Origin of the sequence: Streptococcus sp. 27098_8_69, assembly GCF_041432445.1 — a bacterium.
Taxonomy (GTDB): Bacteria; Bacillota; Bacilli; order Lactobacillales; family Streptococcaceae; genus Streptococcus.
Genome location: NZ_JAPVZO010000006.1, coordinates 1 through 57,671, shown reverse-complemented (window position 1 = coordinate 57,671; position 57,671 = coordinate 1). Strand labels below are relative to the sequence as shown.

Sequence of the window (57,671 nt, the reverse complement as noted above, 5' to 3'; positions counted from 1 at the left end):
GCATCGTTCAGATTGATATTAGACCACTCTGTACCATAGTTGACCATCTTTTCATTGACAGCATCTCCAAAGTTTTTGCCACCGATTTGAACAAAGTTACTTGGTGTGACTGTGTTTCGAAGGATTCGGTCAGCTCCATCTTCTCCATTTGTCTGGGCAGCATAGGCATGACGGTCAAAGGCAAAGTTAATAGCCTGACGGAAGTCTTTGTTTTGCATTGCTAGACGAGAATCCGTCTTTTCTTTGTCCGTCTGTTTCATGGTTTGCTTGTAGCTTTGACGATTGACATTGAAAAGGTAGTAGAAGGTTATAGCATTTTGAGGGGTATAGGTAATCTTATCTTCATTCCCTTTTTTCAACTGATCAAACACAGAGCTTGTTGGGAAGATACGCCCGTCTGTATAGTTGCCTTCCAAGAATCCTCTAGCCAAACTGTCTTGGTCTGAACCATCATAGAAGGAAAGTTTTACTTTCTCAATCTTCACATTGTCCTTGTCCCAATAATTAGGATTCTTTTCAAACTCAATCAAAGATTTTGATGTGAATGATTTGAACAAGTATGCCCCATTTGACAGGATACTAGATGGAGTTACACTTCCAAATTCGTCCCCCTTAGATTTCAAAAAGGCTTCATTGACAGGACTTAAAATTCCACCTGTTGTCTTAGAATTCCAGTAGGACTCTGGCTTGTTTAAGGTATATTGGAGAGTATAGTCATCGACTGCCTTGATACCGACAGCCTCAAAGTCTGATGATTGACCCTCAACATAGTCCGCCAAACCTTTGATAGAGTCTTGCACCAAGAACAAGTTTTCTGCCTTTTTATCCGCCGCATACTTGAGGCCTGTCACAAAGTCATGAGCTGTTACCTCTGCATATTCTTCCCCTTCAGAGGTATACCACTTGACACCTTTACGGATTTTATAGGTATAGGTCAAACCATCTTTTGATACTGTCCATGATTCAGCCATGGAAGGAACCAGATTGCTATACTTATCATTTTCCAACAGTCCATCAATCAAGTTTGTCGTAATGCTAGACGTCGAGCCACGTGTCGAAGTAATGTAGTCTAATGTATCTGGATTGCTAGCAAATACATAAGAGTAGGTTTTATCAGATGCATTTGACTGTGTCGAGCTACAAGCTACCATCAAGAAGCTAGCACTCAAAATTCCAACCCCTAGTAAGAGAGCTTTTGATTTTTTCATAAATATTCTCCATTTATATAGTATATGAAATATTATAGAAAAAATAGAAAGCTTATACAAACTATTATTTTAGGGCAAAACAAAAGCCAGTAGACTCGAGTTCCTACTGACTTCATTGTTGAATTCGTTTGGATTATGCAGCCAAAACTTTGCGTCCTTTACGACGACGAGCTGCCAATACGCGACGACCGTTTTTAGTTGACATACGGTTACGGAATCCGTGTTTACGCGCACGACGTAGTTTACTTGGTTGATAAGTACGTTTCACGATGAATACCTCCTCATAGATTTTGTATTCGTTTAGCCGGCTATAAAGTGATCAGTTACTAAACATACTTTACTATTCTATCTGATTCTTTTGCATTTGTCAATAGCTCTGACAAATGTTTCCAGCTTTTTTGCTGAGGGGATAATTTGAAAATCCTTCCAATTTACTTTCGAAATCTATAAAACATCTAATACTCAATGAAAATCAAAGAGCAAACTAGGAAGCGACCCGAAGGCTGTACTTGAGTACGACAAGGCTAAGCTGACGTGGTTTGAATTTGATTTTCGAAGAGTATAATGTACTAGTGATTTACCCAATTGGTACACTCAAAGTTCCAAGTTTTTCCTCTTGAAACCTTCCGCCTGCCTATTAAATGTAAAAGGTGTTTTCTATATTTTCCTTCTGTCACTTCTTGCATTTAAAAAGCAACAACACCGTAGGATGACGATTCTACCGTCTTTTAATTGGCAATAAACAAGATATTTAGTAATAATCCTTTCTAGTTATCATCGATTAAATCTCATTTTTAAAAAAACTAATATGTGTAGTTATCTAAAACCTCTATCTATTCTTCTTAAACAACACAAAAACGCTCTAGACGTAAAAATAGTTGTTATCCTAGTTGATTAAAAAAATCTCTGATTTCCTCATCTTTTATAAAATAATATATAATTTTCCCCTCTCTTCTAGTATCCAAGATGTTTTGATTGGCTAGTTTACGAAGATGGTGGGAGGCAGATGCCATACTGAGATTTAGTAAACAGGCTATATCACAGACACAGAGTTCTTCAACAGCAAGGAGATAAAAGATGATATTTATCTGTTTATTATCGGTAAACTTTGATAAAATACGAAGTGATTTTTGGACTTTTTCCTTTTCAAGGTAGTTCGTTGCGGTTGTAACGTTTTGTTGATTAATAACATCCACTTGGCAGATACTATCTTTTTTCATAATTTTTTCTCCTAGCCGAACACAGTCCTTAGCATGTCAAAAACGTTGTTTTCAATCAGGATATATATCCCCAGTCCTAAATAAACACTGGCAATAAACCATCTGCTATATTTTTCCAAAATTTCTCCAACAGAAGGGACTTGTGCCAATTTTTGGGCAGAAAAAACCAAGAGATAAATCATGACTAGAAAAGTAAGTAAAGTTACTATCAAATTCGTTAAATTTAAGGTAGTAAAATATGGGACAAAAACACCAATATTGTCAGCACCACAACTTGCAAAAGTAATCATAGCGACTAGAAAAATCAGGTTTTTATCATCTTTGCGCAAACCATCTTTTGCAATAGCTTCTCCATCAGAATCTCCTAAATGCAAAACTTTGAGTCCTAGGAAAATTGGAATCAAACCGAGCAAACCTAAAATCTCTTTACTAGGAATATAATTTAAGACAAATGCAAAAAATAAACTTAGCAATATTAGACTAACAGAGCCTAGAAATTGTCCTAAATAGATGTTAATGATGTCTTTTCTGCTTTTTCTTTTGGCAAAAAATAACATTAGGATAATAAGTAAGTCTACGGCTGTCCCAGAATACAGGATTATTGAACTAACAATATTTTGAATCATAAAACACCTCATTCAAATATATTTTTGAATGTATTCTAACATTAAACTTTGTAGATGTCAACTTCAGCTCCATCAAAATATAGATAAGAAGGTAGTGTACCAAACATTAAAAAGCCCTGCCATCGAAATGATAGCAGGGCTTAACTTCAATATCCAGATGATATATTTATCTAAAAAAGGTAGTGAAAAAGGTAGAGATTGAACTGAAATATAGTAAAATTAACAAAAGAAAAAAACGCTTGGAATGAACTGCATCCCAAAAGTTAGACATAAAAATCTAACTTTCGGGGTGTTTTTATTATGAAATTAACATATGAGGATAAGATTCAGATCTATGAACTCAAAAAGCAAGGAGAGAGCTTCAGACAACTTTCAAATCAATTTGGGATAAACATTTCTAATCTTCAGTACATGATTAAATTGATTGATCGTTATGGAATAGAAATCGTCAAAAAAGGAAAGAATTGTTACTATTCTCCTGAACTAAAACAAGAGATCATTGATAAAGTTCTTCTTGAAGGTCGTTCACAAATTAGGGTGTCTCTGGATTATGCTCTTCCAAGTAGTGGATTGCTTTCGAATTGGTTGGCACAATACAAGAAAAACGGGTATACTATTGTTGAGAAAACAAGAGGGAGAATACCTAAAATGGGACGTAAGCCAAAAAAGAGACCTGAAGAGAGGACAGAATTAGAACGTCTTCAAGCAGAAAATGAGTACCTGAGAGCGGAGAATGCCATCCTAAAAAAGTTGAGAGAACTCCGATTGAAGGAGGAAAAAGAGAAAGAAGAAAGACAGAAATTGTTCAAGAATTAATGACTGAGTTTTCGTTAGATATTCTTCTAAAAGCCATTAAACTAGCTCGTTCGACCTACTACTATCACTTGAAACAGCTAGACAAACCATATAAGGACCAAGAGCTTAAAGCTGAAATTCAATCCATTTTTATCGAACATAAGGGAAATTATGGTTATCGTCGGATTCATTTAGAACTAAGAAATCGTGGTTATCTGGTAAATCATAAAAGAGTTCAACGCTTGATGAAAGTACTCAATTTACAAGCTAAAATGCGACAGAAACGAAAATATTCTTCTCATAAAGGAGACGTTGGCAAGAAAGCAGATAACCTTATTCAACGCCAATTTGAAGCAGCCAAACCAATGGAAAAGTGCTACACAGATGTGACAGAATTTGCCATTCCAGCAAGTACTCAAAAGCTTTACTTATCACCAGTTTTAGATGGTTTTAATAGCGAAATTATCGCCTATAATCTTTCAACTTCACCCAACTTAGAACAAGTAAAAACGATGTTGGAACAGGCCTTCACAGAGAAACACTACGAGGATACGATTCTCCATAGTGACCAAGGTTGGCAATACCAACATGATTCTTATCATCGGTTCCTAGAGAGTAAGGGAATTCAAGCATCTATGTCACGCAAGGGAAACAGCCAAGACAACGGTATGATGGAATCTTTTTTTGGCATTCTTAAGTCTGAAATGTTTTATGGTTATGAGAATACGTTTCAGTCACTTGAGCACTTGGAACAAGCTATTGTAGACTATATTGATTACTACAACAATAAAAGAATTAAAGTAAAACTAAAAGGACTTAGTCCTGTACAATACAGAACTAAATCCTTTGAATAAATTAATTGTCTAACTTTTTGGGGTCAGTACAGAATGAGCGTTTTTCTTATGTATTGATTCGTATTGAATGCTTACTTCACTTCTGTAAACACAACGTGTTTGCGAAGTTTTGGTGAGTATTTCTTCAATTGAAGACGGTCTGGAGTGTTACGTTTGTTTTTAGAAGTAAGGTACAAGCGTTCACCAGATTCTTTGTGTTCAAGTGTAATATTTACGCGCATGGTATCTCCCTTCTATTATTCAGCTGATGCAGCTTTAGCGATCTTACGTCCTTTGTAGTATCCTTTAAGTGATACACGGTGAGAACGTGAGTAATCTCCAGTAGTTTCGTCAAAGTTTACAGATGGAGCTGTTACTTTGTAGTGTGTACGACGTTTGTTTTTCTTCGCTTTTGAAGTGCGACGTGCAGGTACTGCCATTTTGTTTTTCTCCTTTTAAGATATAATTCAGTTAGGTTTGATTTTCATCAACTTTAATAGTATATCAAAACTTTTTTGTAAAGTAAAGTTACTTGACAAAAAAAGATTAAAAAAATTTCCTATCCAAGGTTCTGGATAGGAAAATAGATTAAATTTCAATCTCGAATGGTTCATCAATGGTCTCTGAGACGTATTTCCCGTCTTTTTTCCGTTGTTTGACGCATTCGGTGAGAAGATATTCGATTTGCCCATTGACTGATCGGAAGTCATCTTCTGCCCATGATGCGAGTGCAGCATATAACTTATTCGAGAGTCGAAGGGGGATTTGCTTTTTTTTAGCTTCTGCCATTTCTAATAAAGGCTTCCTGTATTGATAATTGGTTGTGCATCATGATTGCCACAGAGAACGACTAGGAGATTTGATACCATAGCAGCTTTTCGTTCTTCGTCAAGTTCTACTAATTCTCCTTCATTGAGACGTTCTAGTGCCATTTCAACCATTCCTACAGCGCCATCAACAATCATCTTACGTGCATCAATAATGGCTGATGCTTGTTGGCGTTGAAGCATGACAGCTGCAATTTCCGGTGCATAAGCTAGGTAAGTAATACGTGCTTCAAGGATTTCCAAACCAGCGTCCTCTACACGACTTTGAATTTCCTCACGAATGCGACTAGCTACAATCTCACTAGAACCACGGAGGCTTCCTTCATCGGCTTGCCCATCACCTGTAGTATCCACATTCGGAGACACATCATAAGGATAGATGCGGACAATATTACGAAGGGCGCTATCACACTGCAATGAGAGATATTCTTTATAGTTATCTACGTTAAAGACTGCTTTGGCTGTATCAACAACTCTCCAAGTTACCGCGATTCCGATTTCAACAGGATTACCTAAGCAATCGTTAATCTTTTGACGAGAATTACTCAAGGTCATAACTTTGAGAGAAATCTGTTTCTTGCCAATTTCAAGATTTACATCATTGCCATTTGATGATTTCATCCCTGAAAAAGGGGATTTCGTGCTAACGTCACCACTTTGTCCGAGTCGAGTGTGGTTTGCAGGATTGACCGCTATGCTGAAGGGATTGACAAAGTAAAAACCAGGTTCTTTGATGGTCCCAGTATAGTTACCAAAGAGGGTCAAAACCAGTGCTTCCTGAGGTTTGACAACTTTTAAACCAGCATGAGCTAGTGCTGAAATTAAGATTAATAAAAGCCCGATAATAATTCCAAAAATATTTTCCGAACCAGCACCCATTATAAATATAAGGAAACCAAGTACGATTGCCAACTCAATGAGCACCAATGCTACTACACCATTTGGTTTTGAATTGATTAGTTTTTCAGTCATCAGAATGACCTCCTGTGTTTGATATCTAAATGATATCACTTTAATTTTAAATGTCAACAAAAATATGCAATCTTTTTTAAGAAGATTTCAATGGTTTGAATTGTCTGAAAATTCAAGAATTTTCTTCTGTTCATTGTTTTTAAAATGTGCTATAATGGTAAGAACTGAAATGGGAGGGAACTTAATGACAGAATTAGATAAACGTCACCGCAGTAGCATTTATGACAGCATGGTTAAATCACCAAACCGTGCCATGCTTCGTGCGACTGGTATGACAGATAAGGACTTTGAAACACCAATTGTGGGAGTCATTTCGACTTGGGCAGAAAATACACCATGTAATATCCACTTGCATGACTTCGGTAAGCTTGCAAAAGAAGGTGTCAAATCTGCTGGTGCTTGGCCGGTTCAATTTGGAACCATTACGGTAGCAGACGGGATTGCCATGGGAACGCCTGGTATGCGCTTCTCTCTAACGTCACGTGATATCATTGCGGATTCTATCGAAGCTGCTATGGGTGGTCACAACGTGGATGCCTTTGTGGCTATCGGTGGCTGTGACAAGAACATGCCTGGTTCCATGATTGCCATTGCCAATATGAATATCCCAGCTATTTTCGCTTACGGTGGTACTATCGCCCCTGGAAAACTGGATGGCAAAGACATCGACTTGGTTTCTGTATTTGAAGGAATCGGTAAATGGAACCACGGTGATATGACAGCGGAAGACGTGAAACGTCTCGAATGTAATGCTTGCCCTGGGCCTGGTGGTTGTGGTGGTATGTATACTGCCAATACTATGGCGACTGCTATCGAAGTTTTGGGGATGAGCTTGCCAGGTTCTTCTTCTCACCCAGCAGAATCTGCTGATAAGAAAGAAGACATAGAAGCAGCTGGACGTGCTGTTGTTAAGATGCTGGAGCTCGGTCTCAAACCGTCTGATATCTTGACTCGTGAAGCCTTTGAAGATGCCATTACAGTGACAATGGCTCTCGGTGGTTCTACAAATGCCACTCTTCACTTGCTTGCTATTGCCCACGCAGCTAACGTTGACTTGTCACTTGAGGACTTCAATACAATCCAAGAACGTGTACCTCACTTAGCTGACTTGAAACCTTCTGGTCAGTATGTCTTCCAAGACCTTTACGAAGTTGGTGGTGTGCCTGCGGTTATGAAGTACTTGCTAGCAAATGGATTCCTTCACGGAGACCGTATCACATGTACTGGTAAGACTGTCGCTGAAAACTTAGCTGACTTTGCAGACCTCACACCAGGTCAAAAAGTCATCATGCCACTTGAAAATCCAAAACGTGCAGACGGTCCGCTTATTATCTTGAACGGTAATCTTGCTCCTGACGGTGCAGTTGCCAAGGTGTCAGGTGTTAAGGTTCGTCGTCACGTTGGTCCAGCTAAGGTCTTTGACTCAGAAGAAGATGCTATCCAAGCTGTCTTGTCAGATGAAATCGTTGATGGCGATGTTGTCGTTGTTCGTTTCGTTGGACCTAAGGGTGGTCCTGGTATGCCTGAGATGCTATCACTTTCATCAATGATCGTTGGTAAGGGACAAGGAGACAAGGTTGCCCTCTTGACAGACGGACGCTTCTCTGGTGGTACTTATGGATTGGTTGTTGGACATATCGCTCCTGAAGCTCAGGATGGTGGACCAATTGCCTATCTCCGTACAGGCGATATCGTCACTGTCGACCAAGATACAAAAGAAATTTCCATGGCCGTTTCCGATGAAGAACTTGAAAAACGCAAGGCAGAAACAACCTTGCCACCACTCTATAGCCGTGGTGTCCTTGGTAAGTATGCCCACACCGTATCTTCTGCATCACGTGGTGCCGTTACAGACTTCTGGAATATGGAACAATCTGGTAAAAAATAATTAGAAAAATAAGCAGTAACTAAAAGCAGTAACTAAAAGCAGTAACTAAAGGACTGCTTTTTCTAATCCTTTGTCTTATCTCGTGAAATGTGTAAGATAATTGCTCTAACTATGATTATGAAGGAGAAACAATGTTTTCACAAAATACAGGAATTATGCACTACGTAGATGATGTAGCAATGGAGAGAGACTTTTGGTCTGCCATTGGATTTGAAGTTTTTAATCAATCAGAAATAATGGGATTTGAAACTTTTGAGATGAAACCTCACACTGACAGTACGCTGACTTTCACTGTCTACGCCAAAGACTTTATTCGTCAGGTATCGCCAGAAGTAATCGATATGAAGCCAAGCCTACTCTTTGAGTCAGTAGACCTTCACGCCCTTCACGAGCGCCTAGCTGCAGTGACTGATACCACTAGTCCGATCAATACTCAACCTTTCCCTAACTTTAACTTTGCAAATTCAAGTGGACACTATTTCGCAGTTAAGGGAATCTAATAACAAAACAGCTCTCTGTTTATTAGCAGAGAGCTCTTGTATTTTAGCGTGGTGGTAGTCCAAGCGCTATGCGACCATAGCGACTGATTCGTGTAATCTTCCAGGCAGGTGACCAAGTAACTTCAACCCTGACATCCTCAATTCCCTCTATCTGTTTCAAGCCTGCCACGATTTCGATGGGTAAACTTTCTGCACAGTCACAGGCAGTATCGGTGAAGGTCATGACAATTGTACAAAGACCAGCCTCGTCCAAATGAATCTCGTAAATCAAGCCAAGATTATAGACATCTAGTTCCACATCTGTATCGTAAACTTTTTCTAGCTTGTCAATGATTTGATCCCCTAATGCTAAAGCACGATCATTGATTTTGATATCTTCTCTCATTGCATTCCCTCCATTTGTAAACTGCACCTATTTTCTCATAATTCTGACAATTTGGCAAGTTTTTCCCAATCAAGACTGGATTCGCCATAAAAACGAAAGCATAGAGATTGCCATAGTTGGTCCAAACTGCCCAAAAACCTAGCAACCTAGAGCAAGAGGATATTGGCATAGGTTAAAGAGATAAACTTAGAGAATGATTGAGCTTCTAAGAAATACTTTCTAAAAAGAAAAAGTAGAGAAAGGTCATCTCTACTTTTTAAATATTATTTTGACTTCACAGGTTTATCTGCCAAGGCCTTGATAGCTGATGCTATCGTTTCTGCGTAGAGCTTAGCTCCCTCTTCTAGTTTGGTATTATCACTTCCAAAGTGAACCTGGTCCGTTCCTTTCCAGATGTCTGGATGATCTTTAGACACCTGATTCCAGTCTGCAACCTCAATGTAAGGATACTTTTGAGCTACTTCACGCACATAGCTAGCATACTGTTCTACATAAGGCTGAGTTGCTTGAGTTTTGTCCCCTTCATAAGGTGTCACAAGTACAAGCTGATGGCCCTTAGGTAGATTTGTTATCAAAGAATCAATATCAGCCTTATAATCCTCAGGGTTATTCACTCCAGTAGCAATAACGACTATTTTAGGGAGGACTTTATTCTGACTGTGGTTGAGCATAATAGCATTGGCTTGCTTGGTATTTCTGCTGACTTGACCATCTGTCTGAGCGTCTGGTAGAACCTCTTTTAGTCCAGGTGTTGCACGCAAGGTTACAGAATCTCCGATGATGGATACACCTTCGGCAATATTGTAGCGACTTGCTTCTGCTTGATCCGCCATGGTTTTTGTACGGGTAATATTGGTTTGAGCTTGATTGAGGCCATTTACCATCAAATCCGTTTCAAAAGCGCCTACTTGGGGAGCAATAAGCATCACAATCAGTGTCAGCAAGCTAAGAAATCCAACGCTACCCGCAAAGATTGGTAGAATATGCGGAATTTCTTTTACCTTTTGCAATAAGCTACTGTTCTTCCCTGCAATGAAAGGTTCAATCACATAGAAAGAAAGGCTTGCAAAGAGATAAGAGAAGATAGTGGTGAGAATCACTGCTGGTAGATTGCTCATCAACTGAGAGAAAATGATATAAAACGGCCAGTGGAAAAGATAAACGGCATAGCTGGTGTCAGCTAAGAAGCTAATTACCTTTGGCTCTTCAATCGTCGGAGTTTTCTCATGCAAAAGTCGTGCTGCAACGATCATCAAAAGAGCAGCTAAACTTGCCAACAAGAAGCCAAGCAAGTAGGCAAAGAGATAATTGAATTTCACGAAGAAGGTCAATAAGAGTAAAACTCCGAGACCTGCCCCGAATACTAGCAAGGTCTTTTTCAAATCCCAGGTATTATTTAAACGCTTAACAAGAGTAGTCGTTTGACGAACACCTACCAAAGATGCCAAAATACTGCCTAGAAAGAAAGGATAGACGTGAGTAAAGCTAGAAAAGTAGAGCGTCGAGTAGGAAGAAACGATGAAGCTACCGATAAACATTGAAAGAAAACCGATGATAAAGACAGCTGATGATAGAAGAAAGACTAGCCCTCTTAATTGTCCAGATGATTTTACCCGCTTGGACAAGAACCAAACTGCCAAGCCCCACAAGATATAGTAATGAACTTCAACCGCTAAACTCCAGTTATGAACAAAGAGATGGGGGATGAACTGAGATTCATAACTTCCCCCTGTTAACATTTCATAGAAGTTAGTCATAAAACCAAGAACACCAGCTATCTGACTACCAATCCCGGCTATATAATCTTGGCGAACTAAGAAAGTAAAGGGCATAACGACGAGAATCATCAAGACGACTGGAGGGAAAATCCGATAAAAACGTCTCCTAAAAAATCCTAGAATATCAATCTTACCTTTTTGTCCAAATTCTTCTAACAGGAGTGACGTAATTAGAAAACCTGAAAAGGTGAAGAAGACGTCAACCCCAAAGAAACCTCCTGGAAAAACCGTCTGAAAAAAATGGTACAAGAGTACCAAGAGTAAGCCTGTAATCCTAATCAAGGAAAACCATTTTATACGCATACGAGTTTATTCTCCGTTCATTAGAGTAGTAAAAAAACCATCTAATGTTCATTCCATACTACCTTTATTTTATCAAAAAAAGAAGAAAAATCCTAAGAGAAAACTTAGGATTTCAGCTTTAGTCTACTAAACTTAGAAATTACGACCTGATTTATTGTAGCCATATTTTTCAACAAAATGCTCACGGAATTCCAAGAGATTGTCATCCATAATAGCCTGACGAACCTGCTTCATCAGATTGAGCAAGAAGTAGAGATTATGGTAACTGGTCAAGCGGATACCAAAGGTTTCATCGGCCTTGAGCAAGTGACGAAGATAAGCACGTGTATAGTTCTTACATGTGTAGCAATCGCACTCAGGATCAAGTGGTGTAAAGTCCTCAGCGAACTGGGCATTCTTGACAACCAAACGTCCTTGGCTAGTCATACAAGTACCGTTACGAGCGATACGAGTCGGCAAGACACAGTCAAACATATCGACCCCACGAATCACCCCATCAATCAAGCTATCTGGCGCTCCCACTCCCATCAAGTAGCGAGGTTTATTCTCAGGAAGGAGTTGAGTGGTGAAGTCCAAAACTGCGTTCATCTCTTCGTGAGTTTCTCCAACTGCTAGTCCACCGATAGAGTAGCCTGGGAAGTCCATGCTGACAAGATCCTGAGCTGACTGACGACGAAGATCTTCAAATCCTGCCCCTTGCACAATCCCAAATAAACCTTGGTCATGCGGACGACGGTGAGCATTTAACCCACGCTCAGCCCAACGGCTGGTCCGTTCGATTGATTTTTTCACATAATCATAAGGTTGATAAAATTGAGGGCACTCATCAAAGGACATCATGATATCTGAGCCTAGATTGTTCTGGATAGAGATGGCTTTTTCAGGTGAAAGGAACATCTTGGAACCATTGAGGTGGTTTTTGAAAGTCACACCTTCCTCTGTGATATTACGACTATCTGCTAGGGAATAAACTTGAAAACCTCCACTATCTGTCAAGATAGGCTGGTCCCAGTTCATGAACTTATGAAGCCCACCTGCTCGAGCAATCAACTCATCTCCAGGACGTAGCCACAAGTGATAGGTGTTGGAGAGGATGATCCCTGAACCCATCTCTTTCAATTCTTCTGGCGATTGGGTTTTAACAGTTGCTTGAGTCCCAACCGGCATAAACATAGGAGTTGGGAAGGTTCCATGTGGCGTGATAATCTCACCCAAACGAGCTCCCGTGTGTTTTTCTTTCTTAATCAAACGATATTTGATTGGTGAATCTGACATTTTTTACCTCCGAAGCTGGGAAAGACAGTCCCAGTTCTTACTTTGTGCCCAAGGGCATACTGTATGATTCTATCAAAAAAAACAGGAACTGTCACGAACTATGGTATAATGAAAGAATGAAATACCCAAAAATTGATTTAAAAGAAGTTCGTCAACAAGCTAAACAGTTTCAAGCTGAACATCCTCGTCTATTGCTTGTCTTTTTATTACCAAGCATTTTCCTGATTCTATCCAGCTTTATAAGCCCATTATCCCTACTTGATGAGGGGATTCTTGAGCAATCCTTCTTTACTTTTTTGATGAGCTTGATCCAGTCTTCACTCTTTCCTCTAGTAGTAGGATTTACAAGTTCTATTATCCTAGCTGGTGCTCTGTTTACAACCATTAATCTCTACAGAATTTCTGAGATAGAGCTTTCCTTTAAAGATAGTCTGTCCTTACTTGACAATCGCTTCTTCACCCAGACCTTTCTGACTCTCTTGCTCAAGCGTTTCTATCTCTTTTTGTGGAGCATCCCTAATCTTTTTGGTGCCTACTTGCTCTTTTATAGCAGTGCCATGGCTCGTAAATTTGTAGAACTTCATCCCGAATTTCCAGCCGTAGACGTCACCAATTCAGATATCGAACATTTTCTGCTCACTTTTGCACTCTACTTCTTTGGTAGCGTCTTTCTGATGATTTTGGGAACCATTGCCTATCTGCCGCAATACTACGCTTATTCCCAAGTAGAGCTTCTCCTATGTGATACCCTTGCAATTGGAATTGCCAAGCCAAGTCGCGTACTCAAAACCAGTCGCTTCCTTATGAAAGGTTATAAGTTCCAACGCTTCGTACTTGATTTACAGCTACTTCCTTGGTATCTCCTTATCTGGATCAGCTTCGGAATTGCGAGCATCCCTACTTTCCCTTATATCTATAGTAGTCAATTCTTCTTTTATCAAAGATTACTCGAAATCAAGCGGAGAAAAGTTTAATGTGAATGATTAAAACCAGCACCTTCTATAGAAAGTGCTGGTCCTTTTTATTTCAAGAAAAGGATACTCAAGAGTGCTAAGATTGCCGGTCCACCTTGTTTGAGAATGATTTTTTTATCTGCAGTTAAGGCACCATAGGTCGCTGCTCCTATGACAAATAAAACAAAGATTGTTACGATTTCTAAGCTATGTAAGATATAAATTCCGTAAATAAGAAATACCCCAATCAAGGCATTATAAATTCCTTGGTTTTTGAAAAGTGAGGTTACAGATGGTCGAGTCAACTCTTCCATTTCCATATTAAAGACTCGGCTAGTTGCGTCTGATTGGGTTGCGATACTCTCCAAATAAAAGATATAAAAATGTTCGAGGGCAACAAGGGTTGCTAAAATAGTAGTAATGATTGACATCGTTTTCTCCTTAAAATTCTATTTTTTCTAATCCTAATACTAGTTTTGTCAACAAAGCTGTCAGGTCTTGCTGCTCAGTAGAGGATAAGATGTTCTCCATCTGCTCCTTCACTCGCAAGTGATGTTTAGGCGGATTGACCAAGAGTTGATTCTTGGCTTCTTGGCTTAATTCAACTAAGACTTCTCGTTGATTGATTGGATTCCGATTGCGACTGACATAGCCCTCTGACTCCAGTATCTTAAAATGACGGGTCAAGGCTGCCTGGTCAATCTGTAACTTCTCCTGAACGGCAATCTGGTTACAGGGTGACTGTTGCAGTAAAAATTGCAGGATTTGATAGCGGGTCAAACTAATTCCCAATTGTTTCTCAAAAAGTTGAGTGATGGTCTGATCTGTTAAATGGAGCTGGTATAGCAATTCATGCATTTTTAGTATTTTCTCCTTTCTTTTATATTTGATTTATCAATAATTGACTTGTCAAGTATAATACATAAAGATTAAAAACGCAACTATTTTGCTCACACCGAAAAATAGCCTCTTGGTTTCAATCCCAAAAGGCTATTACTTCTATATTCTAAATAAAATCCAGCACTAACCTACCAAATCTGCTCGAAGGATTTCTCCCTCTTTATCGATGACAACTTCGATGGCATGACCTGCAAAAATTTCTTCACGATCATCATAGTAGAGAGTTAATTGCCCCTCTTCGTTAACAGAGAGTTCACTCAAGAAAAGAGAGTTGGTAAAATACTCTTCTGTTAACTCCACATCATTTTCATCTGAATCAATCCAGTCTTGAGCTGTTTCCCACAGTTCTTTGACGATATAGTCTTTAATCTGAGCATCTTGAACTTGGAAAGATCCCATAAATTTCTTTAAATCATCGAAAGAACTTGGAGGAAGACTTTCATCTGCACCCGCATCAAACATAGCATGAATCTTACCGCCTTCATAGGTGATGAAGCCTTCAAACCAAGAATAGGCTCTATTTAAGGTGAATTCGCCAAGAGCGTCTTGAATGATAACAGGTTTTTGATAGCTTTCAATCAAGTTCTCTAACCTAGAGTCCGTGGATTGGTCATCTAGGTATTCCAGCAAGCGGTAGCAGTTGTTAGCCACTTCTGACATATAAGGCTCTAGCTCCATGAAGGGGCGTTTTTGACATTTAATACGATGAATTTTGTAGGGTTCAAAACTAAAGCCCCATCGTTTTTCTTCAAATTCTTCTGGAGTCAAGAGCCATTCCAAACGTCCTTCAAGTTCAGAAAAGTCCTGAGTTTCGACATTGACACTAGCTTTAAAATGAACGAACGGTATCTTGCATCCATCTTTTAAAGAGATTGCTCCATTTACATTTTGGAGGGTAAAAATCAAGAGTTCAACAATTTCTCTAGTAAATTCCTGTTCAAAATCATCTCTTGTTTTCTCAAATGGAGTTTTTAATCGGTTTGTCATCCTTATCATCCTTTCTTTCTATGCTTAAAATCGTTAGCACGATTTTGTATTCGCTTACATTCTAGCGTGTTTTAGATTTTATTTCACTTATAAATACTATTTTTACAAAAAAAGAAGCTACACTTTTAAATGTATAGCTTCTTATTAATCATTAGTTCATAGAAACGTGAACGTGGTCATAGTGGTTTTCTGTAACACTACCACGGTCTGGCATTGGATTCCAAGTGTAGGCTGGTCCGTATTTGCTATCGTATGGTGCATAGAAACGTTGTTTCCAGATGATGTAGCTGATGCCTCGGCTAGCCATATTTTGGATAGCATAATCTGCAATTTGGTCTCCAAGAGCTGAACTTACTGGAACCATAAAGTCAATGGCAAGGCCTTTTCCATGGTCTCCACTATCTCCTGGACGGTAACCACTAAATGATGTGATTCCGAACAAGTTTGCTACTTCTTCTTTAAAGGCAGCCGTTTGTGGCTGAAAACCTGCATTTTCTGATTTTGAAGCTGCAATACTTGCATAATCAGGTGCTGCTGGTGCTGCATAAGTAGCTGATGAACCTTGGCTTGCTTCAGCTTGATAAGTTGATGGTGCTGATTGAGTCTCTGTAACTGGTGCTTCTGTTGTAGTCGTTTCTTCCACTACAGGTGTTTCTGCGACCGGCTCTTCCACTGGTGCTGAAACTTCTGCAACGGCTCCTGTTGTTGTTTCTGCTGCAGATCCTTCTGCTGGTGTTGCAACTTCAGTAGTGGCTTCTACTACTGACTCTTCTACCGGTGCTACAACTTCTGTAACAGCTTCTGTTGTTGCTTCTGCCACTGGCTCAGCTACAGTTGTTTCTACAACTGGTTGAGTTAAATCTTCAACCTGTACAGTTTGGTCATCTACAGTGACTTGGTTGGTTGTCAAATCTGCTATTGCAGTTGTTCCTTCGCCACCTTGAACTGTATCAGGGGTTTGAATTTCAACCTCTGTCACTTCTTCTTTTTCATTGACAGTTGTTGTAAGGACTGTCTCAGGGAAGATCAAATCAATATTGCTAATCTTGTTCAAGTTAGCAAGAACGTTCACATCCACTCCCAAAGCTTCGGCAATGGTACTTAAGGTATCACCATACTGAATCGTATAGCTTGTTTTATTCTCATTCTTGGTAACATCGTTTTGAATTTGCTCAACACTACGCGCTGTCCATACTAGTTCTTCTGCTTGGGTTGCCAATACAGGGGCAAGGGACAAGGCTACTGTTGATGCTAAAATAATTCTTTTCTTCATACTATCAAACTCCTTTTCAAATGTAGTACCTGTCTATCATAACACAAAGAAAATAGAAAAAAAGCCCTTTTGGGGCTATTTAACAGAACTGTACATTCGTTGTAACAAATTACATTACTTGAAATAGTTTGTTAGTTTCTTGTCATCAGGCTAACACATTATTCTTGAAGAAAATTCTAGAAGGAAAGCGAGCTAATGTCTTCTAAATGCTCTATCTGTTGATTACAAGGTACAGGTGAGGCAAGGAAATTGATACTTTGAATCCCACTATTTTGAGCAAATTCGATATCCAAAGTCCGATCCCCTATATAATAAGTTTGCTGAGGATCTAGTTCATACTTATCTAGAAGATAAATCGCAGCTTCTGGACTAGGCTTCCGAGAAAAGCCACTTTGATTGGTTAAAATTTCTGTGAAATAGTGGGCCAAACCCAAATTTTCCAAAATTGTAAAAGCATTGTCCCCTTTATGGGTATAAACAAACTGCTCAATTCCTTGCTGGTCTGCCCAAGCTAAGATTTCACGCGCCCCCGGCATCAGAACAACTTGAGCATTCTTCTCAGCCAAACTCTGAGCACGAACCTGATTGAGCATATCAGCATCCAAGCCTCTTTCTTCTCCCACCTTTTCCAACAGATCTTGAACGGAAGTTTTTAGAATAAAGGCACGAACCTCAGCCTTATCATAAGGAATGTCAAACTGGGCAAAAGTCTCTTCGATTCCTGCTAAAATCGCTTCATAGGAGTCCAACAAAGTTCCATCCAAATCCCAAATAAAAGCTATTTCTTGCATTTCTCATCCTTTCGATGTCATATAAACTTGGTAACGATAACGTAGGAAAATCCAACGGAAACCATTATCCAAAAGCGTCCCTGCCCAAATACCAGGCAAGCCCCAACCAAGAACAATTCCCATCAGGCAGCCTGTTCCGATACGGATACACCACATTCCGATACTTGTCGCATAAAAGGGGAGGCGTGCATTTCCCAAACCCTGCCAGACAGCAGTATAAATGACTGTTCCCGTCGTCATAGGAGTTCCTAGTAGTGAGAAAAGCGTCACCAAGACACTGGCTTCAATAGCCGCAGGATCACTGGTGTAGAGGTGACTTAGGGGCGTTCCGAGAGTATAGATACTAAGTGTTAAGGGCAACATAAGAAAGAGGGATAGCCAAAAAGTTTGCTTACTTAAGTTGTCTACCCTTGCCCAATCATCTTCCCCTACTGCTCGTGCCACCTGCATTACTGTTGCCGTCGCGACACCAAAAGCAGGCATGTAGTTAAATTGAGTCAAGACCTCACCAATCGCGTTTCCCGCAACTGCCTCCGTCCCAAAGGAAACAACCAAGGCAATAATGACCACATCGCCAGCCCGCATCATGAGACGCTCACCCGCTGCAGGCAAAGCCAGAGTCAGTAAGTCTTTGTCTAGTCCAAACCTTGGTCTCGTATATGGAAGTTTTAATTGTGACCATAAAATCACAACCCCGACCAAACGAGATAGAATGGTCCCCCAAGCAACACCAGCTATGCCCATATCAAGAATAAAAATAGCTAGACTTGAAAAGAGAATATTCAGGGCATTGGATAAAAGACTTACATAGAGAGGAAGGCGCGGATTATGAGTAGCGCGAATCAAGGCTCCTAGACTAGTCATCAAGCCCAAGAGGACGATTGTCCCACCAACCAAAGTTAGGTATAGTCCACCACTCTCAGCCACAGCCGCTTCTGTCCCCAAAAGACCAATCATCTCTTGACCGGCAAAGATGGACAAGCCCCCTAAAACTAAACTCAGTAGCAGAGTAATCTTGAGCGCTTCTGTCACATGATAGGCTAGTTTAGATTGATCTTTCTGCCCCAAACTTTTGGAAATGACACTCGAAATTGCTGCTCCCAAGGCAATAAAAATAGCCTGATAAATGGTGATAATATTTCCAGCTACAGATACACCCGAAATGGCGATCAAACCCAGGTTAGCTACCAGATAGCTATCTACCATCCCCATGAGCATCTGCAAAAAGTTTTCTCCCATGGCTGGCAGAGCAATATTGAGAATATCCTTATTTTCCTTAAACAATCCTTCCTCCTGATGAAAAGAAACTCAGTTAGTTTCCCAACCGAGTTTACTTCCTCTCTTTTAAAGTCCTAGATAAGTTTCTACTGCAGTCTGCATATCTGCTGCCGCAACAGTTGTCTTGTGACGAACTGGAGCTGTTTCAAGCCCATCAACTGCAGGTGGCACAGCCACTCCTGAGATTTCATGTAATTGAGCCAAGGCTTCAAAGTCAGTCAAGCCTACTTTCCCTGTTACAGCTTCTACTGCAACTACCGGGAACTTGTATGGACTAGCTGTTGAAGCAATCACAGTCTTAGCCACATCGCCTGTCTCTGCTTGGTATTTTTTATATACGGCTGAAGCAACTGCTGTATGAGGATCCTCGATGTAAGAGTCTGACTCGTAGACACGCTTAATTTCTGCTGCGGTTTCCGCTTCTGTCGCATACTCCGCTGCAAAGAGGTCAAGAATCTCTGCATCAAAATCTTTCAATTCATACTGACCTTGAGTGTTCAAAGCATCCATGAGTTCAGCTGTCTTAATCGCATCATTACCCAAAAGATGGAAAATCAAACGCTCCAAGTTTGAAGAGACCAAGATATCCATAGATGGGCTAGTGGTTACCTTAAACTCACGCTTCTTGTCATAGACACGAGTCTTGAAGAAGTCTGTCAAGACATTATTGTCATTTGAAGCACAGATCAACTTACCAACTGGTAAACCGATTTGCTTAGCGTAAAAGGCAGCCAAGATATTTCCAAAGTTTCCTGTTGGTACTGTGAAGTTGACCTTATCACCAGCCACAATTTCACCAGCCTTAACCAACTGAGCGTAAGCATAAACATAATAAACAATCTGTGGTACCAAACGACCAATGTTCATAGAGTTAGCTGATGAAAATTGCAATTTATTAGCTGCCAATTTTTCACGAAGGGCCACATCGTTGAACATATGCTTGACGTTGGTTTGAGCATCGTCAAAGTTCCCATCAATGGCGATGACATGAGTGTTGTCACCAGTTTGAGTGGTCATTTGCAACTCTTGCACCTTGCTGACACCGTCCTTTGGATAAAAGACGATAATTTCAGTTCCAGGAACATCCGCAAATCCTGCCATGGCAGCTTTCCCAGTGTCCCCAGATGTCGCTGTCAAAATGACAATCTTGTTTTCCAGTCCGTGTTTCTTGGCAGCTGTTGTCATAAAGTATGGCAAGATAGACAAGGCCATGTCTTTAAAAGCAATGGTTGAACCATGGAAGAGTTCCAAGTTGTATTGACCATCAAGTTTGACAAGAGGGGCAATGGCTGGTGTATCAAACTTGCTGTCATAGGCATTGGTGATACAGTAATCCAACTCTTCTGCTGTAAAGTCATCCAAGAAGGCAGACAAGACCAACTTAGCCACTTCTTGGTAAGAAGCATCTTTTAATGTGTCAAAATCCAAATCTACCTTTGGATAACTAACCGGAGTAAACAAACCTCCATCTGTTGCCAAACCTTGCAAAATCGCTTGGCTGGCTGTTACGGTATTTTTTGCGTCTCGCGTTGATTGATAAACTAATGTCATAAATCTCTATCCTTTATCTATAGTCTCATCCATTATAACATGATTTTTCAGAAAATTCTTCCTTTATAAGAAAATTATAGAGTCATTTTTTCTTTCAAAGGCTCTAAATAGGTCATTTCTTGCTGACCTCTCATTTCAAGACCTTGCTCTGCTATAGCTAGCAAGTCTTTTGAGAATTGAACAATTCCAGCTGTCTCCTCGTCTGAAAGCTGTTTCTTAGAAAACTCGCGTCTCAAAGATTTGTAGTCACGACCAAATCTCTCAAAGAAAGGTGCTGTTTCTAGATAAGTTTCAAGCTTATCTAAATTAACTAGCAAACCTAGATGAAAGGCTGCTGAAGCAAAGGTTCGGTCTAGGGGTTGCGTACAAACACTACGAAATTCGACCGTTCCTCTAGTCGTCAAGTCTTGATATTGGTAACTACGGTGCGTTTGAAAATCCTTCTCTTGAGGGACAAGCAGAGTTTCTTTTCCATTTAGAGTATAGGCAAAAATTTCATCAGTAGCTAGGTAATCTCTAGCCCGAATCGGAGAAAAATAGTAGGTTTCCCCATCTCGTTCTGCTGTAAAAATCGCAGAGCGGTCTAGATAATCAAAGAAATCATCCTCATCTTTGAAGAGTTTTGCATTGACACCAACATTCTCTGGATAAATCCCATGCATGGAGTCTTCCCAAAAGATATCTCGTGAAATCAAAGTATCCCAATCTGCTCCCGAAAACTCAGAATTGGCAAACAGGTAAGCTTTGGCTGCTTCAATCTGGGTGAAAGCATTGATGACATGTAGGTAGTTAGCAGTCGATACGTCCAACTGAACTTGACTCCCACAGATAAAAGCACCGTATTGTGGAAAGTCATGCAAATCAGCACTCTCTTGGCGACTTCCCATCTGCAGATAAGCCATCAGCATCTGGTAACGCGGATAAGCGACAGGCAGATTATCATTGATATTCCAGTTAGGATGAATCCCCCAACCCTGAATCGCATGATCCTTTTCCCCAAGCTTTTCCTGAATAACCTTCATATAAGCTTGAAATCGTCCTTGGACCTCTTGGATTTTCTGGGCTCTGCCAAAGGCAAACTCCAAGGTCGTGTAGGAAACCTCAAACAAAATCCGGTCTTGACTGATCGGTTCTACAAGTTGAATTGGATTGCCATCCTGGTCTTCCTTTTCAACTTCCAGACCGAGAGCATCCACCAAAAAGCACATCAAATCCTTACTGACTTCAATATCGGTAGCTTGTCCATCTACATGTACGATAGGAAACTCCAACTCAATCCCAATATAGAGATTTGGATTTTCTTTTATATTTTTTAAATAACGGTTTTTCAATAACTGAATAGAAGGGGACATAGATACCTCTCACTCTAAATTCTCTTACTAGAAAGATCAATTGCTTTCTATATTATACCAAAATCCCCTCGAGAAGAAACTCAGAAAATTTGCTGAAAACCTTAAAGAGGCGATATAAAGTCAACTTTTCTAGCGTTTATAGGTATTTACTCGCCAATGCATCAATCTTATTTGTTCAATTTTCACAGTCTTATCAACCGGTTAAGCGATTACATAGTTTTTCACCTCAAAACTATTGTACTATAGTAAATATCGTGATATACTTCACATATAAGTAAATAAGAAGGCGGTTCAAATTCGACTTCACTTGAAAACCTCTCAAGCCAAGCCCCTTTTCCTCTGCACCTCAACGACTAATCAAGGAGGATAGCTATGAAAGCTGTTGTTGTAAATCCAGAAAGCACTGGTGTTGCTATTGAAGAAAAAGTACTCCGTCCGCTCGAAACTGGGGAAGCTCTTGTAGAAGTTGAGTACTGTGGTGTTTGCCACACAGACCTCCACGTTGCCCATGGTGACTTTGGAAAAGTTCCAGGACGTGTTCTCGGTCACGAAGGGATCGGTATCGTAAAAGAAATCGCCCCTGATGTTAAGAGCCTAAAAGTTGGCGACCGTGTCAGCGTTGCTTGGTTCTTTGAAGGCTGTGGTATGTGTGAATACTGTACAACTGGGCGCGAAACTCTTTGCCGCACAGTGAAAAATGCTGGCTACTCAGTTGACGGCGGTATGGCTGAACAATGTATCGTAACTGCAGATTATGCTGTTAAGGTTCCAGAAGGGCTCGATCCAGCCCAAGCTTCTTCTATCACTTGTGCCGGTGTTACTACCTACAAGGCTATAAAAGAAGCAAAAGTTGAACCAGGCCAATGGGTTGTCCTCTATGGTGCTGGAGGCCTTGGTAACTTGGCCGTCCAATACGCTAAAAAAGTATTCAACGCTCACGTTATCGCAGTAGATATTAACAACGATAAACTTGCTCTAGCTAAAGAAGTTGGTGCTGATATCGTGATTAATGGTCTTGAAGTCGAAGATGTTCCAGGCCTTATCAAGGAAAAAACAAACGGTGGCGCTCACTCAGCTGTCGTAACAGCTGTATCAAAAGTTGCCTTCAACCAAGCAGTGGACTCTGTTCGTGCAGGCGGTCGTGTAGTAGCTGTCGGTCTCCCATCTGAAATGATGGACCTTAGCATCGTCAAAACAGTTCTTGACGGTATTCAGGTCATCGGTTCCCTTGTTGGTACACGTAAAGATTTGGAAGAAGCTTTCCAATTTGGTGCTGAAGGTCTCGTTGTTCCAGTTGTTCAAAAACGGCCTGTCGAAGATGCCATTGCTGTCTTTGATGAAATGGCTGCTGGTACCATCCAAGGTCGCATGGTTCTAGACTTTACTCATTAAGATAAATAATAAATAATAAAACGAGGTAGGGACAGTAGACCCCACCTCGTTTTTTAGCAATAAAATTTTGGCATAGCAACTAATCGAACTTAAAGTTCTTTTTTAAATGCTCAATAACACCATTAAAGAAAACGTCATTTTTCTATCCACATTCTTTCAGCATCCAATGGTTGAGTGAAGTAAAAGAGGCTGGAACTAAGTTACCGAGATTTGGTTGGTCCACTTCTGCACTACCACTTTTTATATTAAATTTTTTTACCATTTTATAGACGATTTTATAAAAAGTTGATATATCAATATTTGTAAAAATTGAAATTTGAGATTTTTTTCACTCTTTATTATAATTAGTTGATTTTTTTCTGAAATCGATTTATACTTAAGGAGTCTTAAAGTTTTCTTAAACTACAAGTCAAACATTTTATAAGGAGGAATGACAATAATGAGTATCGGAATCATTATTGCGAGCCACGGTGAATTTGCTGCGGGTATTCATCAGTCAGGATCTATGATCTTTGGTGAACAAGAAAAGGTTCAAGTTGTAACCTTTATGCCAAACGAAGGTCCAGATGATTTATACGCCAAGTTCAACAATGCTGTGGCTGCATTTGACGCAGAAGATGAGGTTCTAGTCTTGGCTGACCTTTGGAGTGGATCTCCATTTAACCAAGCTAGTCGCGTAATGGGAGAAAATCCTGAGCGTAAATTTGCCATCATCACAGGACTTAACTTGCCGATGTTGATCCAAGCCTACACAGAGCGTCTTATGGACGCGAATGCTGGAGTGGATAAAGTCGCTGCGAACATCATTAAAGAAGCCAAAGATGGCATCAAGGCTCTTCCAGAAGAGCTAAATCCAGCTGAGGAAGTTGCAACTGCTGCAGCTGCTCCTGTAGCCCAAGCTGCTATCCCAGAAGGAACAGTTATCGGAGACGGTAAATTGAAAATCAATCTTGCTCGTCTTGACACACGTCTTCTTCACGGGCAAGTCGCAACTGCTTGGACACCAGATTCAAAAGCTAACCGTATCATCGTTGCTTCAGATAACGTAGCTAACGACGACCTTCGTAAAGAATTGATCAAACAAGCGGCTCCTAACGGAGTGAAGGCTAACGTTGTTCCAATCCAAAAATTGATTGAGGTCGCAAAAGACCCTCGTTTTGGTGAGACACACGCCCTCATCTTGTTTGAAACACCTCAAGATGCCCTTCGTGCTATCGAAGGCGGTGTGCCAATCAAGACTCTTAACGTTGGATCAATGGCTCACTCAACTGGTAAAACAATGGTCAACAACGTATTGTCTATGGACAAAGACGACGTTGCTACATTTGAAAAAATGCGTGACCTTGGTGTTGAATTTGACGTACGTAAAGTACCAAACGACACTAAAAAAGATTTGTTTGACTTGATTAGCAAAGCTAACGTTCAATAATTAAAACTAAATAGAAAAGGAATAAAACCATGTCAGATATTTCATTCATTTCTGCTATCTTGGTTGTAGTTGTTGCCTTCTTCGCAGGTCTTGAAGGTATCCTCGACCAATTCCAATTCCATCAACCAATCGTAGCATGTACCCTTATCGGTCTTGTAACTGGTAACCTCGAAGCAGGGGTTATGCTTGGTGGATCACTTCAAATGATCGCTCTTGGTTGGGCAAACATTGGAGCAGCCGTTGCTCCTGACGCGGCTCTTGCCTCTGTTGCTGCTGCAATCATCATGATCAAAGGTGGTAACTTTACTACTGAAGGTATCGCAGTCGCAACTGCAACTGCTATCCCTCTTGCCGTAGCTGGTCTTTTCTTGACTATGATCGTTCGTACAATCTCAGTTGGTTTGGTTCACACTGCAGACGCTGCTGCTAAAGAAGGGAACATTGCAGCTGTTGAGCGTGCTCACTACTTTGCCCTTGCTCTTCAAGGTCTACGTATTGCTATCCCAGCTGCACTCTTGCTTGCAATGCCAACTGAAGCCGTTCAAAGCGTATTGAACCTTATGCCTGAATGGCTTAAAGGTGGTATGGCTGTTGGTGGTGCCATGGTCGTTGCCGTTGGTTACGCTTTGGTTATCAACATGATGGCTACTCGTGAAGTATGGCCATTCTTCGCTATCGGTTTTGCTCTTGCAGCAATCTCTCAATTGACTTTGATTGCCCTTGGTGTCATCGGTGTTGCCCTTGCCTTCATCTATCTCAATCTTTCTAAACAAGGTGGAAACGGTGGCGGAGGAGCTGCAACTTCTAACGATCCAATCGGTGATATCCTAGAAGACTACTAGAAAGGGGAACAATCATGGCTGAAAAAATTCAATTATCAAAATCAGATCGCCAAAAAGTTTGGTGGCGTTCACAATTCCTTCAAGGTTCTTGGAACTACGAACGTATGCAAAACTTGGGTTGGGCTTACTCCTTGATCCCAGCTATCAAGAAACTTTACACTAAAAAAGAAGACCAGGCTGCTGCTCTTGAGCGTCACCTTGAGTTCTTCAACACTCACCCATACGTAGCTGCTCCAATCATGGGGGTTACTCTTGCACTTGAAGAAGAACGCGCTAACGGTACTGACATCGATGACGCTGCTATCCAAGGTGTTAAGATTGGTATGATGGGGCCTCTTGCTGGTATCGGTGACCCAGTCTTCTGGTTTACAGTTCGTCCGATCCTTGGTGCCCTTGGTGCATCACTTGCTGCAACTGGTAATATCGTTGGACCACTTCTCTTCTTCTTTGGATGGAATGCAATCCGTATGTCTTTCCTATGGTATACACAAGAGTTTGGTTACAAGGCTGGATCTGAAATCACCAAAGACATGTCTGGTGGTATCTTGAAAGACATCACTAAAGGAGCTTCTATCCTTGGTATGTTCATCCTTGCCGTTCTTGTACAACGTTGGGTATCCATCAACTTCACTATCAACCTTCCAGGTAAACAATTGTCAGAAGGTGCCTACATCGTCTTCCCAGAAGGTCCTGTTACAGGTGGAGAATTGAAGGGAATTCTTGGTCAAGCACTTAGCGGATTGAGCTTGGATAGCGTTCAACCACAAACCCTTCAAGGACAGTTGAACTCATTGATCCCAGGATTGATGGGACTTCTCCTTACTTTCCTTTGCATGTGGTTGCTTAAGAAAAAAGTATCTCCAATCACAATCATTCTTGCCCTCTTTGTAGTTGGTATCGCAGCTCGTTTCTTCGGTATCATGTAATCTCGGTGAGAATTTACAAACAAAAAAAGAATCAGGTTTATCACCTGATTCTTTTGGCTCTTTGTCAAATAGTGTTGATGAAGAACCTAATGAAAAAAGAATCCAACAAAAATTGGACTACCTGTCTCCGGTTGGATACCGAAGACGGTAGCCCTAGGGTGTTTTTATTAAATTCTCACTTTTTGGGGTCAGTCCCTAAGCCTGATAGTAATTTTTTGTTCATACTATTCCCCTTTAGTCATTTACTACTTTAAGTTGCATTGCTTTAGCTACTTCTTCTGCCTTTGATCCCTTAGGTGTATGGATTTCTACATCTGGGTTACAGTTATCCACAAAATAGAAGTATTCTGTAATTTCTGTTACACTTGCTGGAATTGTAATAGATTTAATTGATGATGTCCCCCAGAATACTAATGTTCCAATACTCTTTGTTCCTTCTGGGAATACAACTGATTCTAATGAACTGTCAGAGTTGAAAACATCATCTTCTACTGTTTCTATTGACTTACCAAAGTGGACATACTTTAACTTATTGTCAATCGTAAACGCACCTTTTCCAATATATCGTACTGTATCTGGTAAAACGATTGCCTCACAATGTTTCAAGTTCGCAAGACCACGTTCTCCAATTGCGATAACAGGTTTACCTTTAATTTCCTTTGGTACACGAACAACCTTATCGTCAGAAGTACAACTATAGATGACATAACCTTCTTCCCATAAATATACGCATGTTAATATATTAATATCTTTAAGGATTTATAACTATAGTTCCTTAATTTTCCCAGTAAAAAAACGAAAGGCACCACAAGTTATTTATGTGTTTTCTTTAAACGATTCATGTACTTCTGTCGCAACTTCTCACCCGCCTTTAATTGCGGTTGCGATAGATTGAGGACCTAAATATGCATCCCCTGTTATTAGTTCATTTCTATTGTATTCTGATGTTGACCGAAAGTCAAATTTTTACCTTTCATCTAGAACACTAAAGTCTACTTTTGTTCAATTGCTGCAACGACAAGGTCACATGGAATAATATGTTCACTACCTGCCACTTCATGCGTTGATCTTCTTCCACTTTCATCTGATTCACCAAGTTCCATTGTAATAACCTTTACACCAGTTACTTTCCCACTCTCATCACGCAATACTTCTTTAATATTCTCTAAGAAATGGAATGTAACACCTTCATTGTGTGCATCTTTGATTTGTAGTGTAGCTTCTAGTATATTGTTCATATGGTCATCATTCTTTTGTTTTAGGTTTCAGCGCTTTTAATATAATGGATGTTGGCCTTTTTGTATACACTAAAATAGGGTTGGTGGAAAATTTCCATCAACCCTAAAAATTATAGAACCACACAAAACCCTGACCAGAGATGGCCAGGGTTTTGTATTTCAAAAATTATTCTGTAAATTCTATAGTTACTTTTACTTCAGAATCCATTGAAGAAAATATTGTTTTATAATAATTGATTGCAGATTCTTTAATTTCACTCTTAAATTTATCTAAATACTCTGCTTGTTTATCACTAGAAAGTTGGTTAGCGACCAATTTCCCAGTATCAATATCTTCTGTAGTTCCACTTAATAACTCTCCATGACTATCATATAAATCATAAGGATTATCTTTTGAAAGTTCAACACCAATTACTTCCAATTTTGGAACAATAACCTTATATTCTTTTTCGCTTATTTGTTCAACCTTTACACTACTTTTAATTCCAAATTTAGCTTTATAATTTAAAATTACTAATGCTGCTTTTTTAGAGAACGGCACATCAAACCCAAAAACTTGAGTTGTTTTTGTTTCAGAAATAATTTCATTAATTCCCGCATTCAAAAATACAACTTCATTCACTTTTTCAATACTTTCGATATTAATTGACGATTTGACTTCTGATTTATGTTCCTTAGGTAAGAAAAATAGCACTCCAATAGCTATAATAGCTATTAATACCACATTCAATAGTACACTAAACATATTAACTTTCTTCTTTAATATAGACAAGATAAAAAAACCTCACTTTAAATAATCTATCTAAATTTTACACATTCTAAAGAAAATAGTCAATATTTTTTCGTACTATCTTCTAAAATTAATTGTGCCTATTAAAAATGAAATTAGTTTGTTGCATTTGATTATATTTTTTGAACACCAAATCCATTTAAAATTGAGTGCTATTTTGAGCACTAAAAAAGGGCTCTTTGTCAAATAGTGTTGATGAAGAAATTTAGGAAGGGATTAAGCAACTAATTGTTGCTTAATTCCTTTTTGTTTTGGGCCAAACATTTTTGTTATTAAAATAATCCTATTTCTAAAATGGTAATAGTTTCTAAAGCCGTAGGCATTTCTTTTAAGCACTTTTATTTTATTGTTTATTCCTTCAATAGGGCCATTTGTTCTAGTTGGATACTCACAAGTATTTTGAATATATGGCAAGTAAGTCATAAGAGTCTTTAACACTCTTTTTAAACCAGGAGATAGGTCTAATTGCGTAGCTGCTTCAATCGTTTCCTTGAATTCTATATAATCTCTATCCTGTATACATTCACGAAGTGAATGTACAACCTCATAATCATTTTTAAGAGATGGATTTTTTTCTAAGATATAATCTACGATTCCTTTACTTGTTATGAAGCTTTCAAAAAGCTTATAACGATTATATTTATAGTTCTGAAGTTCATTAGGGTTCTTTAAAATTAACTTCCAATAATGTTTTAACTTTCGATATAATTTAGGATTTTTATAACGATGCTGATTCATGATACGTACCCGAGTTCAATTTAATTCTCTATTCAAGGCTTGTACAATGTGAAAAGGATCAATGATAATTTTTGCGTTAGGAAACATTTCTTTTATTAATTGAATGTATGGCAACTACATATCGATGGAGATAGTTTTCACCTTTAATCTAGTCTTAGGCTCAAAACGATAAAAATATTGTTTCAAACTGTAAGATTTTCTATCTCGTACAACATCGACCAACTTGTGTGTAGTGCTATCACAAATAATGAAGCTCATATTGCTATCGGAAGATTTAACAGATTTAAATTCATCAAAACACAAATGCTCAGGTAAATCATGTAATGGTTTAATCGTTAATAATCGTGCTGTATCATCTATGATACGTCTAACGGTATGAATTGAAACATTTGTTTCTTTGGCAATATATGTTTCAGATACTGTTTCACTTATTTTGCCTTAATTTCATTTTTTAATCGTTTCGAGATATGACAGTATTTTTCTACAATTCGACTAGTATCTGCAGTAAATGAAGAACCACATTCTCTACAGAGAAACCTCTGCTTTCGTAGCTTTAAGTAGGCCGGAAGGCCTGAAACAGAACAGAGAGTGATACGAGAAGTTTTCGTCCCGTTTTTAACAATATTGTTATTTTGGCTAACGCACCCACAAACGGCACATAATTATGGTTTATGCGTATATGTAGCTGAATAAAATAAAGATTTTCTATTTTTAAATATCTTCTCTTGAACTTTATCATCCCAAATAATGTTTTTATCTTTGATTTGTAGCGTAGCTTCTAGTATATTGTTCATATGGTCATCACCCTTTTGTTTTAGGTTTAAGCGCTTTTAATATAATGGATGTTGGCCTTTTTGTATACACTAAAATAGGGTTGGTGGAAAATTTCCACCAACCTTAAAAATTATAGAAACATTCTTTTTATATCTCATTTATTCTGCCAAGGCACCCATTGGATCCCATGGTGCAAGGACGATTGGTTCTGCTTCGTAAGCAGCTCGTTCTTCTTCTGTTAGTAATTCCTTACGAACAACGATTTGGTAAGTGTACTCGTCCATCCAAGCATCTGAGGCAACAAAGTAACCATCTGTACCGACCTTGTCTCCCCATGAGTTTTCAACTTTCCACTTGACTGATTGTCCATTTTCGTCCAAATCAACACCTGTCAAGACCATGGCGTGGGTCATCAAACTTTCGCTGTAGTCCAAACGTCCAGCCTTGTCTTGAGTGAGTTGAATGTCCATACTTGATTCAAAGTCATAAACATCTGTCGCAAGGATTCCCGCTTTACGGTTGCTGAGTTGGCCGACATCAGAACCAAACCAAACAGTCTCTCCTGCTTGCATTTGAGCAATCGCTAATTCTTTCAAGCGTTCCATAGGTACGTTGATGTAACGAACTGCACGGCTACCAACAACATTTCCCAACATCTCAACTGTGTAAGATTTACCGTAAGGTTTGTCAGCAGTTGGAGCATTAATCACAGAAACGTAGTCTTCTAGTGGAAGGTCAACGTATTTCTTGTAAAACTCTTGTGGTGTGATGCCTTTTTCGCTTTGGTAGTTGTTGTCCTTATCACGATAAGCAAAGTCAAATTGACGTGGTGGAAGTCCTAGTGACATGGCAAGGAAGTTAAAGATTTCTTGCAAGAGGTCTTCTTTTTTAGCTTGAACAGCTGCTTGATCTGCACCAGAAGCAAGCAAATCACGCAAGATTTGAGCATCTTGACGAAGCAATTTGTTAAGGATGGCATTGAGCTCACGGCTACTGCTAGATGAAACAGACTCTGGATAAACAGACTTAGGAACGACACCGTATTTCTCAAAGAGAGCCACAACCATATCCCATTGACCACCATCTTGTTGTGGAGTTTGGAGTAGGAAGCTAACCTTACGGCTCGTCAATTCTTGGTCCGCAGTCGCAATCACTTGCTCCAAGAACCAGTTAGATTTTTCATACTTGTCCCAGAAGAAGGTGTGGGCTTGTGACAATTCAAAGTTTTCAAGTTTGTACTGAGAGATGAGTTTGTGACGGAAAGTGTTAAGGGCCGCAAACATCCAGCAACGACCAGAAGCCTTCTGGTTAGTGACCTTGTCCTTTGTCAAATCAAGTGAGAAAACAGGTGTGTTATCTACATGGCTTTGACGACGCTCAAGGGCTGCAAAGATTCCATTGTGGCTAGCAGCATTTTCGATAGCTTGGTATTTGACATTTGCTTCATAATTAGCAAATAATTTATCTGTAAATGATTCTTGAATCGCGTTCATAAAATCCTCCTTTTATTCTACAGTCTATTATAACTCTTTTCACAAAGGAAGCAACCAAAAACTGAAAAAGGCAAGGATATTTTCCTCACCTTTTTCAAAGATTACACAGTTTACCCAACACTTTCGAGCAAGCTTTCTAATTCCTCTGTGGTCAAGCGACGCCATTCAGCACGCTTCAGATTTTCATCCAAGGTCAAAGTTCCCATGGTCAGACGTTGCAAGTCCACCACTTCCTTACCACAGTAGGCTACCATCCGTTTAACCTGGTGAAATTTCCCCTCGGCAATGGTCACACGAACCAGACTTTGGTTTTTTTCTCTATCAAGAGATACAAGCTCCAGTATTGCAGGCTGACAGGTAAAGTCTTTTAGCGGAATCCCTTGTGCAAATGTCTCTACATCCTCTTGGGTCATGATTCCATCGACCCGCGCCAGATAAATCTTATCCACATGGCGTTTAGGAGAAAGAAGAGCATGAGTCAGTTGGCCATCATTGGTCAAGAGCAAGAGTCCATGCGTGTCGATATCCAAACGCCCTACTGGGAAAACTTCCTTTGAACGAGCTAAATCATCCAACAAATCCAACACAGTCTTATGTTTAGGATCTTCAGTTGCTGAAATAACACCCTGAGGCTTGTTCATCATATAGTAAACAAACTCCTCGTACTCTAGCTTTTGCCCGTCAAAACAAATCTCGTCTGTATTTTCATTGATTTGCAGCTTGGCAGATTTTTCCTTTTTACCATTGACCGTCACGCGCCCAGCCTTTAGAAAGCTTTTAACCTCTGTCCGACTTCCTACAGCGCAGGCAACTAAATATTTATCTAATCTCATAGCACTATTATACCATGAACAAGCTTAATCTTAGTACAAAAATAAGCCGCCTGATTGGGCGACTTTATTTTATAGGGAGATTATTATGAAAAATTTTTAGGAGTTAAAGTTAAGTTCTTCTTAACTTATGCTTATAGTATAAGCTAGATTCCTAAAAGTTTTCTTAAAATTTTCTCCTCAAACTTAAATTTCTTTAAATCTTCACTGTTAAAATCAAACGTTCTAGCGATACAGATAAAGATTAGTTAAAAGTTAAAACCATAAAGAGGAGCAACAACACAAATAGTGATAAGCTAACAAGCAAGGTTAAGACTTTAACAAGCGTATTGCTTTGCCAATAGCTTGGCTTTCCGATATTACTAGTAGCATCCATAGAAAAAATTTGAGTTTGTCTGGGTTGAATGGTTACAAGAATGATTAAGGAAAGAGCTAAAATAATGGTTAAAATCATCAATAATTCAATCATTTTATTACCTCAAAAGTCCTATTAAAGTAAACAGTAAACCAATCAAAATGATGAGTCCAATCAAAAAAGAAAATGTCTTACTAATTTTTTCACCACGTGTAGACTGTTCTTTTTTGATGGGTTGTTGTTTCATCTCTTCCATGCGACCTTCAACATCCTGATAGAATAGATCTTTTTTAGTCATGGCTTTCTCCTAAAATGGTTTCCATCCGCTCCTGATACATAATTGGATCCACATAATTGGCATGGTACCCTTGGTCTCCAAGAGCTCGACCCATCTCTTTGACATGAGAAAGGGCTAACTCAATAGTTTGAATCATCTCGTCAACTGCCTCCTTAGCGAAAATATGACTTGGAGCTGTATAGCGGCGATTATGGGCTGTTTCCTCAAAAGCTAGGACCAGTTGGTTGTGTTCAAAAGCCTGACGAACAGCTTGAAGTAGTTCATTCCCATAGTTGATATCCAAATAGATATCTGATAACTGATAAAGCTCCTGAATCTTTTGGGGACTGGCATTTTGATAGAGTACGACATTGGGATAGCGGAGCATATCCAGCAACTTGGATGACATCTCTGTCACTGCTGCGATTCGGAAAGTAACCCTTGGTAAACTTTCCACCAGTTTTTCGACTTGCTCTAGTTGGTCCGAATTGGTCACTATCAAGGCATCAGGACGAACAAAATTATCACGCTTAAAGTGATAATGATAGCCTAAATGACTAAACTTATGATGGAATTTTTCATCCGTCAACTGCAAAGCGCGTTCATAGGTCGCATAATCTGGAATGATAATGGTCTTAGCTCGAAGCTGGTCATTCTCCAAGATTAGCTGCATATTTCCTGGTATATCATTATGTAATGGTTCTTGCCAAACTAGAATATCCTGACCTGATTTGTCTGGGAAATGGAAGGAAGTCAAAAACGATGTAGATAGGGTATTAAAGAGAATGTGGTCAAGATTCACTTTCAAACCTTGCAAGAAGTCTATGATAAAGGCCACTCGACCAGAAAAATGGCGCAATCCTTGACCTTCCAAGGTCAGGAGAATATCACCTGTGACATGGTTTTCCAAAATAACTTCTTTTTGATCTACATTCCGATAAGAAGTCATAATAGCTTGACCAGATCCATCAAAGGTAGTCTTAGCAAAACAAGCTCCAAAACGATTGTAGTGATCCACTTGGAAGATGCGGCCTGCTGGTGTTTTCCATTCGACTTTTTTTACCAAACGAGCCTGTAAGCCATCTGCAAAATGTATCACTGCTCGTTCTTGATTAAGGTCATTGATGGTTCCAAATTGATTATTACCAGCAATCTCCCAAAAGTCTGGTACAGGAACTTGGTTAAAGTACAAGGGTTTACCGCTGTCATAACCCAAATAATAGGTGAAAGGTGAGACAACTCCATCTGGTAAAAATCCATCGGGTTCAATAACCACAGCCAAATCAGACAGGCCTGCTTCAGTCAGACTATAGTGCAAATCTTGACTTTCTTGATTATATACATCAAATAACTGAATCATCCACTACCTCCTTGATTGTATTTTCCCATTTGTTCAAAATCTCTTGAGTCAAGAACTTCTCGGCTATCTGGTAAGACTTTTCTCTCATGCCTTCCAAACGATTCTCCAAATACAGTTGGCAAATCTTTTCTGCATAAGCTTTCTTGATTTCATCTTCGACATGGTCAGATGAGCTTGGAATCAAGTAGCCATTTTCGCCATCTTCGATGAAAGTTTGATTCCCATAAGGAACATCAAAACCAATCAATGGCAAGCCCGAACCAATTGCTTCCATGAGTGTTAACCCAAATCCTTCACTTGTAGAAGCAGTTAGATAAACTTCATACTGTAAATAGATTTGAGAAAGTTCGGCATGACCCTTGAGTTTAATATACTCTTCTGCCTGACCTGCAACGATAATCTCATGAAGACGTCCTTCTTCGCCACCACTACCGTAGATATCAAAGGTTAATTCTGGCAATTCCTTATGAGCCTCAATAACAGCCTTCACGAGCCAATCAATATGCTTTTCCTTAGCTAGACGCGAAGCTGTAATGAGAGAAAATGGTTTACGGCTCTCTTTTGGTTTTGTTAATTGATCAACACTTCCAACTGGAATGGTCACAATCTTAGGAGCATGCGAGGTATAGCGAGCAAATTGTTGCTCTAAAACTTCCTTTTGGCGATCCGTTGAAACGATAAAGAGATCGACCTTATCTGCATTTGTAAATTGATAGTCATAATAGTTATTCCAAAGGATATAATCGTCATTTGTCGCATTTTCACTGTAATGCTCCGCATGAACAACCACTGCTAGATGCGCCGCTTGCGCTTCCTCAAAAACAACCTGACCAATCCCTGTCTCACGATCTAAAATTACTAAATCTGATTTACTTAACCCAAGTGTCTGCATGAAATAACGGATCAAGGCAGGCTTCCCGTATAAAATGCGATCCTTGAAACGGTAGACTTCCTCGGTCCCTTGATTCATGAACATTTCATAAGCCGGAGTCCCATCTTCATTGTAGAAGGTTCTTTGATAGAGTGTCGCTACATTGTCTTTAGGAGCAAAATATTCTGTGCAGTAGCGTGTGTATGAGAAGTAATCCTTGCGGATTAATTTACCAGCATACACATACTCCACATGTTGAACAAAATCTTTTTCCTCATCTACCAAATAACAAGTGATAAACTTGTCTTCATCTGAGAAGAAGATTCGTTCAATTTTCCCATTTCTTTCACGACGGCTTTCGACACCTTCAAAATAAGCTAACACATCATCTACCGTCACACTGGTCGGTGCAATTTTGATATCTGTAAAGTGATTGTAAAGCCAGATGACTTGATCGTCATCAAAGCCGATATTTGCAGTCAAATGTTGTATATTATCTCCCAAAATCATATCTGTAAAGATAAACTTCGACGGCAGGTTCAGGCTGCGAAAAATACCCGCACGATAAGCTTGGGCATATTCAACACCACTGCTGGCCCAGCCGATTCCTAAATTTATATTGTAAATTGTCATATTGTCCCCTTTTTATGGAAAATGGGTTACGATTTCGCCCTTAGGTCCCATCTGTACCAAGCCCATCAAGATATTTCGTACCATATCTGAACGAATCTGCTCTTTCATGGCTTCAAATCCCATATAGGCTTCTCGGTAGTATTCTACGATAGGGTTCGTTTGACTGGCTGATTGTCCACCAATTGCCATCATCAATTGTTGCAGGTAGTCCACCTGTTCCACCCAGTTATCATCAATGGCTTTAAGCATGGAAATTCTCAAAAATTGGTCATATAAATCATGAGGTTCTAACAAGGTCTTCTTATCATTTAACTCATTGTTAATGATCTGAATCAGGAAATTTCTCAACGCTTGTTGATCTTCAATGACTAGATCAAGAGGTAATTCTCTAATATTAAAACTGATATTCGTGACAATATAGTGAAATAATTCTTCTCTAGTTTTTATGTTTTCAGATAAAATTGTTTCAATATACTCGTCAATCATCTCAGATAATACATCTCGAAGATCCCTATCTCCGTTTATTAAACGATTTCTTTCCTTATAGATGAGATCACGTTGGATATTCATACTCTCAGCATATTCTAGTGTTCTCTGTCTGTTGGCGCGACTAGCACTATCACTTGCATTTTGAGCTTTCTCAACCAGTCTGTGGTATTTTCTTCCCTCAAGGACTTGTGGTTGAGTAATATCTGCAACACTGTACTCTTTGTACATTCTGTGAACCCAGGATGGACCGAACTTCTTGATAACATCATCTTCTAATGATACAAAAAACTTCGACAGACCTGGATCTCCTTGTCTACCCGAGCGTCCTCTAATTTGCAGATCGATTCGCTGGCTTTCCATTCGTTCTGTACCGATAACTACTAGGCCACCAAGCTCGGCAACTCCAGGTCCCAATTTAATATCTGTTCCTCGACCTGCCATGGATGTTGCAACCGTCACGGCTCCCATCTGACCTGATTCTGAGACAATTTGTGCCTCACGCGCAGCATTATTGGCATTCAAGACGTTATGGGCGATTCCTTCCCGCAACAGTAGGGACGAATAGAGATGCGACATCTCAACCGATCCTACAAAGACTAGTAGTGGGTTTCCTTTGAGATGGTATTCCTTGATACATTCAAGTGAAGCATAAACCTTTTCTGGTAGTGTTACATAAAGATTGTCTGGATAGTCTTTTCGGATCAAGGGACGATTAGTCGGAATTCGGATAACAGACATATTATAGGTTTCCAAAAATTCCTTCTCTGCGACCTTCCCAGTCCCAGTCATTCCTGATATCTTATTAAACATTTTGAAAAGACTTTGATAGGTAATAGAGGCCATTGCTCGCGTTTCAGGAGAGAGTTTCACATGCTCCTTGGCTTCGATGGCCTGATGAAGACCTCCCTGCAACTTGGTCATTTCCATCAAACGACCTGTTCCTTTATCCAGGAGAATCATTTCATCATCTCGAATGATGTACTCCTTATCTCTCGTGAACAACTTATGAGCTCTCAAGGAATAGACTAGATGTCGTACATAAGTCGCGTATTCTTCCTTATACAAGTTATCAATCCCTAGGAAGCTTTCAGCAGTTTTAGCCCCCTTTGTAGTCAACCATATCTCTTCTTTTTCTTCTTTAAAGATATAGTCTTCATTTTCAACCATAGTTGTTACTAAAGTATCGATGATGCCATAGTAGTTGGACTGAACACGAGGAGATCCCGCAATGATGAGTGGGGTCTGTGCACTATCTAGTAAAATATCATCAATTTCATCAATGATGACATAGTCAAATGGGCGCAAAAACTTTTCATTACTACTGGAAGCTAAATTATCACTTAGATAATCAAAACCTAGACTACTATTGGTTAAATAGATGATATCTGAGTTATAAATTTTCTTTTTATCTTCGGCTTTTAATTCTTCCTCAGGATCATCAGTGAATGGGATCCCTATACTTAAGCCTAAGAATCGATAGACCGGCCCCATTTCCTCTGCGTCACGTTTAGCTAGATATTCATTGGTCGTAATCAACATGGCACCTTTACCAGTTAGGGCATTGAGATAAAGAGGCATAGTCGCAGTCAAAGTCTTTCCTTCACCGGTATTCATCTCCGCAACATTCCCCTGGTGGATGACAATGCCCCCCATAACTTGAACGTCATAAGGAAACATCCCTAGGATTCGCTTATCAGCTTCACGTACAACTGCAAAAGCTTCAACAAGTAAGTCATCTAGGGTTTCCCCCTCTGCTAAACGTTGACGAAACTCTACCGTTTTTACTGCCAAGGCTTCATCGCTAAGAGCTGCCATCTCATCTTTGAGACCATTGATCTTTTTTAAAGTAGCTCCGACTTTTCTGAGTTTTCTATTTTGATACAAACTATTAAACACGATCATACTCCTTAATTGAGAAAGAATAAAAATCGAGTGACTCAAACCCAGCAGCAATGAGAGAAACTCTATAGGTATAAGCCTCCTCAGGATAAACGAAAGAAAAAGATAGGGTTTTCTCAACTTTTTCTTCTAGCACTTCTTCGTAACGGTCCAAGAAAACTAGTTTTATGTAAATGCTATTTTCAGGATAACAAGTCATATTCATGGTGAATTGATAGCGATGATTTCTTTTTAAGAGAGGTAGGCTGGGTTGACTTCTACCACCTTGATAATTCAAGCTTGAAAGCCATGATTTGAGAACTTCTCCTGGAGCTAGTAATGGATTTGAAAGACTGATATGGCCATCTTCCCAAAACTGAACTCGAGTTCCATACAGGTAAGTTGCTCCCATATCTCCCCAGAGTATGTCTTCTCTTTGATTTATAATCATGTCTCACCTCTTCCAAATTCTGCTTGTAATATCATGTTATAAAAATGGATAAACCAGATAACGTTGGTTTCTGTATCATCATTGTGTCGACCTGCTGTTCCTTTTGATAAGATCTTCGCTCCAGTTTGACAGAGCGTAGTGACTAGCTGATCATAGGCATGACTATCCATATCCTCATCCTTCATGTAAGAAAGACCAAACGTCGTTTGAGAAAAATCTGCTTGTTTGAAGGCAGACCAAAAACGGTTATCCAACTCATCCATATGGGCCGGGCTGATCCCTCCAGTTTGATGGTGGAGCACGTCAAATCCTGTTGGAAAGATACCTGGTGCTTCCAGTCTACCACGTTTGGCAATTGTCCCTAAATTTGCTAAGGGTTTACCCACAACGATTCCTTTCGGTTCAAAGAATGAGCCATAGTAAAGAGAAGGGAAGGTTCCCATTGATAAACCTGATAAAATCAAATCTTTTTTTTCAAAACCTAAATATTCCTGATAATGTTCAATCGTTTGTTTGATTTTTTCTTCTAGTTCTTCACTGCCTAGGTAAAAAGCTCCACCTATTAAGCGAGGGTCCGAGAACAAAATGAAGGGGCACTTGAAATTTTGCATCATCCAGTATCCTTCAAATCCCTCGGCAGGTCGGAATCCTGAAAAGTAAACAGCCAATGGTGGCTTAAAATCCCCAGGATGAAAGAAGTAGTTAATCTCGTCTCTCTTACTATCGTGTAAAATATTGCCTCCAAGGACAAATTTCCCAAATTGTTTACGGGTCCAACGCTGATGTAGATTTCCCAATTTTAAGCTTCCCTGACCACGCGCTTCAATAGACATACAGAGGTGGGCATTGTAATCCTGCTCCATGACTAGAGCCGTTTCTAGTTCCTCTTCTGTATACATCAAGTCTTCAACCACATCCGAAACTGAACCTTCAGGCATTTTTCGAACACGAAACTGAAATTCTACACCTTCACTTTTTTCATACTCTAACCACACCTCGATTGGAAGTTTTGTTGATGATACAAAGTTGTATTTCCAATTAGCTACTTGGGAAAACTCAGAACCAAAATCTCCCTCTAAGAGCAAATATTCAAACCCTTGATAAGAAATAGAACCCTTAAAACTTGGATGGACATCAATTGCAGAGGGATTCAACTTATCTCCATAACCACCACCAAATAAGGAAGTTGATAAATCTTTTAATAGCCTCTGTGGATCTGAAAAGTCGATTGCTTGGGCACAGCGTTTCTTGATTAAATCTAAAATAAGAGGGTTGCTTGTTTGAAACTCTTGGTTATAAAAAATCGTATAAGGATCGATCATTTTAATAATTGGTAATAGGTCAACCAAGTAACGGCCGTCTTCAATGAGAATGGCATTAAACTTGCGAATCTCATCCATTTTTATCGTTTCCTTAAGTGCCTTAGGAGAATTAGGATAAAAATAATACCATTCCATTTTCTTAGGGATCTCATAACGATGTTTCCAATTTCCCGTCCCTATCTGTAGGATTTTAAGATCCTTTGACATTTGTACTCTCCTCTATCCATTGATCTAGTTTTTCCACAAATTTTTCACCTGTATGTTCCTTGATTTTATCAATCGAGTAGATTAAAGACTGATTCCATTCTTTTAGGGTATCCAGGTAGTGATGGGCCGCTTTCTTAAATTCTGTGATGGTAGAAAGCAGGTAGCCATTTTTCAAATGGTCAACATAGACAGTCTCTACTTGATTCACCTGAGGAATTCCTGCACTAATCCCTGCTATTTGGGTATATAGGTGAGGTTGAGGATTCAAATCAACAATCAAACGCACATATTCTAATGTCTTAATCATTTCCAATTCATCATTGATGTTTAACAGGCGATAACGGAGTTTCTGCTGTGCATTTTCCTTTAAAGGATTTTCAGCCCCTTCATAGTCAACCGCTTTTTCAAAACTCTTTGCTGGGAATTTTTCATCTATGATCTCTTGAATTATATCTGCCACTCTCTCCATCTGGTCGTTATTGGCAGCAAAAGCACCGAAAATTACCTCAGTGTCTTTGGTCTCTGCAAGGAAGGATAAGATTTGGAAAAGTCCTTCTTTGTCCACTTCTTCTTCAAAATTAAGTTGATAGTAAATAATGGATTCCCTCTTTGTCTGACTTTTTCCCAATCTCAAACGAGTATCAAATGGCGATAAATGTTTGAACAGATTGTATTTATCTGGATACAATTCCTGCAAAAGCTGAAGGCTATCCTCCCTATCAACCAAGACCAAATCGACTTTGGATATAGGACCAAGAAGGTCTCTCATAGTCTGCTTTGGATTGCGACCGATGAAAAGGCTCAAGATTTTCGGATTTGCTTCAGGTAAACGATTTAGAACAAAATCGTTATGCCGAGAATCAGATGGGACAATAAACAAATCACTACTCTCTTCAATCTTCTCGAGTCGTTTCTCAAAAAATTCAGCAACCAACTGCCCCATATCACTATAATGGAGCGAATGAAAACGAAAGGCAAAAATAGGATTAATCTCTACCCTACCATCCTCTTGTAAATACTCTCTGAATTGCCAAATCCCTTTAGGATTCAGGTAATCTTGACAAGCTGGATAATTGTCCTGATAATAAATGACACTCGAAACAAAGCCTCTGTCATCCATAATATAGCGTTTAGACATTTGCCCTTGGATATCAAAATACTGGATATCACTAATAAATCCTTCCACTCCATGCTCAATCTGAGCATAGCGATTTCCATCTTTTTGGACAATAATGGCGAAAGGACTGTATATAAATTCACAGTCCTTATCCCACTCGATATCTCTGATATTCAAGACTTGTGGAGAAATATCAGTAATATCCTGCATCTCATCAAAAATAGAATATACTTCAGCTTCTAATACACCATGACGATGTAAAAAATAGCGAAGATGTGGCTGATAAGCCAAAATCAATAGACGTGTCGATTGTTCCAACCTATCTAGTAGACGAATCTGATTAAAGGTATCGTCAAATTCTAATTTAAATTGTGAAAAGTACCAAGGGGTTATATCAGCATGCCACTGCTGATGGCTACCATACCAAGCCGGAATAAAATAATACATAACACTCTCCTAAATCAGTGGTTTATAAGTTTCATTTAACTTCAGTGCTCTAATTTCATCTTTAATGTTAAAGATCATACCACTTAAAATCATAAACAAACCTGGTATCATACTCACTCTTAATAATTGTTCATCCATTAAAACAAACAACATCGGTAGACCTGCGAATAACACATTAAAGATACCACCTACAATAGCAAACTTGAATACTAGATTATTGATATATTTACTAGTGTCCTCACCTGGATAAATGCCATAAATATACTCGCCAGATTTTTTCATCCGTTCTGCCACCTGCTCTCCACTAATATTGACAAAAGCAAAGGCAATACTAAAGACAAACAAGGTCGCTATATAGGTATAGATCCACAAGGGTTTCCCCATCGCATATTGGATCGTTATTTGTTGATAAACTGGATTTCCTGGATCAAATAATTGCAACAAAAGAAACAAGTACGTTGGTAAGTTAATTAAACTCATCACGTACATGAAGGGCATCCCACCTGCAGGATTCAGCATTATATCAAAATAAGAATAACGCTTAAAGCGAGAGTGGAGACCAATCTTATTGACTGGAATCCGATAACGAGCACGATAAAAAATTGCAATGAGATAGGCAAAAACGATCCCCATCGCTCCGAGTATTTCAACAATCCACATAGGAATCCCTAATTTTTGTATCGATTGCACAATGTCTTGGGGAATATAGATAATCATACTGGTCAACAAGATGACAATAGAGCCACCAACACCTATCACCGAGTTAATATCTGATAACCATATCAAGAAAAAGGTTCCAGCTATCAGCAATATCGTGTTGAGTATGAGTACCAAAAGTGTATTATAGTTGTCCTTGATTGGTAGATTTACCGCTAAGGCTAGCGATTGAATCAAAGCGATTGTAAAGGTTAGATACATCTTTCTCCTATCCTGAACCTCAGTCGAACCAGAGGCAAGATTCAAACGCTTAGAAAAGGAGAACATCTGCCATAAAATCATCGATGACATCCAAGGAGATAAACCGACTGAAAAGATTGACAAGCTCCGTAGATTTCCACCTGTAATTGCGGTTGAAAAGGCCAAATAGGCGGTAGCACCGCCAAGGAAATCCCTGCTATTCAAATCGATAAAAGGAAGAGTAATTCGACTCCCTAATACATAAATAAAGAGCAGAAACAAGGTTCCTAGACCTTTCTTTACTGCTATAGATGAAAAAAATCGTTTCACGAAATACTCCTTTTCATTAGTTATAGGTTGCAGTCAAATCACTCAAGCTGTTGTTACAAATGAGATTTGAAAATTATATCATTCTTCACTCATCCTCTAATCTTACAGGTAACTCTCAATCACTTGGTAATTAGTTAGTATCCAAGTTTTTCATAGCAGCTACCAAGTCCTCTGGTTTATCGATAGAGAAAATGCCATCATAGATACTATCTTCAGCTTTTTTTCGAGTGTCTTCAAAAGCAAAAATTTTCTTTCCTCTTTCTTTTGCTCTTGAAACTACATCCAAGACTTCATCACCCCTATTAATATCCAAGTAAACACTGGAATCATCCAATAACCAATCAATTCTTTGATGAAGGATAGACTGGTACAAAGTCATATTAGGATAAGAGGATAGCTTTGTGAGCGACTCAATACAGTAAACTGGAGCTGCTAGATGGAAATGCCAATCTGGTAGGCTACTAATCAAATACTCTAAATGCTCCACATTAGCACTCCAAGTCACAATCATCGCTTGTTTTTGAGATTGATTACTCCGTTTAAAGTAGTTCAAACTAGAACGTTTAAAAGCAATCTCTGTCCAATCCAAATCTCTATAAGTCCACCAGAGTTCACGAAGCCGTGAAATACTATAGGTGTTCCATGGCTTATCATGACTAGCAAAATGAACAATTACTGGTGGCTGATCATCCAGACGTTGACACTTCTGGGTTAGATGATAAGTATCTACACCAACCATATAATTATAAGTTTGGTCTAAGGGCAGCCATTTGTTTTCAAAGTAAATATTTAAAATACTTTGATCCCCTAGATGCACAGCCTGATTCTGTTCTGCTGCTAATTCTAATAGACTATTAACAATTAAGTGCTCTTTCCATTTTGCTACATCCATGATTAAAACACCAGAATTAAATCCTGATTCCCTACCTTCGTAGGCATATACATCATCGACAGCACCTACATAATAGCCTTGAAGATCCATTGTATATAAAGGTGACAAGTCCCCTGTCACAATGATATCTGAATCAAGATACAGAACTCGTTCAGAATGAACCACTTCCGTAGCAAAAAAACGAAAGTATGAAGCGTAATTTAAATGAGGCCCCGTCTTATAACCTTCAAATATCTCTTTGTTCAAATGGACATTGTGAATAGTAGAATTCACAACTGTCATTTTCTTTGCTAATAACTTGAACCACTCTGGTGCGATATCACTATTTAGTATATAAAAATCAACATCTTGATTATGATATAAAATCGATTTAATGGTTGTTTCTAACTGGATGAGATAGGCATTATCTGCCGCAAGTACAATTGACTTTCTCACTATTCTCTCTCCTTCATATAGCACTTAATTGCTTCTACTAATTCTTCTGGTCGACTTTCAGAGTAAACACCTGCATAGCAAGTATCAGGCAAATCTGGACAACGACTACTATCAAAACTGAGCATCGGCTTTTGGTATTTTTGAACCAAATCATAAATGTAAGTTAGTTTTTGATCCATGTTTAGGTCTAAATAAAGATCCGATTGTTCAAGAACATTCTCCACTAAAAGAGGGAAGGAATTTGGATAGAGAGTCACATTTTGAAAAGCTGATAAGCGCTTCAGTTCATCTGCCATAAATGTATGAGCAGCAATGTAAAAATGGACCTCAGGCAAGTGTTGAGCCAGATAATCTATTTTCTTAACACACCAAGAATTGGTTAGGTTCATGCATCTTAACTTAGGTTTGTAAACATCTGCAGTACAAACAAGATTCTTTTCTCTCCAAGTAGATACAATATATGACCACTCCATCATGGAATAGTGCCACCATTGGTCTCTGAGACGGCCAACAGAGAATTGGTTCCAAGGTTTATCTGGAGAGATATAGTGTAAAATTTTTGGAAGAGGTGTTAGCGGAATATCAAAGACAAAACGATGATTCATTTCAGCTGCACCAGCATCAAAACCTATTTGAAAATTATAGGTATCTTCTAGCTGATAGCAGCTATCCCTAAAGAGAATATTGAGAATAGACTGATCTCCTTCTCCCACGTTTTCATGCTCTCTCTCAGTTAAATCAACCAATCTCTGTCTGATGTCATCTGATTTCCACTTTTTATTATTGATTAATAATACACCTGCATTAAAACCAACTCCTGCACCAAAACAAGAACGAGCTGCTGCCAAATAATTTTCTTCTAGATCTATTTCAAACAGCTGACTCAAATCACCAGTCACAACTAAATCACTATCTAAATAGAGAACCTTATCTTCTTCGACAAAATCTGGAATAAAGTAGCGGGCAAAGGTCATGTGATTGATATGAAGCAACTGATTGGTCCAGTTCATCTTATATTTTGCTCCAATGACCTTACAATCAATCAAATCCCCACCCATTTGTTGAATATAGGTCCGAATATTCATAAACCATTCTTGTGGAATATCTTGATTAAGTACATATATTTTCAAATGGCTATTGTGACGACAGATTGATTTTATAGCAGTTTCAATTTGACGAATATAGGCATAATCTCCTGCAAAGATAACTGACTGCTGTTTTTTCATTCGTTCTCCTTTTACTGAGTTGCTTTTGATAAATCAGCAACTATTTGACTTGTATAGGTCTCATCTTCGATAAATTCAATATCTTGATCAAAATTATATTCAGCCGTATGTTTATGGGCAAATTTAACCTTAGTTTTAGCTCCCATCTTCATCCACTCATATTCTGAGTCGATGTGTCCAATATCTAAGACCTGATAGCCTTTCTGACTTAGACGGTAAGCCAAAACCTTGGCTGTAGGTCCAAGCATACATAAAACAAGACGCCCAGCTGCATGCTTTTCTATCTCTTGCTCAATCTCATCGACACGCGAATAGGCACTATGAGATGAACAAACGATTCGTTTAATCGATTTTGCTTCATCAAATAAATCATTGCCGACACCCGAACGTGAAGTAGCCCCTTCTACAATGAGTAGGTCTTGATTTTCCCAAATACTTTTCAGTTTATCAAATTGACCTTTGGCCTGACTCTTATCTTCGAAATCAATGTAAGGACGTGATACAAAGGTTGAACCATACCACGAACCCGTGCAGAGTTCGCGATAAAAGTCCATATAATGATCCATATGTTCTTTCCAGAAGGGAATGGCCCATGATGTAAATTTGAAACGATCCGTAAAAGCATCAGGAAGGCAGACTACTAGGTCTTTCGTACTTTCTAAACCTATAATCTCTCGCATGGTAGAAACGAGCTCTTCATCATAGTTTTGGTAGGGAATTGAATGACCAGCTAGCATATTAATCTCACCATCTCCAAAACGAACTAAAGACGACTGGTGTTCAATGATATAATCCAGAGTTTCATCAATGCTCTTAACCTGAATAGGGTCTTCTTGTTTTGCTAGCGGTTCTCCATCAAGGAGTTTCTGTAGATCTGCCAACATCCGTTCAGGGTGCTCACTCGAATATAGTCTTTGTCCATGATAGCCATTTTGAGATTTATAAAAAGCAAAGACAGGCTTAGACAGTTGAACTACATCTGCAACCATATCTGAAGTTGAGGTTTCCAGATTTATATCCAGATAGACATCCATCTGCTCTTTTAGCTCTTCAAGTTTTTCTTTTGAAATAGCTGGATGGAGGTGAATATTTGGATAACGATTGGATAGGTCATGAAGTTTTGGACCCATACTTGTCCAGGCTGCTACATGAAAGGCTACATTTGGCAATTGTTCTGCTAAGTAGTCTAATTGTTCTAGTTCTTGAGAAGCCGTAAAGGTTAAACACGTTAATTCTGGAACTTGATAAAATCGTGTAAAGTGCCCATTCTCCTTGAAATCTTTGATTGCCTCAATCATCAAAGCAGTTTTCCCTGTTTCAAATAAAACTTGACCACAATTTCCATGTTGGGTGGATTGGAAAGCCAGCATTGGTTTCCCTTGTTTTTTCATGGACTCCAACATCGATTGCTCCACATTGCCATGGTTAATATCAAGGTAGATTGAAGCTAGATTTTTAAGATTTTCTAATACTGGAGGAACAATTTGAGGATAGAGGCGGACGTTATCATAGCTTGCCAGTCTTTTGAGCTTTTCGCCCATATCGGTCCAGGCTGCGATATGGAAAATCACGTCTGGTAAAGCTGTAAGCAGTTCTTCTATTCCTTCTAAATCTTGCGATGTTGTAAGCGTCAAGCAAGAAAATCCTCGATTCTGAGGGGAAACTAGCTCAAACTCGCCCATATGGTGCTGCAAAACTTGAGTCCATTCTAAATCATGAAAATCCCACCAGAGATCGCGGTAGCGATTAGCTATCAATGTCGTCCATGGTTTTCTATGAGATAAAAAATGCAAAACAACAGGTCTGTAGGATGATTCATCAAAAAAATTTGGCCAATTACTATAAAAAGCGACAACATCATGTCCAACTTGCAAATTGAATCGACGGTCCAATTCTAGCCAGTTATCCTTGACAACCTGATTAAAAATAGTCTGATCACCATTGAAATTTTTAAAACGACCTTCTGCTACTATTTTTAGAGTTTCAATTGATTGAGTAATGAGTAACTCTTTAATATTCTCTTGTTTCCATTTGGCATTGTTAATTAACAAAACCCCAGTATTAAAGGTAACACCCTCTGTATCCCTAACAGCAGCCAGCCACTTATCTCCAAGATTGATAGTAAACAATCCCTCTAAAGAATCATTCACAATCAAATCCGAATCTAAATATAAAACCTTGTCTTCTGGAATGTAGTCGGCTATAAAATAGCGAGCATAGGCAATCGCACTGATATGATCCTGTTTACTCCACTGCTGAAACACGGCTTGCTCGGGTAACTTCACATCGATGATGTCGCTCCCCAGCATTCGAGCCATTTTGCGAGGTTTCCGAAACCAATCTGGCATGATATCTTGGTTTAAAATATAAATGTTAAGGTCTCGATTGTGATAGAGAATGGACTTGATCGTCGTTTCTAGCTGGGAAGTATAGATGCAATCCCCAGCTAGTACAATTGCTTTTTTCATATGTTCTCCTAGTTAATTCCTAATTGATAGATGGCATCTACCAGTAATTTTTTTGTAAAATAACCCTCTTTTAGCAAATAACTAAAGGTCTTTATCCGATTCGTCATTTCTTGATATTCTTGTAGATTCATTTTATCAACTATCTCATGAACCTCTTCTAGGCTATCTGCCACAAAGCCCAAGCCTTGATCTACTATAAATTTAGCAGTTGATAAGCTACTTGGTACAATGACTGGGATCCCGGCTGTCAGATAGGTGCTAACCTTATGAGATATATTCAGGGTGTAATATTGGTTACTTTCTCCATCATTTTGATGAGTTCCCCAGACAAGACCAAATCCACCTTTTGATAATTCTAGCAACAGTTCCTCATCTTTTTTCCATCCTTCAATACTAAGATTTCTAGCACTAGAACTAGCCTCCCCTTTATTTGAAAATACTCTTAAAGGCGTATCTTGAGACCAATTTTGTAAGTCTGGAAAACGCTCTAAACTTCCAGCAAAAAAGAGTTCTTTTTTTAAAGCTGGAGTGTATAAGGATAAATCATGAGGATGGTCCCACATCCCTTGAACGAGGATTTTCTTAGTTGTCAAGCCTTCTTCCATCAAGCGTGCTTTCATTCTCTCTGATGGAACTATCAAAACATCTGATAGATTATACATATACATGTATTCTTTCATGAGATAATAGTTACTATCAAACATGAGAGGAACAACGTCATGAATAAAGCAAACAATTTTCACCTGCATATCCTTCAGCTTATCAAATAAGACACGATCAAATTCAAAACCATTCCAAGTAGGAGATTGAAAGACTAAGATATCACCAATAGAGATACTAGCCATAATGCCATCCAGACGCTTATTCATTTCAGAAGGGCTATCTGAAGCAATATTGTAAAAATAAATGCCAACCTCTCTAAATCCCAGTTGACTGGCTATTTTTTGTACAGCATTTTGGGCTAGAATAACAGTACTATCACCAGCCATACCGTATAAGTTTGTTAAATGTAGTTTCATATTGTATTATCTCATTTTTTATTACTACGGTAGTAAAGACAATTTTTCCATCATTCTTCTATAAATCTCCGTAGACTGCATATTTTGTACTTCTAACTTCGCTATCACTCTTTGTAATCTATTTTTATAAACTAAAATATGATTGGTCAAATCATAACCTAAACTTGCCAAAATAGCAATTTTCTCTTCTCTAGCTTCGATTTCATCATACATACGCTTTTCGCTCCATGTATTTGATAAAGTACCAGTCAAACCAACACGGTACCAGTAAATACAACGATTTAAATAGACCACCTTCGAAGCTTTTAGAAGTACCTTCCATGTCCAGTATGTATCCTCAGCCATTTTCCCTATAGGAAATGGTAAATCTTGTAGTAACTCTCTCTTGAATAATTTCAAATAAGCTACAGTCCAATTCCCAGTTTTCATTTCTTCGACACCTTCTCTATCTATGATTTCTTTTCCTTCTATCACCTCAAGAGAATCATCTGGATTAGAATCATAAAACAAATATTGGCAACGTGATTCATCGTAACAATTATAACGTCCGATACTAATATCCGCATTTTCTTTTTTCAATGCATCATATAACAGTTGTAAAGCATCATGTTCCAACCAATCATCAGAGTCTACAAACGTAACATACTCCCCCTCCGAACGTTCAATCCCAAAATTTCTTGCTGAAGATGAGCCACCATTTTCTTTTTCAAAGTAACGGAAACGAGCATCTTTAGCAAGATATTCTCTACAGATATCTGCTGAATTATCTGGAGAACCATCATTGATTAATAAACACTCAAAATTTTGATACGTCTGATTTTGAATGCTATCCAAACACATTCGCAAGTAATTCTCAACGTTGTAAATTGGAACTACAATACTGATTAATTCATTCTCCATACTATAATTTTTCTTCTCCTAAAAATTTTTTCATCTCTGTCACCATTCCATTTGCATCTTCTTGTCGAAAAACTTTACTAAATCCACTTGAATCATGATTGGTATTCTCAAAAGCATAAACAGGCTTATTCTGTTCTATTGCTCTATGAACAATACCATCCACCTCTCCCCAATGGTTAATATCTAAATAAATATCTGATTTCTTCAACAAATCCTCAAAAATATCATCATGATGAACATTTGTGTATATATTCACGTTCTCATAACGATTGAAACTTTCAAGATAATCCGAAATATTTGTTTTAGCTGCTATATGGAAAGCTACCTCTGGAAGATTCTGAACAAGATAGTCTAGGTTTTCTAAAGTGTCTGAAGCTGTTAAAGTAAAAACATGAAATTGGTGTTGTTTCCTAGGAATGATTTTTAAATCCTCCTGAGAAGTAACGATAGAATTAGCTGGTATATCTTTATAAATTAGGGCATTTGCTCCAATAATGACATTATCTCCAATCGTCACCCCTTTTAAAATGACAACATTGGTTCCAATCCAGCAATTTTTTCCTATCGTTATTTTATCAGCAGTAAATTGAATTTTTTCGATATGGTAATTTGAGTATTTATGATTATGGTCAAAAATCCTTACCCCATCTCCAAACATGGTATCCTTACCAATTTCAATTTCTTTGCCACAACGAATCGTACAATGGTCATTAAAGAAAACCCTATTTCCTAGTGTTAATTTAGCATTATTAGCTACTTCTAAACTTACAAATGAACGAAATGTAACATCTGTTCCTAATTCAATAGTACTGGTGGGGGAAATCTCTATATGATGAAAATCTCCTAATAACTTTACAGAATCTTTAAAATTCATGTTTTTCTTCCACTTCTCTTAATTTTTCAATCATTTCTTGAACTTGTTCTACTTTGTAGGTTATCTGTCCAACTTCACGATATTTTGTATTCTCAAAAGCTAAAATCAACTTTCCTCTTTCTGAAAATTGATCTAACATTTCCTCTGTTTTTTCACCATGATTAATATCTAAAAGTACCTGACTAGTCTCAATTAATTCTTGATCTAGTTCTGCTAAATAATTAATTCCAGCATAAACAGTTACATTTGGATAGACCAACAATTGTTTCAAACGATCACTGACCATCACTCTAGCCGCAATCTTAAATTGAATATTAGGCAAAGATTGAATCAATGTCTCAATTTGTTCAATCTGATCTGAAGACGTATAAATTAAACAAGTAAGCGGTTCTCTGATAGGATAGATATGTGATTTTTGTAATGGATGTAAATGATGATTTTTTCCTAACTCTGTCCATTCGAGACTATGATAATACCACCAAACATCACGATAGGTCTGCGCAGCTAAATCAAACCACGGTTTTCTATGTGAGAGATAGTGGATAATCCCAGGATAATCTTGACCTGCTGGTAACTCATAATCTGTGAATTGCTTATGAATCACAACATGGTTATTGTCAAATTCCATCTCTAGCCATCTATTTTCAAAGAGCATATTTAAAATACTTTGATCTGCTTGATCCACCTTATCATGCCACTCATTTGTCAAATCTATCAAGCGTTGGGACATATTTTCTTGTTTCCACAAACGATTGTTGATTAGTAAAACACCCGCATTGAACATTTCCCTACCATAGTATACTCTTCCTCCATAATCTCGAACAGCTGCTAATGGATAGTCTTGCAAATCTGTTTCAAACAAGTTATCCAGATTTTTAGTTACTACCAAGTCGCAGTCTAAATAGAGAGCCTTATCTTCTTTCACAAAGTCAGATACAAAATAACGCAAAAATACTGTGTAACTAATATCTGTTTTATAACGCGAAATTTGCTCAGAAGTTACCCGACAATTGATAATCTCTGAATTATATACTTCTAATCGCTTATTTAATTGCTTAATCCACTCATTTGGAAAATCACTATTAATCAAATAGAAACGAATTGAGCGATTATGATAGCAAATAGATTTAATAGTCGTCATGACCTGCTCAACATAGGCATAGTTAGCTGCGAGGACAATAGCTTTCTTAAATTCCTGATTTTGAGTCTGAAGTAAATCTAATAACATCTTCTTCTCTTTTATCTGATCTAACACATGAGATTCTGATATTCCTCTGTTCTTACTTTCAGAAGTTATATGATTTAAAATAAATTTATAAGCATGTATATGTTCTGACATTGGATAACCTAATGTTGATAACAATGCCAATCTATCTTCTATAGCGTATATGCAATCTCTAATCCATTTTTCATCCCAAGTATTTGAAATACTTCCACTCCTAACTCTGTAGATATAAGCAGCTTTATTAATATAAACAATACTTTTAGAAGCTAATAATATTTTCAAATTAAATACTGTATCTTCAGTCACTATTCCTACCGGAAAACGAAAATTAGAAATAATTTCTTTTCTATAAATTTTTCCCCAAGCAACTATCAATGCTGAATTTAATAATCTATTAGAATCATTTAAACAATCCACTATAGAGACATTGTCATAAAGTTTCTCAAAATAATTTCCAGATATATGAAAATAGAAATTTGAATCAGACTCATTAAACTTACAATAATTTCCAACCGCAATATCAGCCTGATACTCCGTTATTTTTTTATATAGGGTTTCTACATAATCTAACTCAACCCAATCATCCGAATCAACAAAGCTCACATAAGATCCAGTCACTCGATCCAAGCCCATATTTCTTGCTTCCGCTTGACCACCATTTTCTTTTTCAATATAGACAATTCGATTATCTTTTTGTGCGTACTCTTGACAAATTGTGCCCGAATTATCTGTAGAGCCATCATTGATAACGATAATTTCAAGATTTTTATAAGTTTGGTTTATTAAACTATCCAAACATTTTTCTAGATAATTTTCAACATTATAAACGGGTACAATTACAGTAATTTTTTCAGTCATGTAGTCGCTCTCCTTTCCTACTATTATAACATTTTTTTTTTGCTATTTTTTGAGCTATTAAGGAATTTCAATTTCAAAAATATATTTATTTCATTGACAGTATCGCTCATACAGTGTTAAATTATAATTACTTTCCAAATTAAATAATTATACAAAAACAAAAACAAAAGTAAAATAGCTTAATAAATTCAATATTGTAATCTCGCTGTAATTATATGATAACATTTTCGAATAATCAATCCTAAAGATAAATTTTTACAGTGAAATGAATTAAAAACCGAACAAAATAATTAGGAAATTTAAATCACTTTATAAAAATATTTTAGTAACTGTGGTGTGCTATTCCAGATTCAACTCACTATAATTCATCTCAAGTATATTTTAGGAATCTATCGATGTAAATAACCTTATTATTTTATACTATACTAAAATCAAAAAAACATCTTATAATAGTAGTTATGAAACTTACAAATGAAGAAATACAAAAAATTGAACAACTCCTAAGAGATTCATCGTACGCCAAATATCATAAACGTCTACAGATTATTTATTTTCGCTCAAAAGAAAAGAGTTATAGTCATTTAGTTTTAAAAAGCACTCTAATGATTCAAAGATATTGGGGACTTCCCTTAATAAATCTGTCACTTTCTTTTTCAAGACAGCCCAAGCTTGCTCAATGGGATTCAAATCTGGTGAATAAGGTGGTAGAGGTAAGAAAAAGTATTTATCTTGGATACAAAGTTCATCCAAAATCTTCTTGGGATGAGAACTAGCATTGTCCATGACAATGACATGAGGTGTCTTTAAAGCAGGCAGGAGTTGTGTTTTGAACCACTCCACAAAGAAGTCACTCGTCATGCTCTCCTTGTAAATCATAGGAGCTATAAACTCTCCGTCTACTTGTCCTGCAACAATTGAAGCCCGCTCAAAACGCCGTCCACTAATCTTTTCATAGACTTTCTCTCCTCTAGGAGCCCGTGCATGAGGACGATAGAGGTAGCGATCGATTCCTGTTTCGTCAATATATACAACTGGTAAATCTTTTAGGTTATCCAAAATATCAAGAAATTCAGCGACTTTCTCTGGATCTTGTTCCTTAAAGCTAGTCGTCTTTTTTTAAAGTGACATTGATCTGCTTTAAAGCTGCCCATACTGAAGGAACAGCACAATCAAAATGTGCCGCAATTTCCCGTAAAAAAGCATCTGGATGAGCCTCTACAGAGGTCTTCAACTCCTCCAAAGGAATTTTTCGGCTTTTGGCGACTCGCTTTTTCCGTTCTAAGTGCCCTTGTTCACGTAATTTCTTTTCCCAAGTAAAGAGAGTTCTAACGCCAACATCAAAAACTTTGGCTGCCTCGACATGGCTGTGTCCCTCTTTGATGTAATCTAATGCTCCTTGTCTAAAATCTGTACTATATGCCATAACTTTATTATAACATGTATTTTATAAACTAAGCGACTATATCCCACCTTACGCACCAGAAATGAACCCTATTGAACAAGTCTGGAAAGAAATTCAAAAACGAGGTTTTAAAAATAAGGCTTTCCAAACATTGGAATCTGTCATTGATAAGCTTCAAGAAGTTATTCAAGGACTGGAAAAAAGTATTTTAAAGTCCACTGTCAGCAGACAATGGACGAGGTTGTTTTTTGAAAACAATTGAGTATTAGAATAGCTATCTGATAAACGTAAAAAGCAACCTACATCAAAAACGAGATAACATTCTAATTTTTGAGTATAGGTCACTTTTTCTATCTAAAAATAGAGAAAAATCAATTTATAAAATGTGTTTGACTAACCTTCAAAATATTTAACTGCAATTGCTTTTTTGACCAAAATTTGTTGATAAGATTCCACGTCCCCATGTTTAAGAGTTTCTTCTTCATGAATAGATAACCGCCATTTATAAGCTTGAATTTCTCTATCTAATAACTCCTGAGGAGCTCCAATTAATTGGAGAATAGTCATACGTTCTTCAATACTCTTTAAGGGATATACATCTGCAAGATTGACTGTCCTTGTAACACTTGTAGAACGTTTTCTATGGATATAAATAGCCTTATTCATAAAAGCAATTTTATCTGCCTGAAGATAAACTTTATAAGTTGTGTAATCATCCTCTACACTTTTATCTGTTGGATATACAATATCTTTAAATAGCTCTGTCTTGTATAACTTCGCCCACGGAACTGTGAAGCATTGACTGAAATTATACTTACTATCATATTGATGGTTAAACCATTCGAATGGCGTATAAGTCTTCTCAAAATAATCATCTGCTCCTACATGAATCAAAAAACTAGCTTGATCATCCAAAAATTGAGTAAAGTTTCCGATTGCAATATCTGCATCTGTTTTTTTCAATAAATCATAAAGATTTTGGATATGATCCAACTCCAACCAGTCATCATTATCTACAAAAACGATATAATCCCCAGTTACAACTTCCAAGGCACGATTGCGGCTAGAAGAAACTCCCCCATTTTTTTATGATAGACTTTAACACGTGCATCTTGCTTTTGATAACGTTGACAAATTGCTGCTGAACCATCTGTTGAGCCATCATTAATCAAAATAATTTCAAGATTTTGATAGGTTTGTTGAACGATACTATCCAAGCATTTTTCAAGATATAGTTCTGACATGTAAACAGGAACAATAACACTTATTTTTTCCATCATTTTAATCATATACTCCTTTTCTGATGCAATATATAAAAAACAAAGTCGATTTCAATACACATTTCTTTAAGATACATTCTAAATCAATTCTAATATTTCTGAGAACAGATCAATCATGTTTAACTTTCCCAGCATTTGGTAAGTATTCTTTTATAAATCCTGATATATCCTTACTCATGATTTTATCCAATCGTTCAGAAATAATGTCTTCCGGCCAATTCCACCACGCAATTTCTAACATCTGTTCACGGAAAGTAGGATCTGCTATGCGATAACGAATAAGCTTAGCAGGATTTCCTCCAACAATAGCATAGGGTTCCACATCCTTGGTTACTACAGCACCTGTTGCTATCACTGCTCCATCTCCAATAGTTACCCCTGCCATGATTTGAACATTGTTTCCAATCCAAACATCATTCCCAACACGAGTGGGATTCTTTAAGATATGGTCATCCGTCATATCCAGGGTCTTATCTGTGTAAAATAACTCCAAACTCTTAAATGGATAAGTGGTAATCAATTCCACATCATGATTTGCTGTTACAAATTGAACATTTTGTCCAATAGAACAATAATCACCAATAATGACCTAGCCTCCATGGTCATAGTCAACTAATTGAGGAATACCATAAGTATGATTGCCCACTGTTAAGGCCCCGTAGTCAATCAAATAGCGACTAGTAAATTTCGTCAGGTAATCAAACAGATCCGAACGCGAATTATAGACACGAATTTCCAGAGGAATCGTTTCCTGATGCAAACCTTCCCAATAAGAATAGCCGACTTCCTCATAACAACAGTCAAAAACTGCCGTCAACTCTTTCGAGCTAGAAAATAGTTGAAGTTTTTTCTCCTGCATATGCCAAAACCGCTCATTATCATGACCGGTTCCACCAATATCCTTGATTTGACCATCAGGTAAAAGTTGAAAAAAGCGCTGATGTTGCTTATTTTTATGTGAAAACATGCAGAATTTTCCAGATAGCAATTAAAACTTCCCCCTCCAACTAAATTGACTATATCTATCAGTGTGCCTACAATATGAATAACTTGTCATCTAACTAAAACTTTTATACAAATTTAATGTTATTTACCATTAATATAGAGATACTATATAGCATTCTGTTATTATGTACATCTTACCACAAATAGCCTTATAATAAAAGCAACTTACATAAAAATATCAATGCTATCCAAAAATTGATAATTAATAAATTTACATACAATTAGCAAATTGGAAATATGATCATACACGATTTAAAGTCATGCCATTGAAGTTTCATTTTTTCAAGGATATTAATCCACAAGCAAAAAGATGTCTTAAAGCCTTGTTTACCATAAGCTATAATCGTACAGGAAAAATGCGAATACAACTATAGATCATTATGGGACGGTTACAATAGATGGAAAAATCAAGCTCTTTTAACTGACAACGAAAAATCATCTTATTCTTCTTTTTCTTATCAAAACGGCGAGATTGGGGTGTTTCCAAAGGGACAATAAGGTGTGACATTAAAATAACCTCCAGTACTGTTTTTTCTACTAACAGTATACCGGAGGAATGGAAAGTTGGCTAGGTACTCTGTTATGGGGCGGTTACTAAACATGTAAAAAAGCAACGGCAAAAACCGTTGCTTTTTTAGGAGATACGGACTATTGTCCCAGACTCCTTTGTCTTCAATCTGAACTTTCAGATTTTTTGATCAGAATAATCAAATTACTGATTAGTTAGAAAGCTTATTCTTCATCATCACGCTTACGACGTTTAGCTACTAATCCTAATCCTGTTAGACCTGCTACAGCTCCTAGGAGCAGATTTGTAGCCGAAGTTGCTGTTCCAGTATTTGGAAGTTGCTTACGTGTCTTAGTTGTATCAGTTTGAGGAGCTTGACTAGTCGAATGAATCATAGATGCGCTTATGCTTGCTGATTCTGAAGCTGATGTACTTGCGGACTCAGAAGCAGACGTTGATGCTGATTCTGACGCACTGGTTGATGCTGATTCTGAAGCGCTTGTGCTGGCTGATTGACTCGCACTGGTTGACGCTGATTCAGATGCACTTGTGCTTGCTGATTGGCTCGCACTTGTCGATGCTGACTGGCTTGCTGACGTGCTTGCTGATTGGCTCGCACTGGTTGACGCTGACTGGCTAGCTGACGTGCTTGCGGATTGACTGGCGCTTGTTGATGCTGACTGGCTAGCTGACGTGCTTGCGGATTGACTGGCGCTTGTTGAAGCACTTTGGCTTGCTGATGTGCTGGCTGATTGGCTCGCACTTGTCGATGCTGACTGGCTAGCTGATGTGCTTGCT

Annotated in this window: 52 protein-coding genes and 5 pseudogenes (1 of these 57 running past the window's edge); 10 read left to right on the top strand and 47 right to left on the bottom strand. The window is 38.3% G+C overall.

The window, feature by feature from the left end:
- From O3658_RS03425 to O3658_RS03410, 4 genes are all read right to left on the bottom strand, one after another.
- On the bottom strand, nucleotides 1–1,208 hold the 5' portion of the coding sequence (locus O3658_RS03425) for a peptide ABC transporter substrate-binding protein (RefSeq protein ID WP_371559318.1). It extends 757 nt beyond the left edge of the window; the window shows 1,208 of its 1,965 coding nt (coding positions 1–1,208); its start codon is at nucleotides 1,206–1,208; its stop codon lies off the left edge, out of view.
- A 133-nt stretch (nucleotides 1,209–1,341) separates the two neighbouring features.
- The gene (gene rpmH, locus O3658_RS03420) at nucleotides 1,342–1,476 is read right to left on the bottom strand and encodes a 50S ribosomal protein L34 (RefSeq protein ID WP_000831905.1); all 135 of its coding nucleotides are present in this window, start codon (nucleotides 1,474–1,476) and stop codon (nucleotides 1,342–1,344) included.
- Nucleotides 1,477–2,089: 613 nt separating this feature from the next.
- On the bottom strand, nucleotides 2,090–2,428 hold the full coding sequence (gene cadX, locus O3658_RS03415; RefSeq protein WP_000711078.1) for a Cd(II)/Zn(II)-sensing metalloregulatory transcriptional regulator CadX: 339 nt from the start codon (nucleotides 2,426–2,428) through the stop codon (nucleotides 2,090–2,092).
- Between the two features lie 11 nt (nucleotides 2,429–2,439).
- Entirely contained in the window at nucleotides 2,440–3,054 is a 615-nt protein-coding gene (locus O3658_RS03410; RefSeq protein ID WP_371559315.1) for a CadD family cadmium resistance transporter, read from the bottom strand.
- Nucleotides 3,055–3,082: 28 nt separating this feature from the next.
- Here O3658_RS03410 and O3658_RS03405 point away from each other — a divergent pair, with 28 nt between their 5' ends.
- Together O3658_RS03405 and O3658_RS03400 are read left to right on the top strand one after the other, a co-directional pair.
- On the top strand, nucleotides 3,083–3,256 hold the full coding sequence (locus O3658_RS03405) for a FanG protein (RefSeq protein ID WP_371559314.1): 174 nt from the start codon (nucleotides 3,083–3,085) through the stop codon (nucleotides 3,254–3,256).
- Nucleotides 3,257–3,354: 98 nt separating this feature from the next.
- Nucleotides 3,355–4,703 (top strand): IS3 family transposase gene (locus tag O3658_RS03400; protein WP_371559312.1). Its coding sequence is split into 2 segments (ribosomal slippage): nucleotides 3,355–3,796 and nucleotides 3,796–4,703, totalling 1,350 coding nucleotides; the frame shifts between segments, so codons are not numbered across the junction.
- A gap of 71 nt (nucleotides 4,704–4,774) precedes the next feature.
- Here the strand turns inward: O3658_RS03400 and rpmG are convergent.
- The 4 genes from rpmG to O3658_RS03380 form a co-directional block, all read right to left on the bottom strand.
- A complete protein-coding gene (gene rpmG, locus O3658_RS03395) occupies nucleotides 4,775–4,924 on the bottom strand; it encodes a 50S ribosomal protein L33 (RefSeq protein WP_001265622.1) in 150 nt (49 codons plus the stop codon).
- Nucleotides 4,925–4,939: 15 nt separating this feature from the next.
- Entirely contained in the window at nucleotides 4,940–5,122 is a 183-nt protein-coding gene (gene rpmF / locus O3658_RS03390; protein ID WP_000290417.1) for a 50S ribosomal protein L32, read from the bottom strand.
- A gap of 148 nt (nucleotides 5,123–5,270) precedes the next feature.
- Nucleotides 5,271–5,471 carry a PTS ascorbate transporter subunit IIC gene (locus O3658_RS03385; protein WP_301559864.1) on the bottom strand — a complete coding sequence of 67 codons (201 nt, stop codon included), beginning with the start codon at nucleotides 5,469–5,471 and terminating at the stop codon, nucleotides 5,271–5,273.
- A 2-nt stretch (nucleotides 5,472–5,473) separates the two neighbouring features.
- The gene (locus O3658_RS03380; protein ID WP_371559305.1) at nucleotides 5,474–6,481 is read right to left on the bottom strand and encodes an SPFH domain-containing protein; all 1,008 of its coding nucleotides are present in this window, start codon (nucleotides 6,479–6,481) and stop codon (nucleotides 5,474–5,476) included.
- 184 nt (nucleotides 6,482–6,665) lie between these two features.
- Here O3658_RS03380 and ilvD point away from each other — a divergent pair, with 184 nt between their 5' ends.
- Together ilvD and O3658_RS03370 are read left to right on the top strand one after the other, a co-directional pair.
- Nucleotides 6,666–8,369, top strand: a complete 1,704-nt coding sequence (gene ilvD / locus O3658_RS03375; RefSeq protein WP_371559304.1) for a dihydroxy-acid dehydratase — start codon at nucleotides 6,666–6,668, stop codon at nucleotides 8,367–8,369.
- 131 nt (nucleotides 8,370–8,500) lie between these two features.
- Complete coding sequence (locus O3658_RS03370; protein ID WP_371559303.1) at nucleotides 8,501–8,869, top strand: glyoxalase; 369 nt, start codon at nucleotides 8,501–8,503, stop codon at nucleotides 8,867–8,869.
- Between the two features lie 43 nt (nucleotides 8,870–8,912).
- Here the strand turns inward: O3658_RS03370 and O3658_RS03365 are convergent, their stop codons facing one another.
- The 3 genes from O3658_RS03365 to tgt all read right to left on the bottom strand — a co-directional run bounded on the left by O3658_RS03365 (nucleotide 8,913) and on the right by tgt (nucleotide 12,610).
- Nucleotides 8,913–9,254: a metal-sulfur cluster assembly factor gene (locus O3658_RS03365; RefSeq protein ID WP_153225650.1), complete on the bottom strand. Its 342-nt coding sequence runs from the start codon at nucleotides 9,252–9,254 to the stop codon at nucleotides 8,913–8,915.
- 263 nt (nucleotides 9,255–9,517) lie between these two features.
- Complete coding sequence (locus O3658_RS03360; protein WP_371559301.1) at nucleotides 9,518–11,335, bottom strand: acyltransferase family protein; 1,818 nt, start codon at nucleotides 11,333–11,335, stop codon at nucleotides 9,518–9,520.
- A gap of 132 nt (nucleotides 11,336–11,467) precedes the next feature.
- Entirely contained in the window at nucleotides 11,468–12,610 is a 1,143-nt protein-coding gene (gene tgt, locus O3658_RS03355; RefSeq protein WP_371559300.1) for a tRNA guanosine(34) transglycosylase Tgt, read from the bottom strand.
- 116 nt (nucleotides 12,611–12,726) lie between these two features.
- Here tgt and O3658_RS03350 point away from each other — a divergent pair, with 116 nt between their 5' ends.
- Nucleotides 12,727–13,584, top strand: a complete 858-nt coding sequence (locus O3658_RS03350) for a DUF975 family protein (protein ID WP_371559299.1) — start codon at nucleotides 12,727–12,729, stop codon at nucleotides 13,582–13,584.
- 47 nt (nucleotides 13,585–13,631) lie between these two features.
- On the opposite strand, the gene O3658_RS03345 is transcribed toward O3658_RS03350, so the two are convergent.
- The 8 genes from O3658_RS03345 to O3658_RS03310 form a co-directional block, all read right to left on the bottom strand.
- Nucleotides 13,632–13,994, bottom strand: coding sequence for a DUF1304 domain-containing protein (locus tag O3658_RS03345; protein ID WP_371559297.1), 363 nt, complete (start codon nucleotides 13,992–13,994; stop codon nucleotides 13,632–13,634).
- A gap of 10 nt (nucleotides 13,995–14,004) precedes the next feature.
- Nucleotides 14,005–14,421, bottom strand: coding sequence for a MarR family winged helix-turn-helix transcriptional regulator (locus O3658_RS03340; RefSeq protein ID WP_371559296.1), 417 nt, complete (start codon nucleotides 14,419–14,421; stop codon nucleotides 14,005–14,007).
- 165 nt (nucleotides 14,422–14,586) lie between these two features.
- Nucleotides 14,587–15,450, bottom strand: coding sequence for a DUF2262 domain-containing protein (locus O3658_RS03335; protein ID WP_371559295.1), 864 nt, complete (start codon nucleotides 15,448–15,450; stop codon nucleotides 14,587–14,589).
- Between the two features lie 151 nt (nucleotides 15,451–15,601).
- On the bottom strand, nucleotides 15,602–16,723 hold the full coding sequence (locus O3658_RS03330; RefSeq protein WP_371559294.1) for a LysM peptidoglycan-binding domain-containing protein: 1,122 nt from the start codon (nucleotides 16,721–16,723) through the stop codon (nucleotides 15,602–15,604).
- A gap of 176 nt (nucleotides 16,724–16,899) precedes the next feature.
- On the bottom strand, nucleotides 16,900–17,514 hold the full coding sequence (locus tag O3658_RS03325) for an HAD-IA family hydrolase (RefSeq protein ID WP_371559292.1): 615 nt from the start codon (nucleotides 17,512–17,514) through the stop codon (nucleotides 16,900–16,902).
- Nucleotides 17,515–17,517: 3 nt separating this feature from the next.
- On the bottom strand, nucleotides 17,518–18,798 hold the full coding sequence (locus tag O3658_RS03320; RefSeq protein WP_371559291.1) for an MATE family efflux transporter: 1,281 nt from the start codon (nucleotides 18,796–18,798) through the stop codon (nucleotides 17,518–17,520).
- Between the two features lie 60 nt (nucleotides 18,799–18,858).
- Nucleotides 18,859–20,343, bottom strand: coding sequence for a threonine synthase (thrC, locus tag O3658_RS03315; protein ID WP_371559290.1), 1,485 nt, complete (start codon nucleotides 20,341–20,343; stop codon nucleotides 18,859–18,861).
- Between the two features lie 74 nt (nucleotides 20,344–20,417).
- The gene (locus O3658_RS03310; protein ID WP_371559289.1) at nucleotides 20,418–21,695 is read right to left on the bottom strand and encodes a gamma-glutamylcysteine synthetase; all 1,278 of its coding nucleotides are present in this window, start codon (nucleotides 21,693–21,695) and stop codon (nucleotides 20,418–20,420) included.
- A gap of 372 nt (nucleotides 21,696–22,067) precedes the next feature.
- On the opposite strand from O3658_RS03310, the gene adhP reads away from it, so the two are divergent.
- From adhP to O3658_RS03290, 4 genes are all read left to right on the top strand, one after another.
- Nucleotides 22,068–23,087, top strand: coding sequence for an alcohol dehydrogenase AdhP (gene adhP, locus O3658_RS03305; RefSeq protein WP_251937337.1), 1,020 nt, complete (start codon nucleotides 22,068–22,070; stop codon nucleotides 23,085–23,087).
- Between the two features lie 439 nt (nucleotides 23,088–23,526).
- Entirely contained in the window at nucleotides 23,527–24,516 is a 990-nt protein-coding gene (locus O3658_RS03300) for a PTS sugar transporter subunit IIB (RefSeq protein WP_320692574.1), read from the top strand.
- 29 nt (nucleotides 24,517–24,545) lie between these two features.
- On the top strand, nucleotides 24,546–25,358 hold the full coding sequence (locus O3658_RS03295) for a PTS mannose/fructose/sorbose transporter subunit IIC (protein WP_075230373.1): 813 nt from the start codon (nucleotides 24,546–24,548) through the stop codon (nucleotides 25,356–25,358).
- Between the two features lie 14 nt (nucleotides 25,359–25,372).
- A complete protein-coding gene (locus O3658_RS03290) occupies nucleotides 25,373–26,284 on the top strand; it encodes a PTS system mannose/fructose/sorbose family transporter subunit IID (RefSeq protein WP_000818311.1) in 912 nt (303 codons plus the stop codon).
- Nucleotides 26,285–26,518: 234 nt separating this feature from the next.
- Here O3658_RS03290 and O3658_RS03285 read toward each other — a convergent pair whose 3' ends face one another.
- The 23 genes and pseudogenes from O3658_RS03285 to O3658_RS03175 all read right to left on the bottom strand — a co-directional run bounded on the left by O3658_RS03285 (nucleotide 26,519) and on the right by O3658_RS03175 (nucleotide 54,101).
- Nucleotides 26,519–26,914, bottom strand: coding sequence for a leucine-rich repeat domain-containing protein (locus O3658_RS03285; protein WP_075230488.1), 396 nt, complete (start codon nucleotides 26,912–26,914; stop codon nucleotides 26,519–26,521).
- A 362-nt stretch (nucleotides 26,915–27,276) separates the two neighbouring features.
- Nucleotides 27,277–27,522, bottom strand: a complete 246-nt coding sequence (locus O3658_RS03280) for a hypothetical protein (RefSeq protein ID WP_004238875.1) — start codon at nucleotides 27,520–27,522, stop codon at nucleotides 27,277–27,279.
- Between the two features lie 166 nt (nucleotides 27,523–27,688).
- A complete protein-coding gene (locus tag O3658_RS03275; RefSeq protein ID WP_000493216.1) occupies nucleotides 27,689–28,267 on the bottom strand; it encodes a DUF4230 domain-containing protein in 579 nt (192 codons plus the stop codon).
- A gap of 261 nt (nucleotides 28,268–28,528) precedes the next feature.
- Nucleotides 28,529–29,844 (bottom strand): annotated as a pseudogene (locus O3658_RS03270) (ISL3 family transposase).
- A 138-nt stretch (nucleotides 29,845–29,982) separates the two neighbouring features.
- The gene (gene pepC / locus O3658_RS03265; RefSeq protein ID WP_371559288.1) at nucleotides 29,983–31,317 is read right to left on the bottom strand and encodes an aminopeptidase C; all 1,335 of its coding nucleotides are present in this window, start codon (nucleotides 31,315–31,317) and stop codon (nucleotides 29,983–29,985) included.
- Nucleotides 31,318–31,427: 110 nt separating this feature from the next.
- On the bottom strand, nucleotides 31,428–32,150 hold the full coding sequence (locus tag O3658_RS03260) for a pseudouridine synthase (RefSeq protein WP_371559287.1): 723 nt from the start codon (nucleotides 32,148–32,150) through the stop codon (nucleotides 31,428–31,430).
- 241 nt (nucleotides 32,151–32,391) lie between these two features.
- Nucleotides 32,392–32,616, bottom strand: coding sequence for an accessory secretory protein Asp5 (locus tag O3658_RS03255; protein WP_371559286.1), 225 nt, complete (start codon nucleotides 32,614–32,616; stop codon nucleotides 32,392–32,394).
- A 4-nt stretch (nucleotides 32,617–32,620) separates the two neighbouring features.
- Nucleotides 32,621–32,800 (bottom strand): accessory secretory system protein Asp4, encoded by a 180-nt coding sequence (gene asp4, locus O3658_RS03250; RefSeq protein WP_371559285.1) that lies wholly within the window; start codon nucleotides 32,798–32,800, stop codon nucleotides 32,621–32,623.
- A complete protein-coding gene (gene gtfB, locus O3658_RS03245) occupies nucleotides 32,793–34,139 on the bottom strand; it encodes an accessory Sec system glycosylation chaperone GtfB (RefSeq protein ID WP_371559284.1) in 1,347 nt (448 codons plus the stop codon). Before gtfB ends, asp4 begins: the two co-directional genes overlap by 8 nt.
- Complete coding sequence (gene gtfA, locus O3658_RS03240) at nucleotides 34,123–35,643, bottom strand: accessory Sec system glycosyltransferase GtfA (RefSeq protein WP_371559283.1); 1,521 nt, start codon at nucleotides 35,641–35,643, stop codon at nucleotides 34,123–34,125. The genes gtfB and gtfA overlap by 17 nt, the downstream gene beginning before the upstream one ends.
- A 12-nt stretch (nucleotides 35,644–35,655) precedes the next feature.
- Nucleotides 35,656–38,034, bottom strand: coding sequence for an accessory Sec system translocase SecA2 (gene secA2, locus O3658_RS03235; protein ID WP_371559282.1), 2,379 nt, complete (start codon nucleotides 38,032–38,034; stop codon nucleotides 35,656–35,658).
- Nucleotides 38,021–38,461, bottom strand: coding sequence for an accessory Sec system protein Asp3 (gene asp3, locus O3658_RS03230; protein WP_315640015.1), 441 nt, complete (start codon nucleotides 38,459–38,461; stop codon nucleotides 38,021–38,023). Before asp3 ends, secA2 begins: the two co-directional genes overlap by 14 nt.
- On the bottom strand, nucleotides 38,458–39,990 hold the full coding sequence (gene asp2, locus O3658_RS03225; protein ID WP_371559281.1) for an accessory Sec system protein Asp2: 1,533 nt from the start codon (nucleotides 39,988–39,990) through the stop codon (nucleotides 38,458–38,460). Before asp2 ends, asp3 begins: the two co-directional genes overlap by 4 nt.
- Nucleotides 39,974–41,554, bottom strand: coding sequence for an accessory Sec system protein Asp1 (gene asp1 / locus O3658_RS03220; RefSeq protein WP_315640017.1), 1,581 nt, complete (start codon nucleotides 41,552–41,554; stop codon nucleotides 39,974–39,976). Before asp1 ends, asp2 begins: the two co-directional genes overlap by 17 nt.
- A 9-nt stretch (nucleotides 41,555–41,563) precedes the next feature.
- On the bottom strand, nucleotides 41,564–42,781 hold the full coding sequence (gene secY2, locus O3658_RS03215) for an accessory Sec system protein translocase subunit SecY2 (protein ID WP_371559279.1): 1,218 nt from the start codon (nucleotides 42,779–42,781) through the stop codon (nucleotides 41,564–41,566).
- A gap of 130 nt (nucleotides 42,782–42,911) precedes the next feature.
- On the bottom strand, nucleotides 42,912–44,108 hold the full coding sequence (locus O3658_RS03210; protein ID WP_371559278.1) for a glycosyltransferase family 8 protein: 1,197 nt from the start codon (nucleotides 44,106–44,108) through the stop codon (nucleotides 42,912–42,914).
- Nucleotides 44,108–45,334: a glycosyltransferase family 8 protein gene (locus O3658_RS03205; RefSeq protein ID WP_371559277.1), complete on the bottom strand. Its 1,227-nt coding sequence runs from the start codon at nucleotides 45,332–45,334 to the stop codon at nucleotides 44,108–44,110. Before O3658_RS03205 ends, O3658_RS03210 begins: the two co-directional genes overlap by 1 nt.
- An 11-nt stretch (nucleotides 45,335–45,345) precedes the next feature.
- On the bottom strand, nucleotides 45,346–47,802 hold the full coding sequence (locus O3658_RS03200) for an SP_1767 family glycosyltransferase (protein WP_371559275.1): 2,457 nt from the start codon (nucleotides 47,800–47,802) through the stop codon (nucleotides 45,346–45,348).
- Nucleotides 47,803–47,810: 8 nt separating this feature from the next.
- On the bottom strand, nucleotides 47,811–48,821 hold the full coding sequence (locus O3658_RS03195; protein WP_371559274.1) for a sugar transferase: 1,011 nt from the start codon (nucleotides 48,819–48,821) through the stop codon (nucleotides 47,811–47,813).
- A 24-nt stretch (nucleotides 48,822–48,845) separates the two neighbouring features.
- Nucleotides 48,846–49,721 (bottom strand): glycosyltransferase family 2 protein, encoded by an 876-nt coding sequence (locus O3658_RS03190; RefSeq protein ID WP_371559273.1) that lies wholly within the window; start codon nucleotides 49,719–49,721, stop codon nucleotides 48,846–48,848.
- A 1-nt stretch (nucleotide 49,722) separates the two neighbouring features.
- Nucleotides 49,723–50,595 carry a DapH/DapD/GlmU-related protein gene (locus O3658_RS03185; RefSeq protein ID WP_371559271.1) on the bottom strand — a complete coding sequence of 291 codons (873 nt, stop codon included), beginning with the start codon at nucleotides 50,593–50,595 and terminating at the stop codon, nucleotides 49,723–49,725.
- A complete protein-coding gene (locus O3658_RS03180; RefSeq protein ID WP_371559270.1) occupies nucleotides 50,585–52,678 on the bottom strand; it encodes a glycosyltransferase in 2,094 nt (697 codons plus the stop codon). The genes O3658_RS03185 and O3658_RS03180 overlap by 11 nt, the downstream gene beginning before the upstream one ends.
- Nucleotides 52,679–53,221: 543 nt before the next feature.
- Nucleotides 53,222–54,101, bottom strand: a pseudogene (locus O3658_RS03175) (IS630 family transposase).
- 37 nt (nucleotides 54,102–54,138) lie between these two features.
- Here O3658_RS03175 and O3658_RS03170 point away from each other — a divergent pair.
- Nucleotides 54,139–54,342, top strand: a pseudogene (locus tag O3658_RS03170) (transposase); the annotation flags it as partial.
- Nucleotides 54,343–54,473: 131 nt separating this feature from the next.
- Here O3658_RS03170 and O3658_RS03165 read toward each other — a convergent pair.
- The 5 genes and pseudogenes from O3658_RS03165 to O3658_RS03145 form a co-directional block, all read right to left on the bottom strand.
- A pseudogene (locus tag O3658_RS03165) lies at nucleotides 54,474–55,357 on the bottom strand (glycosyltransferase family 2 protein).
- Between the two features lie 112 nt (nucleotides 55,358–55,469).
- Nucleotides 55,470–55,886 (bottom strand): CatB-related O-acetyltransferase, encoded by a 417-nt coding sequence (locus O3658_RS03160; protein WP_371559269.1) that lies wholly within the window; start codon nucleotides 55,884–55,886, stop codon nucleotides 55,470–55,472.
- A 63-nt stretch (nucleotides 55,887–55,949) separates the two neighbouring features.
- Entirely contained in the window at nucleotides 55,950–56,327 is a 378-nt protein-coding gene (locus O3658_RS03155; RefSeq protein WP_371559268.1) for a hypothetical protein, read from the bottom strand.
- 770 nt (nucleotides 56,328–57,097) lie between these two features.
- Entirely contained in the window at nucleotides 57,098–57,268 is a 171-nt protein-coding gene (locus O3658_RS03150) for an LPXTG cell wall anchor domain-containing protein (RefSeq protein ID WP_004245664.1), read from the bottom strand.
- 8 nt (nucleotides 57,269–57,276) lie between these two features.
- Nucleotides 57,277–57,671: pseudogene (locus O3658_RS03145) on the bottom strand (hypothetical protein); the annotation flags it as partial.

Bases quoted from the DNA above. Each gene is read 5' to 3' on its own strand.
- O3658_RS03150 (WP_004245664.1), bottom strand. From the start codon at position 57,268: ATGATTCATTCGACTAGTCAAGCTCCTCAAACTGATACAACTAAGACA.
- O3658_RS03385 (WP_301559864.1), bottom strand. From the start codon at position 5,471: ATGGCAGAAGCTAAAAAAAAGCAAATCCCCCTTCGACTCTCGAATAAG.
- O3658_RS03255 (WP_371559286.1), bottom strand. From the start codon at position 32,616: ATGATTGAATTATTGATGATTTTAACCATTATTTTAGCTCTTTCCTTA.
- O3658_RS03405 (WP_371559314.1), top strand. From the start codon at position 3,083: ATGTATTCTAACATTAAACTTTGTAGATGTCAACTTCAGCTCCATCAA.
- O3658_RS03335 (WP_371559295.1), bottom strand. From the start codon at position 15,450: ATGACAAACCGATTAAAAACTCCATTTGAGAAAACAAGAGATGATTTT.
- O3658_RS03185 (WP_371559271.1), bottom strand. From the start codon at position 50,595: ATGAATTTTAAAGATTCTGTAAAGTTATTAGGAGATTTTCATCATATA.
- adhP (WP_251937337.1), top strand. From the start codon at position 22,068: ATGAAAGCTGTTGTTGTAAATCCAGAAAGCACTGGTGTTGCTATTGAA.
- gtfA (WP_371559283.1), bottom strand. From the start codon at position 35,643: ATGACAATTTACAATATAAATTTAGGAATCGGCTGGGCCAGCAGTGGT.
- ilvD (WP_371559304.1), top strand. From the start codon at position 6,666: ATGACAGAATTAGATAAACGTCACCGCAGTAGCATTTATGACAGCATG.
- O3658_RS03300 (WP_320692574.1), top strand. From the start codon at position 23,527: ATGAGTATCGGAATCATTATTGCGAGCCACGGTGAATTTGCTGCGGGT.
- secA2 (WP_371559282.1), bottom strand. From the start codon at position 38,034: ATGATCGTGTTTAATAGTTTGTATCAAAATAGAAAACTCAGAAAAGTC.
- O3658_RS03180 (WP_371559270.1), bottom strand. From the start codon at position 52,678: ATGACTGAAAAAATTACTGTAATTGTACCCGTTTATAATGTTGAAAAT.
- thrC (WP_371559290.1), bottom strand. From the start codon at position 20,343: ATGACATTAGTTTATCAATCAACGCGAGACGCAAAAAATACCGTAACA.
- O3658_RS03295 (WP_075230373.1), top strand. From the start codon at position 24,546: ATGTCAGATATTTCATTCATTTCTGCTATCTTGGTTGTAGTTGTTGCC.
- tgt (WP_371559300.1), bottom strand. From the start codon at position 12,610: ATGTCAGATTCACCAATCAAATATCGTTTGATTAAGAAAGAAAAACAC.
- O3658_RS03155 (WP_371559268.1), bottom strand. From the start codon at position 56,327: ATGTTTTCACATAAAAATAAGCAACATCAGCGCTTTTTTCAACTTTTA.
- O3658_RS03290 (WP_000818311.1), top strand. From the start codon at position 25,373: ATGGCTGAAAAAATTCAATTATCAAAATCAGATCGCCAAAAAGTTTGG.
- O3658_RS03310 (WP_371559289.1), bottom strand. From the start codon at position 21,695: ATGTCCCCTTCTATTCAGTTATTGAAAAACCGTTATTTAAAAAATATA.
- O3658_RS03380 (WP_371559305.1), bottom strand. From the start codon at position 6,481: ATGACTGAAAAACTAATCAATTCAAAACCAAATGGTGTAGTAGCATTG.
- rpmF (WP_000290417.1), bottom strand. From the start codon at position 5,122: ATGGCAGTACCTGCACGTCGCACTTCAAAAGCGAAGAAAAACAAACGT.
- O3658_RS03345 (WP_371559297.1), bottom strand. From the start codon at position 13,994: ATGTCAATCATTACTACTATTTTAGCAACCCTTGTTGCCCTCGAACAT.
- asp4 (WP_371559285.1), bottom strand. From the start codon at position 32,800: ATGACTAAAAAAGATCTATTCTATCAGGATGTTGAAGGTCGCATGGAA.
- rpmG (WP_001265622.1), bottom strand. From the start codon at position 4,924: ATGCGCGTAAATATTACACTTGAACACAAAGAATCTGGTGAACGCTTG.
- O3658_RS03340 (WP_371559296.1), bottom strand. From the start codon at position 14,421: ATGCATGAATTGCTATACCAGCTCCATTTAACAGATCAGACCATCACT.
- O3658_RS03410 (WP_371559315.1), bottom strand. From the start codon at position 3,054: ATGATTCAAAATATTGTTAGTTCAATAATCCTGTATTCTGGGACAGCC.
- O3658_RS03205 (WP_371559277.1), bottom strand. From the start codon at position 45,334: ATGAAAAAACAGCAGTCAGTTATCTTTGCAGGAGATTATGCCTATATT.
- O3658_RS03365 (WP_153225650.1), bottom strand. From the start codon at position 9,254: ATGAGAGAAGATATCAAAATCAATGATCGTGCTTTAGCATTAGGGGAT.
- O3658_RS03195 (WP_371559274.1), bottom strand. From the start codon at position 48,821: ATGAAACTACATTTAACAAACTTATACGGTATGGCTGGTGATAGTACT.
- cadX (WP_000711078.1), bottom strand. From the start codon at position 2,428: ATGAAAAAAGATAGTATCTGCCAAGTGGATGTTATTAATCAACAAAAC.
- O3658_RS03280 (WP_004238875.1), bottom strand. From the start codon at position 27,522: ATGAACAATATACTAGAAGCTACACTACAAATCAAAGATGCACACAAT.
- O3658_RS03275 (WP_000493216.1), bottom strand. From the start codon at position 28,267: ATGTTTAGTGTACTATTGAATGTGGTATTAATAGCTATTATAGCTATT.
- O3658_RS03330 (WP_371559294.1), bottom strand. From the start codon at position 16,723: ATGAAGAAAAGAATTATTTTAGCATCAACAGTAGCCTTGTCCCTTGCC.
- O3658_RS03360 (WP_371559301.1), bottom strand. From the start codon at position 11,335: ATGCGTATAAAATGGTTTTCCTTGATTAGGATTACAGGCTTACTCTTG.
- asp3 (WP_315640015.1), bottom strand. From the start codon at position 38,461: ATGATTATAAATCAAAGAGAAGACATACTCTGGGGAGATATGGGAGCA.
- pepC (WP_371559288.1), bottom strand. From the start codon at position 31,317: ATGAACGCGATTCAAGAATCATTTACAGATAAATTATTTGCTAATTAT.
- O3658_RS03200 (WP_371559275.1), bottom strand. From the start codon at position 47,802: ATGAAAAAAGCAATTGTACTAGCTGGGGATTGCATCTATACTTCCCAG.
- O3658_RS03325 (WP_371559292.1), bottom strand. From the start codon at position 17,514: ATGCAAGAAATAGCTTTTATTTGGGATTTGGATGGAACTTTGTTGGAC.
- gtfB (WP_371559284.1), bottom strand. From the start codon at position 34,139: ATGATTCAGTTATTTGATGTATATAATCAAGAAAGTCAAGATTTGCAC.
- O3658_RS03260 (WP_371559287.1), bottom strand. From the start codon at position 32,150: ATGAGATTAGATAAATATTTAGTTGCCTGCGCTGTAGGAAGTCGGACA.
- O3658_RS03370 (WP_371559303.1), top strand. From the start codon at position 8,501: ATGTTTTCACAAAATACAGGAATTATGCACTACGTAGATGATGTAGCA.
- asp1 (WP_315640017.1), bottom strand. From the start codon at position 41,554: ATGTATTATTTTATTCCGGCTTGGTATGGTAGCCATCAGCAGTGGCAT.
- O3658_RS03190 (WP_371559273.1), bottom strand. From the start codon at position 49,721: ATGGAGAATGAATTAATCAGTATTGTAGTTCCAATTTACAACGTTGAG.
- asp2 (WP_371559281.1), bottom strand. From the start codon at position 39,990: ATGTCAAAGGATCTTAAAATCCTACAGATAGGGACGGGAAATTGGAAA.
- O3658_RS03350 (WP_371559299.1), top strand. From the start codon at position 12,727: ATGAAATACCCAAAAATTGATTTAAAAGAAGTTCGTCAACAAGCTAAA.